Below are 57259 nucleotides of genomic sequence, written 5' to 3' on the forward strand. Positions count from 1 at the left end.
TGTGAATTGCAATCATCTCGACCATGTGCCTGCGTAGAACCGCGAGATGCTCTTCGTTCATCGGCTTCATGACGGTGGGGCGCTCCTCAACCAGTCTGCTGCCTCATAGCCTTATACCCTGTTCGTCTTGTCACAGTAACCATGTCGTCGAGAACGCGGCTTCGGTTGGGGCGGGTTGTACCGCCCTGCTATTTCGTCGCCGTCCTTGGTGCTCTCCCGTTCCTCGCACCGGGGTGGAACGGCGTGCGCATCAGAAGCTCGCCAGCCAGGCGACAACATCGATATAGCGGATCGCCAGCCAATTGAGCACCAATAGGCCGAAGGCCAAAACGACGCCGAACCCTGCGCTGTCGTTCACCGGCTCCATCCCGTGCTGATCGTGCGTGATCTGGCGATTGACGATGGCCGAACCTGGGCGAGCCAGCAGCGCGATTCGCGCTGCAGGCCGGCCATACAATAATCAGCGTTAGCCCGCGTGGCGCTGCTGAGAAGAACCGGAATTTCGTGATGGCTTGCCGCCGCCATTGGCGCGGCACTGGGGGACTGGCTGTCCTTCTGGATCGGCAAACGGCTTGGAAAGCGGGTTTCGCACTATTGGCCCCTCTCCTGTTCTTCGAGCGGTGGGGGGTCGCCGGCGCTTCTTCGGTCCCTTGCGTGCATCCGTACCCATGGTGGCGGGCATCTGCGCGATGCCCGCTCTGACGTTTCAGTTTGCCAATATCGCTTCGGCTCGCCGGAGTTCGTAGCCGACGTTGCACGGTTTTTCGACGTCACGAGAGGACACGTCTTGCTCGCCGGTCCCAAGACGATCGCGAGCGTTCCGGATTTTGCTCGCGCGGATCGGGAACTTGTCGTCGTTCGCTCCAGTATGGATCCCGAGGACACGCTCAAGCGCTTTGCCGGCCGTGTCGTCTTCATCGGCGGCGGTCCACCGGTCTGGGACGCCTACGCGCGCTTCGTCAGCCACTGGGATGTCACGCGGCTGCCCTATGACGGGCCGGCGGACCGCTGGTTCGATGCAAGATGGCTTACGGGGTGGCGAAGTTGCCAGAAATCACCGCGACCAATGAAGGCTCGGCTCGTATCGATCTGGGATTATTTAGACCACCTCGCGACCCAAGTTCCAGACCGCATTTTATGCAACTTTACATCGAACACAGAACCGACAGCGGCGCAGCTTGCAATTATTTCGCCGAACGGCGTCACACGGTGATGGTCGTGCAGCACCAGCCCGCGCACAAAACGATCGCGGACTCCTTCCTGCAACTGGTGCAATCCCCGAAAGTCCTGCGGAACCGTTTGCGGAGGCCTTCACCTCGATACCGACGACCCGACCGCGTCGATCCTCGATCACGACGCCGACCTCCTCCTGATCCTTGGTCCGGTAGTGTGAGAAAGACACCCGTCGCTCTGACCACCATGCGAGCTTCAGGAATTCCGACACCACGAACCTCTCGAGCAAAGCACCGAACCGCGATCGGTCCTACGTTCTTAGTCTACGGCCGCTCACAAGATTGTAAACAATCTGATAAAGTTTTGTTGACAGGTGATTGATTTGAGCCTTCACTCACAAAATCCGCGTATCGGTCGAGTTCTGTCGCAACAATGCGCGGCCTCCAAAGGGGAAAGAACAATGATCAACAGACGTTCAATAATCACATCCGCGGCGCGCGGCGCCGTCTCCGCGCTGGCAATCATGGCCGGCGGCACAATAGCGGTGCACGCCGCCAACAAGGAACTCAAGATCGGCTTTGTCGGCGTGACGAGTGGCGCGGCCGCTGCGTGGGGCACATCCAACGTCCGCTCGATGCAGACGCGCGCCGCCTGGATCAACGAAACCGGCGGTGTGAAGATTGGTGACGAGACCTATGACGTCAAAATCGTCACCTTCGACGACCAGAAGGACCCGAAGCGGGCGATCGCCGGCATGGAGAAGATGGCCCAGGAGGGCATCCACTATGTCGTCGGTCCGAATGTCGACGACGGCGCGGCGGCGGTGCGTCCCGTGGCAGAATCCAAGGGCATCATCTATTTTCCCTACGCATTCCCGAAGGAACTCTACACCCGCCGGCATCCAACGCCGTGCTCGGCATGATCGCCAACTACCAGTCGGCTCCGGCGATCTACAAATATCTCATGGAAAACAGGGGCGTGAAAAAAGTTGCCTTTGTCGCCGCCAACGAATCCGATCCGCTGAGCCAGCGGGATGGCGGTGTTGCCGCGGCAAAGGCGCTCGGGCTCGAGGTTGTGGCTGCCACGGATGTCTACCAAAACGACACCCGCGATTTCACGCCGGTACTGACGCCGATCGTTTTGCAAAAACCGGACCTGCTGGTGCTTTCGGGCGTCGCGCCGGGCAATGCGCCGCTGCTGATCCGCGCCGCGCGCGAGCTCGGCTACGAAGGCCTGATCTCCACCGAAACGGCGCAGGATGCCAAGGTGTTGGAAGAGGGCGCGGGCGAGTTGGCCAACGGCTTCATCTCGGTCGGCGGCGCATCGACGCCCGAAATCGCGTCCGACACGATGAAGGAATTCGTCGAACGCTATACGAAAATGTTCGGCGAATACAATGACGAGTCCAACACCAAGGTCTACGCGCTCGAATACATCATCGAGACGCTGAAGGCGAACCCGGCCGCGATCGACAATGTCGAGGAGTTCAAGAAGACGATCGACACTTTCTCGGCGCCCAATCCCTATCTGAAGGACGATGCCAAGCTGACCTATGTCGGAATGACGTCGTTTGGCCAGAAGCGCCAGCTTTCGGTCCCGATGGTGGTCACGGAATACCGCGACGGCAAGTTCGAGACGCTCTTCGTCGCTCAAGTCGATTGACGCAACTGCACTGAAGCGGATTGCCGCAGAGACTCGAGCATTCGTCTTCAGCCTCTGAACGGCCGGAACCATCCTGATGGAACAAGTCATCGCCAACGGGCTTTATCTTGGCGCGCAATACGCGTTGATCGCGCTCGGTCTGACCCTGATCTTCGCGCTAATGAACGTGCTTAACTTTGCCCATGGGCAGATGTACGTTCTCGGCGGCTTCGTCACCTACACCGTCTATGGCCAGCTCGGCATGCCTTTCGTCGTCGCGCTCGTCGCGTCCGGGGTCACGCTGCTGGTCATTGGAGCGCTTGTCGAGAAATTCCTTTTCAGGACGGTGATTAAGCGAAGCGTGCGGGAGGAAAGTACGATGCTTCTCGCGGCGGCGGTCGCATTCTTCCTCGACGCCGTGATCCTCCTCCTGTTCGGCGAAAAGCAGCGCGGCGTGCCGAAGATCGTCAAAGGCGTCTTCGTCTCCGACAGCCTCATAATGCCTTACGACCGGCTGCTGGTCGGCGCACTCGCCATACTGTTCATCGCCTCCTTCGTGCTTTTCATGCAGTACAGCAAGCCGGGACGCGCCATGCGGGCGCTGGCGCAGGACCGGGTCGCGGCGCAGCTGATGGGCGTCGAGGTCGACCGCTATTCGATGATCGGCTTTGCGCTCGGCGCCATGCTTGCCGGCATAGTCGGGGGGCTGCTGGTCGCCATCACCGGCGTCAATTCGGGCATCGGCGGGCCGATCTCGATCAAGGCGTTCTTGATGGTGATGATCGGCGGGGCCGGCGTGGTCAGCGGAGCGATCGCCGGCGGCTTCATCCTCGGCATGATGGAATCGGTCGGCCTGACGGTCCTACGCCAATATGGCGACGTCACTTATCTCGTCATCTTCGCCGCGCTGATGGTGTTCCTGAGCATCCGCCCGAACGGGCTCATGGGCAAGCCGTGGGGATGATGGACATGAAGCGTACACGCAACATCCTCGTCGTCGCTGTCTTCCTGCTGGTCGTACTCGTCGGCGTGCCCTGGCTGATCGAGGCGACCGGTCGGCTCGACCTCTACTACACGCTGACCTCGGTCGCGCTGCTCAGCATCGCCAGCGCCGGGGTGTGGGTGACTTTCTACATCGGCCGCATCAATATCGGCCAGGGCGCCTTCGCGCTTATGGGCGGCTATGTTTCGGCCATTCTTGTCGTCCAGTACGGTGTGTCGTTCTGGCTGACACTGCCGCTGGCTGGGCTATTCTGCGCCGCTGCAAGCGTGCTGATCGGACTGCCCATCCTCAGGCTTCGCGGCGTCTATTTCGCCATGGTCACGCTGGTTTTGACCGAAGTGGCGCGGCTGCTCGCGCTGGCGCTGCCGATCACCAACGGAGCCAAGGGCATGGTCAGCATTCCGCTCCCCGGCGGCATCTCGATCTTCGGGCTGACCATCCTTCCAGATTTCGCGACGCTCGCCAATCCGCGTCCCGCCTTCTATCTGGTGTCGGTTGTGCTGATGGCGCTGTGCTTTGCGGCGCTCTACCGCCTAGTCCATTCGCGCATTGGCAAACTCTGCCAGTCGTTGCAGCAGAACGAGGAACTGGCCTCCTCGATCGGCGTCAACATCGCCTATCTGCGCGTTATCGCCTACGCCTTCTCCTCATTCCTCGGCGGTCTCGGCGGTGCGATGTTCGTCGCCATCTCGCAGTCGATCTATCCGTCGAGCTTCACCGTCACCGACTCGGTGAACTTCATGCTGAACTGCTTCCTCGGCGGGCTCGGCCACGTCTTCGGGCCGATGATCGGCACCTTCGTGCTCTATTTCGGCTGGGATTTCCTGTTCGAGACCGGCGAGTTCCAGTTGCTGATCTTCTCTTCGGTGCTGATCGCGCTGATGCTGTTCCTTCCCAACGGCCTGCTCAGCCTCAGGCTGTTCGGCAAGAAGCAGGGCTAGGACCATGACTGAGCTTCTCCAGATCAAGGCCGTGAACAAACGCTTCGGCGGGCTGGTCGCGGTCAACAATGTTTCCTTCGCGGTCCGCGAACGCGAAATCCTCTCCGTCATCGGCCCCAACGGCGCCGGCAAGTCGACGCTGTTCAAGTTGATTTCCTCTTTCCTCAATCCGACCTCGGGCGAAGTGCTATTCCGGGAAGAGCGGATTTCAGGCCTGGCGCCGCATATCGTCGCCCGGAAGGGCGTGGTGCGCACGTTCCAGGAGACGACGATCTTCAAGGGCATGACGGTGCGCGACAATGTCATCATCGCGCATCACCTGCGTTCCAATGCCAGCCTTGCCGGCTTCTATCTCGGCACGAACACCGCACGGCGCGACGAGGATGAATTCGGCCGCTCGGCCGACGAGATCATCGACTTCCTCGATCTCGGCACGCAACGGCATGAGATCGCCAGCACGTTGCCGCACGGCCATCTGCGCGCGCTCGGGATTGCCATCGGGCTCGCTACCAACCCGACCGTGCTTCTGCTCGACGAGCCCTTCGCCGGCATGAACCATGACGAAACCGTGCGCGCGGTGGAGATGGTGCGCGGCGTGCGGAAGCGCGGCGTGACTGTCCTGCTGGTCGAGCACGATATGCCCGCCGTCATGAACATTTCCGACCGCATCGTCGTCCTGAACTTCGGTGTGAAAATCGCCGAGGGAACGCCGAAGGAAATCCAGGAGAACGAAAAGGTCATCGAGGCCTATCTCGGCGTCGAAGATGAGACGATCGGATTTTAGCCATGAGCGAACTGCTGAAAGTCTCCGACATCGAACTCTACTACGACCATGTCTATGCACTGAAGGGCGTGTCGCTCAACGTCAACGAGGGCGAGACCGTCGCGCTGATCGGCGCGAACGGCGCGGGCAAATCCTCGATCCTGCGCGCCATCACCGGCCTGAAGAAAGTCCGCAGCGGCGAGATTCATTTCCGGGGCCACCGCATCGACGGAACGCGCCCGGACGAGCTGGTCAGGATGGGCATCGCCATGGTGCCGGAGGGTCGGCGCGTCTTTTCCTACATGACGGTGCGCGACAATCTGATGATGGGCGCCTTCACCCGCACCGACAAGGCCGAAATCGCCAGGACGCTGGACATGGTGCTCGCGCGCTTTCCGCGCCTGAAGGAACGCTATTCCCAGACGGCGGGCACGATGAGCGGCGGCGAACAGCAGATGCTGGTGATCGGGCGGGCGCTGATGGCCAAACCGAAGCTTCTGCTGCTCGATGAACCCTCGCTCGGCGTCGCGCCGAAGCTCGTCCAGGACATCGCCCGCTCCATCGTGGCGATCAATCGCGACGAAAAGGTCAGCGTTCTCTTGGTCGAGCAGAATTCGCGCATGGCGCTGCGCATCTCGCAGCGCGCCTACGCACTGACGACCGGAAAGATCGCGCTGGCCGGACATTCGGCTGAGCTGCTTGGCGACGACCGGGTCAAGAAACTCTATCTCGGCGGCGAAATATGAAAGCGCAAATGGACATACTCGTCGTCAATCCCAACACCACCGCGTCCATGACCGAAAAGATCGGCGAGGCGGCGCGCGGCGCGGCTTCGGCCGGCACCAGGATCATCGCCGTCAATCCGAAGGACGGGCCGCCGAGCGTCGAAGGCTATTTTGACGAGGTCTTCGCCATCCCGGGAATGATCGGCGAGATCCAGAGACATCCGGCGGCGAGCGCCTGCGTTATCGCCTGCTTCGACGACACCGGCCTCGACGCAGTACGCTGCGTCGGCGAGATGCCGGTGGTCGGCATCGGCGAAGCGGCGTTTCACATGGCGAGCCTAATTGCCGGCAAGTTCAGCGTGGTGACGACGCTGTCGCGTTCGGTGCCGGCGATCGAGCACAATCTGGTGCGCTACGGCCTCGCCAGCCGCTGCGCCAGGGTGCGGGCAAGCGACGTTCCCGTTCTGGAGCTCGAAGTGCCCGGCTCCAACGCCCGCCATCGAATTTCGGAGGAGATCGAGCGCGCCATCCGCGACGACCGGGCCGAAGCGATTGTGCTGGGATGCGCCGGCATGGCCGACCTCGCCGCCGCGCTCAGCCGCGAACATGGCCTTCCTGTGCTCGACGGCGTCGCCTGCGCGGTACAACTCTGCGAGAGCCTCGTCAGCCTTGGCCTGTCGACCTCGAAGCGCGGCGGCTACCAGGTTCCACTCGAAAAATCCTTCGCCGGAATCTTTGCGCCCTTTTCGCCCTCCGGCCGTGTATCCTGATGCGTGCAAAATTGTTGACACTCCCACACAGGATGTTCGATGTCCGGCCGGAAACGCGGTGTTCGCGCCGCTATGCGATCCGGCCGCCGGGACAATGAGACGATGGACCTGCTTGGACCAAAGACACGGGATGGCGACAAGCCGACGATGCGCTGGTTTCCGGTCTATGCCGGCCTGCGCGACGCCATCGTCAGCCACCGCCTCGCACCGGGCACAAAGCTGCCCGAGGACGAGCTCGCCTCGATCTATTCGGTGAGCCGCGCGGTGATACGCGCGGCGCTGCAGGCGCTGTCGCATGACCGCTTGGCTCGGCTCGAGCCGAACCGCGGCGCGTTCGTCGCCCAGCCGACCAAGCAGGAAGCGCGCGAGGTGTTCGAAGCGCGAGCGCTGATCGAGCCCAAGGTCGCGGCGCTTGCCGCCGAAGTGGCAAAGCCGGCCGAGATCGCGCAACTGCGGCTTCATCTCGAAAAAGAGCACGAGGCCCTGCATGCCGGCCGCGACAGCGACGCCATAATGCTGTCGGCAAAATTCCATGTCGGCATCGCTGAAATCGCCGGCCATTCGATCCTGACCGGCTTCGTCAAGGACCTGTTGTCGCGGTCGTCGCTGATCATCGCGCTCTACTGGCGCCGCCGCGACACCACCTGCGAAAGCCACGCCCATCACGCTCTCGTCGATTCCATCGAAAAGCACGACGCAAAAAACGCGTCCGACCTGATGCAAAGTCATCTCATCGACCTTCTGTCGGGCCTTGATCTGTCGCTTGGCGAGAAGAAGCCCGAGAGCCTGTCGGACATCTTGCGCTGATCTCCGCTGTCAAACTCTTCGCCGGAGTTCGCCTATGTCCGCACGTGCTGGGCGTGATCGAAGCAATGCATAGCATGCATCGATCCATGAGGACTGCTTCTTCGTTCCTGCCGTCATAACAGTAGCGCTCGTTGAGTCCGCGGCGCTGCCCTCCAGCTTCGGCTACTCCTGCTGCCGCACAACGGACGGGCAATGCGCCGATCAGAGCTTGAGGCACGCAGTCGCAGCAAGGATTGGCAAACTGCCGGTTTTTCTTACGGCCTTTAGATACGACCTGATGCGATCGGTCGATGGCCCTCGCGAGAGGCCAGTTCCAGTTTATGCGACTTTGGAAGCACAAAAGGGGAACACCTAGCGGCTTATGTGTTTTCGACGTCAACAGCCTCTGGCGGTCAGATCGGCGATCGACCGGCATTGTGAATGCCTGGAAGGGGCCGGAACCGGACTGTCAGCTTTCAAGATGACTGGACAAGATAGCCGGCCCTTGCGTCCAGCCCCGTCTGACCGCTGTGCGCCAGAAGCGACCTTTCGGACCACTGGGGCTAATGGACGACCTCCTGGCTTTGGCCGGGCGGGCTCGTCAGGGCGCCGCGATAGGTGTACAATTTTAGCCATGTTGGGTCCGGGGCCGGATGATGATCGTCCCTCCATTGAACCGGAAACTGCTGGCGATCCTTGCAGCGGATATGGTCGGCTATTCAACGGCGATCGAAATTGACGAAGCTGGCACCATCGGACGCCTGAGAGCTATCCGGGCCGACGTAACCGATACGGCGATCGCTCTGCACCAGGGTCGAATTGTCAAACTATTAGGAGATGGCGCACTTGTCGTCTTCAACAGCGTGGTCGATGCGGTAATCTGCGCAGCCGAAATTCAAAAAGCTGTGGCCGTTCGCAATGGTGGACTGCCGGAGCATGAGCGGATTGTGTTCCGCATCGGGATAAATCTTGGCGATGTGGCGCTCGTGGATGGCGATGTGTATGGCGACGGCGTCAATATCGCCGCTCGGTTGCAGCAACTCGCTGACCCGGGCGGCGTGATCGTATCGGGCACGGCCTTTGACCATCTGCAGGGCAAGCTTGATTGGCCCCTCGATTTCGCTGGCGAGCAGCAAGTCAAGAATATCAATCGCCCCGTGCGGATGTACCGGCTGAGGCTCGATGGCAAGCCGGCGCGCCGCCCGCTTCTCGGAATGATGCCGCGCTGGGCCAGGACGGCTGCGGCGGCCATCGTGGTGCTGGCTCTGGCGGGTGGAGGGACATGGTGGGTCTTTCAGCCTGCGCCACTGGGGGCCAAGCCGTCGATCGCGGTGCTGCCCTTCAATAATTATGGCGGCGACGAGGCCACCGGGCGTTTGGCCGATGGCCTCACCGAAGACATCATCACCGATCTCGCGCAGTTTCCCGAACTCGACGTCGTGGCACGCAATTCGACGCAAGCGTACAAAGGCAAGTCGCTGGATGTCCGCCAGGTCGCGAGTGCGCTCGACGTCGGCTATGTGCTGGAAGGCTCGATCCAGCGCCTGGGCGGTCGGCTGCGGATCACCGCGCAGCTGATCGATGCAAAAACCGGCAACCATCTGTGGTCGGAGCGATGGGACCGGCCTGCTGAAGACGTATTCGCCGTTCAAACCGAGATCGCCGAGCAGGTCACCAACCGCCTCGGCAACGGCGTGGGGCTGATTCAAGGCGCGGGGCGGGCTGCAGCGAAGCGTAAACGGCCGGACAACTTGACTGTCTATGATTACTACCTGCTCGGAACCGAAAGGATTGAAAAGATTACCGTAGCGGATGAGGAGGAGGCCATCAGGCTGCTCAACCTCGCTGTCGAGCTGGACCCGGGGTTCGCCCGCGCCTGGGTGGAACTTTATCATGCTCATAACATATTGGCTGGCTTCGGTATCAATCCCGAGAGCGAGATCAAGGCGGCTGCCGATGTAGCCGAACGCGCGGTGCGGCTCGATCCGAGCGACGCCGAGGCGCACGCCGTTTTTGGCATGAGCCTCAAAGACAAGGGCGACAACGCCCGCGCCAAGGTCGAGCTGGACACGGCCCTCCGCCTCGCTCCGGGTTCGGCCGAAATCCTGACATTCTATTCCGGCTTTGCGGCAGGCTTCGACGAACCCGAACGCGGCGCTCAGTTGGTCGACCAAGTTATACGGCTCGACCCGAATTACCCGATGTGGGCAACTGCTTTCTACTCCACTGCCTATTTTATGGCTGGTCGCTATGAGGACGCCTTGAAGATGCTGGAGCGCAAGACGCCCGATAACTACGGCAAAGGGGGTTGGGTGGTGCGTAGCAGCTCCTTTGCGGCTCTGGGTCGAATCGATGAGGCGAATGCTTCGGTCCGGGAAACCCTCAAACGGTATCCGGACCTGACCGTCGAGGGCATGGTCAATGAATTCAGCTTGAGCAAGACGGAGCGCGGTCGTTTCATCGAGACAATGCCGCTAGCCGGCTTCCCGGCGTGCGCCAAGACCGGGTCGCTGGCAAAACTCGCCAAACCTGTGCGGCTGCCGGAATGCGAGGCGGGGGAGGCGCAGCCTCTCGGGCAGCCATAGAACAAGCTCGGCGCAAAAGGGAGACGTGAGCCGCGAATCACCCCGGCACTGGCGGGCGCTGTCGCCGAAGGTTGGAGGCGATGACACATATGGTTGTGACGCCGCGCGAGGCTCCCGCTAGCGAACGAAGAACTCAGGGTCAAACGCTCAAGTGAGTATCCCTACGGTGGAAGCCGGCTGAGCAAGTGATTTTCTGAGCAGTGGCGATTATGTCAGGAATGGGCCGACAACGGATCGGCAGCTTCGAGCCCGTGGATATCGAAAGCGGACATTCACGTCGATGTGGGCATCATCATCATCTGACCCTGAACAGACTGGGAGCGAGGTGCCAAAAGCTTCAACGCCGAAGAGCGATTTAGGTCAAATCAGACGATCCTCATTACGACATCGATGTTGCCCCGTGTCGCTTTGGAGTAAGGACAAATCTCGTGCGCTTCATCCACCAGAATTTGTACCACATCGCGCTCCAGACTCGGCACGGCAATATCCAGTTGGACGCTAAGAAAGTGGCCGTTTTCTCCGTAGTTCAGATTCACCTCGGCCTCGATGCTCATCCCTGCAGGCAGCGCGATTTTTCGTTCGTGGGCCGCAGATGCGATTGCGCTTGCGAAGCTGGCCGACCAGCCGGCCGCGAGCAACTGCTCCGGATTGGTGCCGATGCGCGCCGATCCAGGCGTCGATAGCCAGATGTCCAGAAGACCGTCGGAACTGCGCGAGGCGCCATTTTCGCGACTGCCCGTGGTTGCGGTCCTGGCCGTATAGACAACCCTTGTGATGTGGCTCATGGGCATTCTTTGCTGGTAGCGGTAACCGCCGCTTCGGCGGTTGCCGCGAACTCGATCAGGCGTCGACTTCGACAACGGCATCGGCAAAGGCCTGCGGCGCTTCCTGGGGCAGGTTGTGCCCGATGCCGCCGGTGACGACCCGATGCGCGTATCTGCCCGGGAACATCGTGGCGTATACGCTGGCGTCCGGATGCGGCGCGCCATTGGCGTCGCCTTCGAGGGTGATCGTCGGCACGCCGATGACCGGTGCCTGCGCGAGTCGCTCCTCGAACGCGTCGTATTGCTGCTCGCCGGCGGCGAGTCCGAGCCGCCAGCGATAATTGTGGACCACAATGGCCACGTGATCGGGATTGTCGAAGGCTGCGGCGCTGCGCTCGAATGTGGCATCGTCGAAATTCCACCGCGGCGACGCGAGTTGCCAGATCAGCCTGGTGAAATCTCGTGTGTATTTCTCGTAGCCGGCGCGGCCGCGATCGGTGGCGAAGTAATATTGATACCACCATTGCAGCTCGGCCTTGGGTGGCAGCGGCAGCTTGCCGGCTTGCTGGTTGCCGATGAGGTAGCCGCTCACCGAGACCATCGCCTTGCAGCGTTCAGGCCATAGTGCGGCAATGATGTTCGCGGTGCGCGCGCCCCAGTGGCAGCCGCCAATCGTCGCCTTTTCGATGCCCAGTGCGTCCATCAGGGCGACAATGTCCGCGGCAATCGCTGACTGCTGACCGTTGCGCATCGTGTCGTCCAACAGGAATCGGGTCGTGCCGTATCCGCGCAGGTAGGGAACAATCACGCGGTGGCCTTTCGCTGCCAGCAGAGGAGCGACATCGGCATAGGTGTGGATGTCATACGGCCAGCCATGTAGCAGGATGACGGGCGGGCCGTCGGTCCGTCCAAGTTCCGCATAGCCGACGCTCAGCACGCCGGCCTCGATCCGCTTCAAGGGCCCAAAGGACGCCGCAGGCTCTCCAGTCGTCTGTTGCGCTTGTGCCGGGCCGATCAGGCCGAACTGAGTGGCGGCGACAGCCATCGCGGCGGCGCCAAAGAACCGACGGCGATCTTGGTCGATTTCATCGGGGATATTGAGCGAATGCATTTGGGAACCTCTATCCTTGCGCGGGCGATCAGCCGAACGTGAATGCAAAGACCTCCACGCCTGAGTCGAGAAACTCGATCTCGAACTGGCGATCGACGATGGGTTTCGATTGTCGGATCAGTTGGTACAGGCGCTGCTCTGTCACTGCGCCTTCGCCCATTTCATTGACGTCGATGCCGTGAGCCGTGCCTGGCGGCTGCCCGTCGATCAGCACGCGAAATCTCACAGACGTTCCCGGCGCTGCCGGACCCATGACCAGATGAAGGTCGCGCGCGTGAAAACGGTACGCGATGCGGGCATCGGACTTGTTCAGTACGGCGGTTTCTTTCCTTACCGTCCAACTGCCAGACAGCCCCCACTCATTCAGGCGTAGTCGCGCCGGCACGTCGTAGATGTGCGGCGCGTCCAAGACCGCTTCACCGCCGGAGGCAGAATTCTGGGTGCGTTCGTAGCCGAGATAATTTTCCGGAGACTTGAGGGTCTCCCAATCGGCCGCGGCCTCGATGCCGCGGGCATCCACCGACACAGGCTCACGGTCGAATCCGCCGGCGCCAGCCTCAGTCAGCAATTCCTGGATGACCATTTCCGACTGTTGGTATGAGCCCTCGCCAAAGTGGTGATACCGGACGCGTCCCCGCGAATCGACGAAATAGAGTGCCGGCCAGTACTGGTTGCTGAAAGCCCGCCATATGAGATGGTCGTTGTCGACGGCGATCGGGTAATCGATCCCCAGGTCTTTCACCGCCCGGTGCACGTTGTTCAGGTCTTTTTCGAACGAGAACTCCGGCGCGTGGATTCCGATCACCACCAAACCATGCTTCCGGTATTTCTCGTCCCAGGCCTGAACGTAGGGAAGCGTGCGCAGCCAGTTGATGCAGGTGTAGGTCCAGAAATCGATGAGGACGACCTTGCCATGCAAAGCCGACGCCGTCAGCGGCGGCGAATTTATCCACTCGTGCGCCACGCCAAGCGAAGCAAGCTCGGATTGACTCTCGAACTGGTCGGAGGAAAGTCCGTGAAGGAACGGAACCCTCATCGGTGCGGAGGGTATCGGCTGAGCCACATTCGTGTCTCCCAGAAAACTGGCAATCGGAGCCCCGATTGCCATTGCGAGCGCCACGGCGACGAGCAGCTTAATTGCTTTCATCGACGACGCCTTTTCAGTTTCGATCGATATCGCCGCGCAGACGGTTCAGCGGCGCGCTGCGCGCTGAATCCTTCAGAGCGGAAGCTCTTTGCCGGCCTGCTCAGCCACCATGTATTCCGCGTACCAGTCCGGCCAGTTCTCATCGCGCTGGCCGCCGTTGCGCTTCTCGTGCTCGCCGTGGGCCTCCGACGCGCGTCGCAGCGCGGCAACAAGATCCGCTCCGGAAGCGTAGGTCGTGGTGTCGATCCGGCCGGGAAAGCGGGTGGTGATTTCCTGCAGCAGCCATTCGTTGCCGTCCGGGTCCTTGAACGTCGCGAACGAGGAGTAGCTGCGCCGCTCGGGATCGCGCCCCTTGACCGCCGGCTTGCCGGGACCTGTGCGGTGAAACGCCTCGCTGACCTCGGCGCCGTGGCCAATGAGCTCGGCGCGCGCCGCCTCGATGTCCGACACGACAAGATAAAGCCCGCTTGCCGAGCCGGGCTCCGCCGTCGTGACCCCCGTGCCGAAGTGGATCGAGGCAGGCGAGCCCGGAGGTGTGAACTGCACACCCCGGAACGTATCGCCGACGACGAAATCGCCGTCGAGCCGCCAGCCCAGGCCGATATAAAAGCTCTTGGCGCGATCGACGTCCGAGACGGGGATGACCACGACCTCGAGCTTCATGTCGAGCGCCTGCTTTTTGAGGGTCCCGGTCGCAGTTTCGTGCTTTTCGTCACGGGGCGTTTTCATGGTTTGAGACATTTGTCGTTCCTTTCGAGTGAGGTGGTTATTTGGTTTGCCGCAGCGGCCTGAACGCGGCGCGCAACTCGGCAGAAAAGAGCTCCGGCCGCTCCCACGCGGCGAAGTGGCCGCCTTTGTCGACCTCATGGAAGTAGATCAGGTTGGGGTAGGCGCGCCGGGCCCACGTCTCGGGGGCCTGATAGCCTTCCCCCGGAAAGACCGTGATGGCCACCGGCAGCGAGACTTCGCTGGTCTTTTCAGGGCCGGCAAAAACGGGACTGCGCCCGCCGCCGTACTCCCAGTAAATTCGCCCGGACGAGGTGGCGGTGTCCGTCAGCCAGTACAGCGTGATATCGTCCAGCACCTCGTCAGGCGACTTTTCGGGGTCGCTTTTGTCGTAGGTCCAGCCCGAAAAGCCCGGATGCCCGAGCATCCAAGCGGCGAGCCCTGCGGGGGAGTCATTGATGGCGTAACCGATCGTCTGGGGCCGGGTGCCCATCATCGTGGCGTAGGATCTGTTCCCCATCTTGGCGGCCATGCTGAGCGCATCGAACGCCGCGCGCTCCTTGTCCATGAGCCCCGCCGGCGCCGGTCCGCCGGCGGCGAGCACCGCGGCAATCTCTGGCGGTACGACAGCCGGCAGGTTGACATGAATGCCGAGCAGGCCTGCCGGGGCCAGACGTCCCATTGCATTCGAAACGGGAGAGCCCCAGTCGCCGCCCTGGGCGACGTAATCTGTGTAGCCAAGGCGCTTCATCAGCTCTGCCCAGGCTCGTGCAATGCGGTCTGTACCCCAGCCGGTATCTGTGGGTTTGCCGGAGAAGCCGAAACCCGGCAACGACGGCAGTACGAGGTCGAACGCGTCTTCCGGGCTACCGCCATGCGCCGTGGGATCGGTGAGAGGGCCGACGGTCTTGAGCAGTTCCAGCACCGAGCCGGGCCAGCCATGCGTCATGATCAGCGGCAAGGCATTGGGATGTTTCGAGCGAACGTGAATGAAGTGGATGTCCACTCCGTCGATCGTGGTCATGAACTGGGGCAGGGAATTCAGCTTCGCTTCCGCTGTCCGCCAGTCGTAGGCCGTGCCCCAATACTCGACGAGCGGCCTGATCTTCGCGAGCTGTATGCCCTGCGACTGGTCATCGACCGTCTCCCGGTCGGGCCACCTTGTCTGCGCAATGCGACTGCGAAGATCATCGAGCGGCGCTTGCGGCACATAGACTTTGAAGGGCCGGATCGAGCGATCCTCGACCGGGTTGGCGGAGGCGGGCGCGGAAAGGATGCAAAGCCCGAATGCCAGCACGGCCGCCAGTTGGTCGAGCCTCATGGCTGCACCTTCTTGTCCGGAGTGTGGAACGTCACCGTTTGTTTGGTGAAGACTTTGCCTTCGGGATCCACCACCTCGATCAGCACCTTGTGCTGGCCGCTTGGCATGCCAACCAAGATGATGGTGTTGCTCTGACCGTAGTCCGCCCACGCCCAAGGCAGGTCGTCGACGGTGACGTGCAGATGCCCGACCCGCGGAGACACGTTGCGCGCGGCCGCCCCGCCCACAGGCAGGATGCGCAAGTTCTCCACCCGGTACGGGATGAACACGACGCCGTTGGCCAACGGACCCGGAAGCGGCGGCTCCACGATCAGCTTGGATGCGGGCTCGTTGTCGATGGGAACGACCGTGCTCTGGGCAAACGCGCCCGTGGCGAGCACGGTGCAAACCGCGAGTGCGGTGAGCGTCTTGATGAGGGGGTTCATTGCAGTCGCTCCCTTCGGAGGTTCGCTACGCAGCTATCGCTGGGCGGAAGATGACGAGCGTCCGGCGCGCCATCCCCCGCCAACACGTCATGTCTGCAACGTCTTGAATGTTGCGCGCACCTCATCGGTGAAACTCTTCGGCTGCTCCCAGGCGGCGAAATGGCAGCCCTTGTCCGTGCGGCCATAGTGCAGAAGCTTCGGGAACGCGCGTTCGGTCCAACTCTTCGGTGCGGTGTAGATTTCACTGGGGTTCGCAGTCGCACCGACGGGAATGGTGATGCCCTTGGCGTCGAAGAAGCCGGCCTTCGCCGTTTGCGTATGTTCCCAATAGAGACGTGCCGACGAGATCGCCGTGTTCGTCAGCCAGTAGAACGTGATGTTGTCGAGGATGTCGTCGCGGGTAAGGCCCTCCGGCTCTCCATCGAAGGAGCGGGCGATCAGCGCATAACTGTCCGCGTCGTGATCGAGGATCCACGCCGCCAGGCCGGCCGGTGAATCGACGATCCCGTAGAGCGTTTGCGGACGAAGAGCCATCTCGTTGGCGTAGCCCAGGCCGTTTTGGTAGAAGAACGCTACCTGCTCGTAGGCACGCTTCTCGTCGGGGCCAAGATCAGCGGGGGGCGGACCGCCGGAGGCCAGCGCCTTCACGATCTCCGGCGGAATGGTCCCCGGCATATTCGTGTGGATGGCGACCAGCTCGGGAGGTGCGATCAGGGCCATCTGTTCCGTGATGAGTGCTCCCCAATCGCCGCCCTGCGCGACGTAGCGGTCGTAGCCAAGGCGTTTCATCAGCACGATCCACGCCCGCGCGATGCGCCCGGGATCCCAACCGGTTTCGGTGGGCTTGCCGGAAAAGCCGTAGCCCGGCATCGACGGGATCACCACGTCGAACGCCTCCGCCTCCGTGCCTCCGTGCGCAGTGGGATTGGTGAACGGGTCGATGATCTTCAAAAGTTCGATGACCGAACCGGGCCAGCCGTGCGTGATGATGACAGGCAGGGCGCCCTGATGCTTAGACTTTACATGGATGAAGTGGATGTCGAGCCCATCGATCTCAGTGACGAAATTCGGCAGCGCCTTCAACTGCGCCTCGCACTTGCTCCAATCGTATTCCGTTCGCCAGTACTGCATGAGCTTCTGCATTGTGGCGAGTTGCACGCCCTGCGTTGGCCCTACAGTTGCTGGGGTCGACCAGATCCGCCGGGACGCCTCGTCGGAGACGAGTTCGCGCTCGGGCCAGCGCGTGGCGGCGATGCGCCGGCGCAGCTCATTGATCTCCTCCTGCGGGAAACTGACGGAGAAAGGGCGGATGGCATCGCTCGTGGATGCGGCGGCCAATTGCGACGGGAGCAGGCTTGCCGCGCCGGCGGCGGCGATGCCGGCCGCCGCAGTGCCCAAAAGTCGCCGGCGATCCTGGTCGATTGCTTCGGAGGTTCTGGTCGTGTCCATGGGTCTCTCCTGGGTTGATGGGTTTGCGATCTATCTACGTAGCTTGAACTACGCCCAGGAGGCGGGATTAGCCCGTTATGCGTCGTGAGCTTGTGTTAGCCGCTGCCAGCCTGCCGCTTTTTTGAGCAGATAGGAGGCGCCTAGACTGTGAGACTCCCTATGGTGCAGGAGCGCTCCTTGACTTAAACTGCGGCGCTGGGTGCAGGCGGCTCCAAAAGAAGACGCCATGACGAAAACGGGAATACAAGCCAAAGACAGATTGTCGTTTGGCCCTTTCCATTTTGCTGCGGGTGAAAGGCTCCTGACAAGAGAAGGCGCTCCCGTAGAGTTGGGTTCGCGCGCCATCGACATTCTCATAGTCCTGACCTCTGCACCGAATGAAGTCGTCAGCAAGAAAGATCTAATGTCGCGGGTTTGGCCGGATGTCGTCGTCGAGGAAGGCAGCCTGCGGTTCCACATGACCGGACTGCGCAGGGCGCTGGGCGATGGAAAGGATGGCGCGCGGTACATCGCGACGCTTCCGGGGCGGGGCTATTGCTTCGTTGCGCCGGTTTTGCGATTAAACAGCCCACGCGACGAAGCCCTATTCATTGCCGCTGAGTTTCCGCACGCGAATCTTCCAAACCGCTTGAGCCGGATGGTCGGACGGGACGAGGATGTTCTTAAGCTGTCGGTGCAGCTGAATGCTTCGCGGTTCGTCACCATCGTTGGCGCCGGTGGCGTCGGCAAAACCACCGTCGCGATCGCAGTCGGGCATCACCTGATCGAAGCATTTTCAGGGGCGGTCTTGTTCGTCGATCTGGGAATGATCGGCGATCCCGGTCTGGTGACGACAGCCGTCGCCTCGATGCTTGGACTAACGGTTCAAACAGAGGATGCGACGCCCAACCTGATCGCTTACTTGCGCAACAAGCGGATTCTCTTGATCCTCGATACCTGTGAGCATCTCGTGGATGCGGTGGCGCCTCTGGCCTCGAGCATCGTCGATGCGGCGTCACAGGTCTACATCCTGGCGACGAGCCGCGAGGCGCTTCGGGTCGAGGGCGAACATATCTGCCGGTTGGATGCGCTTGCGTTTCCGCCCGACGAACCGGGGCTAACGGCGGCCATCGTCCAGACATTCCCGGCCACCCAACTGTTCGTCGAGCGAGCGGTGGCAGGTGGCGCTCGTTTGGACGTCGGCGACGCCGAGGCCTTGATCATCGCAAGCATCTGCCGAAAGCTTGACGGGGTGGCGCTCTCGATCGAACTGGCGGCCAGACGTGTCGAATCCTATGGGCTGCAGCAGACAGCCGCGCTTCTCGATCAACGCCTGACACTGCTGTGGCTCGGTTCACGGACAGCGCCGCCGCGTCAGCAGACCTTGCAGGCGACACTAGACTGGAGCTTTGGGCTCCTGACCGACGTTGAGCGCGTGGTGCTTCGCAGGCTCGCTGTATTCGTCGGTCATTTCACGCTCGATGCCGCCCTGGAGGTCGTGACGAGCGCGACCCTCGACCGATCGACCGTCCTTGGCGCCATGGACAGTCTTGTCGCCAAATCGATCGTGGCGACGCGTCCGGTTGGAGCAATGATGCGCTACAGGCTCCTCGATACGACGCGCGCCTACGTTCTCGACATCCGGATCGATGACGCCGAGGCTGCCGATCTGGCAGTGCGCCACGCCGCCTACTATCGGAGATGGCTGGAGCAGACCGGGATCGAGTGGCCAAGCCTGGCGACCGGTGAGGAGCGGGCGCCCCACTTCGCCGCCATCAACAATGTCCGGGCTGCCCTGGAATGGTGCTTCGGCGACAGCGGAAACGCCGACATCGGCGTCGGACTCGCCAGCGCTGTCGCGCCGGTTTTCCTGGCAATGTCCTTGTTGCCGGAGTGTCATCGCTGGTCTGAAAGAGCAATATTCGCTTTCGACGATGCCGCCCTTGGCGGACTTGACGAGATGCATCTTCAGGCAGCCCTCGGCGTGTCCTTCATGTTCATGCGGGGAGGACGCGACAGGGCGCGCGTAGCTCTGGAGAGGAGCCTGGCGATCGCCGAGCAGCGCGGCGATCCGCTGGACCGGGTGCGTCTGTTGGGTTCGCTCAACATGTTCCATCTGCGGACGGGCAATTTCGCAACCGCCCTTGAGTTTGCAAGGCGTTGTTCAGCCACAGCCGCGACCTTGGACGACTCGGTCGTCAACGCGCTGGCACACTCGATCCTGGGCATCTCGCTCCACCTGCGAGGCGACCTCGCGGAGGCCCGCGCAGAGCTGGAGGCGGCGCTCGACCGTGGGCCGCGCTCCCAGCGGACCACGACGATCTATCTGGGCTTCGAAGGCAAAATCCTGGCCAGGGCCATCCTGGCGAGGAACCTTTGGCTACAAGGCCATCCGGACCAAGCCATGGCACACGCCCGACAGGCCGTCGAAGAGGCTGCCGCCATGGATCATTCTCTAACGTTGGCGATCGCGTTGATCTGGGCGATATCGGTCTTCCTGTGGACCGGTGACCTGAAGAGCGCCGAGGCGTACATAGATATGCTCATCGCCCGCGCGGAATCCCATTCCATGACTCCTTACCTGCTGGTCGGTCGGGGCTTCAAAAGCGAAGTCGCGATCCGTCACGGCGATGCAAAAAGCGGCGTCGAGGGCCTGCAGACATCTCTTCGGAAGCTCCACGCGGCGCCTTATGAATTGCTCACGACGCCGCTCAACCTCTCGCTAGTTAGGGGACTGTCCGCGATCGGTCAGGTTGATGAAGCCATTGCGTTGATCGACGAGTCGCTTGGTCAAGTCGAAAAGAACGGCGACCAGTTGTACCTCCCGGAGTTGCTACGGATGAAGGGAAGCCTCCTTCTCCAGTCGGAGCGCAACCGTGATGAAGCTGCCGCCTACCTCATGCAGGCACTGGAGTTGAGCCGAAGTCAGCGCGCACGGGCATGGGAGTTGCGAACCGCAATCGACATGGCGACGCTGATGGCCGGGCGCGGGGAGATCAACAGCGCTCGCGAGCTCTTGCAGTCGGTTGCGGCGTATTTTGTGGAGAGCCTGAATACGGCGGATGTCGGGGCTGCCGAACACCTGCTGGCGACACTGAGGTAGAGCCTCAATGCCACTTCTCCTAATGGTGTCGTCCCCTCTCGGCGCAATTTCGACGGTGGTGTGGGCACTATTAATGTCGGCTTCGGGAGGACAGGAGTGGCTGGCTGAATGACCGACATGCTGAAGGGTTTCGGGTGCCGTCAGGCGTACGAAAGTCTCTCATGCAGGAACCCGCGGGCCGCAGACGACGGCCTATGGGGATTTGTGTTTCGGAGCGTGCCAGCGCCTGGGGCGAACTTCCGCATAGGATGCGGTGGGCATGTCGTGGAAGCGGCTTCCGGGCCCGGTCGCAGAGCCTGGAGCGTTGATTCCGACGGGATTGGTGTGCGTGACGACCGGCTCGACGGCAATGTGCACATAACATCCCGTTGACCGTCGCCGGCGTGGCGCGGTCGTACGAGCAACTTGGTCATGCCGGGTCATGAGGTGTTCTCCCGGTTCGGCGCTCGTGAGGTCGTCGAGCAATCCGTCCTTGGCAAACACCTCATTCGGATCGCGGCCGGCAAGCAGTTGGTCCAGAAGTTCCTTCTCAATAGCCATGCGATGATTCTCTCCTTTCCATCATCATGGCCTCGCGCACAGAATTCCCGACAGTCCCCCGCGCATTGGTCAAGGACCGTACCGCCGCGCAGAACAGGCAGAAGAACCTGACCATCCCGCTTTTGAAGCGCCAGGCCGAGCAGCGGCTCAGGCAAATCACCACCCAGATCAATGCGATCGACGCCGAATGTCGTACGCTGGTCGCCCGCGAGCCAGATCTTGTCCGTCGCTTCGACATCCTCACTAGTATCCCAGGCCTTGGCGAAGTCACAGCCTTCGCCATCATCGCCGACATGCCGAAGTTGGGAACCCTTGCCAACAAGCAGGTCGCAAGCCTCGCCGGCCTCGCACCGGTCGATCGCCAGTCGGGGCAGTGGAAGGGCAAGTGCTTCATCCGGGGAGGAAGATCGTCGGTCAGGCAGGCGCTCTACATGCCAGCCCTCGTCGCGGTCCGTTTCAATCAGTCACTCAAGACAAAATACCAAGACCTCCGAGACGGCGGAAAACCTGCAAAACTCGCCTTAACCGCCATCATGAGAAAGCTCGTCGTTCTCGCTAACGCCCTCATCAGGGACGACCGGAAATGGTCGCCATCCCTTCCTTGACCAAGACGGATACTCTAGATGCATTCGACAGGCGTTTGACCGACGAAAGCTTAAGCCCCCAAGATGCCGCGGCCTATGTCAAGTGCTGCGAGGCGAGTATGATCGACGCGTTGGTGCCAGGCTTCTGAATGATAATCACGACGATGGTAGTCATTCTCGACGATACAAGAGTTGCTGCCACTTATTCGGACAGGAGCTACCGGTTCGATTGAACCGGTAGCGGTGAACGGAAGGGGCACAAACACCCTTCGGCCGCGATTTCGCCAATAGCAATACCGCAGAAACGTGCCACTTTGGCGGACGATCTGCGCCCTCCGAAGGCAGAAGTTACAGGTTCGAATCCTGTCGGGTGCAGCATTGCCGCAGTTCGCTTGCCGACAACTATTCCTGCTGGAATTGACAGGGCCAATCTTCAGGCCTCGTCAAGCCAGAAGGCAACTCGGTCCGGGCGTCTCCGCAAGCCATGTTGAGCTGCCACTGGGACAGACCCGCCGAATTGGAAAGATCGACACCCTCGATACGGGTCAGAAAGAAAAAGGCGCGGTCAAAGTCTATCGGCGCGGTGAACCTCGCTCCTCGGAAGTCCGCCCGTGCGAGATTGGCAAACGAGAAGCGGCTGCCGCTGATATCGGCGTCATGGAACTGCGCACGCCCCAGTTCTGCCTTTGTGAAATCAACATTGGTCAGATTGGCGTCCTGGAAATTCGAGCGCTGCATTTCCGCGCTCGCAAACACAGCGCCCTGCGCGTCCATACGGCTGAAGTCGGTCCTGTAGCCCTCGATTCTGTCGAACCGGGCGCCTTTGGCGGTCGAGTCGGCCAAGGAAGCACGCACAAGAGTTGCCTTCTCAAGATTTGCCGCACGGAGATTGGTGTTCCTGAGGTCGGTCGAAGTGAAATCAACACCGAACAGGTTCGCCCCGCTCAGGTCCTGTCCATCTAGGATGAGAAGCTTCTTGTCACACTCTTGCCAATTGACGCCAGGCGTCGCGGCTGCGTCGCAATTTTGAGCGGCAGCGGCGTTCTGCCAAGCAAACACAGTGCAAACCGCTAGAACCAAGCCGGATGTGCCGTAAGCTCTGGTTCGCCTCAAAGTCATTGTTGCTGGACCTCTGCTACTCGCCGACACTCACCCTTACCACATCTGCTGACACTCGAGCCACGGTGACCACCGCCGTCACAGTTGGCGCATTTCTCATATTCAAGCTTTGATGTTGATCAACAGATCAACCCGCGCGTAGGGCGCGATTTGCGAGCGCCTCCCCATATCGGCGGTCCAGCAGAGATTCATTTGTCACCGGCCAGGCGCATCATTCCGTAGGTATGCTTGACTAAGCCGAGGAGAGCGGTCGTTCAGGCTGGCGAAGTCGCGTGCCAAGATTGGCCTCCGCTCTGGACGCTTGTCTCGCTAATTGGGAGCCTGCTCGAGTGCAGACCGCCAACCGCCGGCGTCCGCTGCCGACAAGCGTGAATCCGCTTGGTTCCGCACCGGTCGGTACTTCCCGACGGCGAGGTTGACCCGGCACGGGGTGCTAGTCGCACTGACGGCATTGCTTGGCGACGCCGTTATCTTTCTAGGAAATGAGAGTGGTCCCATGCATCTGGCGGCATCAGTAGGGACTCCTGTCGTCGGCCTTTACGGCTTGACACCGCCGGACATATGGGGGCCGCTCGGAGTTCCGCATCGGATCGTGGCGCCTCGGCTGCCCTGCCAATGCGCTGCTCCCAACTTGTGCAAGCCGAACAATCCCGGTGGCGTCTACTGTGTGCATCGCGTGCGAGTAGAGGAGGTCACCACAGCTACCCTCGACCTGATCGAGTTCGAAACGCTCAAATCAATACCGAATCGTTAAGCTCAGCTCAGCTAGTTCGTTGAAGCGGCGGACCTAACAACTGGCCGGATCGACGGCGAGCGGCCTAGGTCCATCAGATCAAAGCCGGGCCTCGATCCAGAACCGAGATATCGTAAACTACACTCTGCGTCTCATGAACGGCCAAGTCAGCAAAATACCCCTATTCACCCCCGCCGTCGGTTACTGCTCATCGCCTTGAGATAGCCTCTTGCGAGTCGACAATCGCCTCCCGCGCTATGACAATGTCTTTCCGGGTGAGAGCATTGCATTCCCTCGCAAGCGCGATTCGAACCGTTATTGCGCGTTCATTTTCCGCAAGACGGCAGCGCGTTCCCGGATAACGAACATTCGATCCCAGCTAACGGCAATCGCATCCCACATAACGACAACGGATTTCCCTGTTAATTCACCGGCGGCCGCGAATATTCACGCAAATCTGGTCGATATTCCCTGACGCCTCGCGCAGGAAATCTCCCACTAAGTAGCTGACATCGCGACAAGATATTGATGTTCTGCCCGCCCAAAGCGCGCATTTCGCACAAATACCCTGCTTTTTGCCTGTTAGCAGGAAATATCAAACGGAGACTGGTTCGCCACAGACCGGTCGGTTCACCATGCTTTCAATAGGTTACCCGAGGGATGCATCGGTCATCAGCCGTGGACGCGTGCAAGGAAGTCGCGCACCAACGCAAGCGCCTCATCGAAATGGGTTTCCAGTAGCCAGTGGCCGGCGCCATCGAGGAGGTGGAACTCAGCTTGCGGCAAGTCGCGTTTGTAGGCGCGGGCCGATGCGGCCGGCATATAGCCGTCCTCGGGACCCCAGACGATCAGTGTCGGCGGTTGCCGTTTGCGCAGATAAGCTTGGTATTTCGGGAACCAGTTGAGGTTCCCCTCCAGCTTCTCCATCAGGCCGACCGCAAGCCGCCGACGGGCTGGCGTGTCCATCAGAGGCCAATGGAGTTTCCACAGATCCGGTGGCACGCGCTCGGCCACGGCCTCGCCAACTTCACCGATGAACTCGTGCCGGAAGCCCTCCTCGCTGACCGCATCTTCCAGCGGGCGATGCTTCTCGGACGTCTTGTCGTTCCAATACATCTTGATGGCTGCGTATTTCGGGCCGAGCACGTCTTCGTAGATGTCGCCGTTCTGGATGATAAGCGCGGCAACGCGCTCCGGATAGGCGATGGCGTGGCGCAATCCGATCTGCGAGCCATAGTCGTGCAGCCACAGCGCATAGCGGATAGGCCGAGCGCGTCAGCGAAAGCCGCCAGAAACCCGGCATAGGCATCGAAATCGTAGCCGAATGCAGCCATGTCGGGCGTGGCGCTGTAACCGAAGCCAGGAAAATCCGGCGCGAACGTGTGCCAGCGATCTGCCAGTCCAGGCATCAGCCTTCGAAACTGATAGGACGAGCAGGGATAGCCGTGCGGCAACAGAAGCACCGGAGCGTCGGCCGGGCCGTCCTCGCGAAAGAAAATAGCGTCTCCGTTAACTTTGACTTGGCGGTGTCGCAATTTTGCCTCCTCGATCGAAAGGCTGCAACCTCCCGCATCCCGTTGTTTACGATGCTCTCGCTGGAAGGTTCCGTGGAAAAATAGACGCGGCAACTGACTTCCAAAACACAAATACGGTGACAGTGCACTTTGTCTTGTTCGCGCGATTGTCGCTTTCTGTACTGCTCCGCTCGGCCAGTCCGGGCATGAGTTCGGGCCACGTGGTCCCCGCACCGTCCAAGGCCAATTCGCAAACTTATGACCAGGCGGAGGGTTCCCGGTCGCGCCGTTGAAAGCGCCAAGGAACCTGCCGCCGATCAGATCGTTTCGCGGTATCTGGCCAGATCGACCGCAACGGAGGAGAGACATGCTCGAAATTCTGCATGCTCACAATCGCGCGACACCGAACATCGGCCGGCTCGGCCAGTTCGGGCTTTGGCACGATGCTGCGTGACGTCGACTACGTCCTGCGAAAACTCGACTGGATGCGCGCCGAAGGCATCTGGCCCAACGGCTTGCGATATCTGTGGACCGATGCATTCGGGGTCGTGCTCTACGTCTCGCTTTACACAGAAACTGGCGAACAGCGCTGGCTGGACGCGGCCGAGCGGCTGGTCGCCGATGTCGAGCGTGTGCTCGGCCGCCGGCGCGGACTGAGGATCGGCGAAGCGGCCGATCGCGCCGGCCAGTACTTCCACTATCTCGCGATGTGGCTGTTCGCCTTGGCGCGCCTCGGCGATCTGAAGCCGGAATACCGCAAGCGCGGCATTGCGCTGGCGCGTGACATTCACCCGGCATTTGTGGTCCCCGGCCGCGGTGTGATCTGGAAGATGCAGGAGGATCTAAGCAGCCCATATCCTGGCTACGGTCTCGGCAGCATGGATGCCTATGACGGCTACGTCTCTTACCGGACGCTCGATGAGGACGCACTGGCGCCCGAGATCGCGCAAATGCGTGATCTGATGCAGCGCGATTGGCGCACCCTCGACATCGAGCAGGACCTCGGCCTCGGCATGATGCTGTGGCTCGCCCATTTCTTTCCCGACGAGCCGTGGGCCGAGGCCCAGACGAGGCGTTCCCTGCGAAGCCTGGAAACGATGTGGGTCGACCCGCCCGGCTATTTCAGCCGTGCCCCATGGCTGGGCGACACCAAGTTCGCCTTCACCAATTACGGCGTTTCGCTCGGCCTGCAGGCCGCCGGTATCTGGCCGGGGCGTGTCGATAGGCTGAACGCCTTCTTCGAGGACTGGCGCTCCGGCGACGAATACGACCGCGAGGCGATCACGTGGGTGATGGCCTGCACCTCGCATCTTCCTGGTGCTTTTCTGACCCGGGGTGGCGAGACAATGATTGAAAGCGACCAAGCTCGGGAACGTTCCTCTGCCGGCGCGGTTGTCGATGGAAGTGCACCGAGACGCAAGGAACGCGGTTGAAATGGCCATTCTCTTGGGAAAACCGGGAAGCTGTTGGGTGGCGGCAGCCAGATCCACGAACTATCCCCAGCTCGAAGGTTCGATCCATGCGGACGCCGTTGTCGTGGGGGCTGGAATTGTCGGGCTGACGACGGCGCTTCGGCTTTGCGAGGCGGGCCGATCGGTGGTCGTCCTCGAAGGCCTGCGCACGGGCGGCCAGGTGACCGGCCGCTCGACGGCCAAGATCACCACGCAGCATACGCTGATCTATCGTCATCTCATCGACACTGTCGGCCGGGAGTTGGCCCAGGTCTACGCCGATGCGAATTCCGCCGGCGCCCGACAAATCCGCGATTGGGTTAACAACTACGCCATCGCCTGCGATCTCGAGAGCAAGGAAGCCTATACCTACACCTGCGACGATCGCCGGCGCGCGGAGGTCGCGGCCGAGGCGGAGGCCGCGCGCCAGGTCGGGCTAGAGGCCGAGGTTCTCGAACGCGCACCGCTGCCTTTCGAAACGGCCGCGGCATTACGGTTCCCCGACCAGGCGCAGTTCAATCCGGCGATGTATCTGGTTGGTCTGGCGGAAGCGGTGACGGCCCGTGGCGGCCGGATCTTCGAAAACAGCCGCGCCACCTCGATCGACGAGGCAAGCCGCTGGCGCGTCGTCACAGATGGCGGCGCCGTTGATGCCGGGCACGTCGTCGTCTCCACCAACATGACGGTGAAGAGCCCCGTCGGCATGGCGAACCGGACGCAACCGCGCTGCCACACCGTGATGGCCTTTCGGATCGATGATCCCCTCCCTGTCGACGGCATGTTCATCGGCATCGACGACCCGACGCATTCCATTCGCACAGGCCGTGATGCCGAAGGTCCACTGCTGGTCACGCTTGGCCCTAAATTCAACACCGGCTGGGATGGCGACGTGGCGAAGCGGTTTGTCGAACTGGAAAAATGGGCAAGAAGGAACCTTCCGGTCGGCGACGTCGCGTGGCGCTGGTGCAACGAGGACTATGATACGGCCGACAGGATCCCATACGCCGGCGAACCCGATCCCGCCAAGGCCGCCGGCTTCCACATTGCCACGGGCTTCAACGCCTGGGGCATCACCAACGGGACGGCCGTGGGCACGATGATAGCCGACCTGATCTGCGGCCGCCCGAGCCCATGGCAAAAACTCTACGATCCGGCCCGGCCCTACCCCGAGGACTTCCACAAGAATGGCCGCAGTCAATCGATCGTCTCGAGCACCCACGACATTGCGCCCGGCATGGGTGGCGTGATCGTCAGGGGAGACGAAAAGATTGCGGCGTGGAGAGACACCGAAGGCGCACTCCAGGCGGTTTCGGCGACGTGCACCCACAAGGGCTGCACCGTGACCTGGAACAATGCGGACCACACCTGGGATTGTCCCTGCCACGGCTCGATCTTCGCCGCCGACGGTTCGGTCATCCACGGCCCTGCCCGAAAACCGCTTGCCCAGATTACATTGTGAAGGCGGCCACTGTGAAGGCGGCGACCGACGCGGCCCGCGTCACGCCGGCCGTTCGTAGGTTCCGACCAACTCCGTCTCCTCCAATGCGTGTTTCTGGGCTTGCTTCCAGACCTGATGCACGCCCGCCTGTCCCGGAACGCTGAGGCTCGGCACATCGAGCGCTGCCAGCAGAAAGTGGTAATGGTGGACGCCATGCCCTGCAGGCGGCTGCGGACCATCGTAATAGGCATTGCCGAAATCGTTGGTGCCTTGCCTGAGGGCCGACGGGCCGGGCTTGCCGTCTTCGGCCTCGGCGAGTCCGCCGGCATCCGGCGGGATATTGAACACCGCCCAGTGCGCGAAAACCCCGCTTGGTGCATCGGGATCCTGCACGACAAGAACAAGGCTCTTGGTACCATCCGGAACACCGGACCACTTCAGCGGCGGCGAGACGTTCTGGCCGTCACGCGCATATTTTTCGGGAATTGTTCCGCCTGCCGGGAACGCCGGGCTGATAAGGGTAAGTGGCATTGCTATTTCCCCAAGGAGGTTGCGACCGAGAAACCCGCGCCGCGCCGTTCACGCCGCTTGCTGAGCTTCGGCGACGCGTCTTATCTCTCCTGGCAGGGATTCGCAGACCTTGTGCATCTGTCCTTCTCCGACGTGATGGGCGAGCACCTTGGACACGACCCTGAATGCATCCTTGGAATCGACCGGACGGGTAAATTCCAGCTCCGCCTTGATCTTGGCCAGAAACTCGTCGAGCGACCGCATCTTCTCGGGAGCTTTGGAAGGCTGATATTGGTCATAGAAGGCGCCGCGCACCAGAATCGGCAGCTGCGAGCCGAGGTGCGCTGCAAGATCCGGCTGCATACGGTCCCGCAAGGCGTGCAGCACCGCTCCGAGAACGTGCCAGGCGACCTGCCGATCCGGCCCAATCTCGTCCATGATCTCGTCGAGCCAGATGTTCGTGATCTGCAGCGTCTTGTCGAATACGTCGAGTCCAGTGGCGTTCATCGAAATCCTCCTTCCATTCAAATCCGACTACGGCTGATACGACCAAACAGCCGTACCTGCCCGTTGTTCCCCGATGGGCATGCCCTGACGCGCATTCATTGTCGGAGGTTCCGCCAGGAGGGAATTCGGGCCGGCTTTTTGCCGCTGTTTTTTCGACCGCCTTTCTTGGCCGGCGCTCGGAACATCCTCATGGGCGGACGAGTTTTATTTGCCGTCGCCGATCACATGGCGACGAGTGATGCAGACACGAGAAACAGGAGAAGAACCATGGCACATCACGATTTGGCGCCCAGGACGCCATCGCGCAGCCTCTACCCATCCGCGCGAGACCCGCTCACGTCATTTCACCGGCAGATTGATCGCCTGTTCGACGACTTCTTTGCGCCAATGGCCGAAGCGACTACGGCGGGCGGTCTTTGGCCGAGCGTCGACGTATATGAAACAGACCAAGCCTATAAGGTCACCGCCGAATTGCCGGGGCTCGAGCAGAAGGATGTTGAGCTCGAGCTGCGCGACAACACCCTCTCCATTACAGGCGAGAAGCGTTCGGAGCACAAGGAAGGCGACGGCGGCCGCACTTACAGCGAACGCAGTTATGGCCGGTTTCAGCGGACCATCCTCCTGGAAACGGAGATCGATGCCGACAAGGTGCAGGCCACTTTCAGGAACGGCGTTTTGGCTGTCGAGCTTCCGAAGAATCCCGCTGCAAAGGACAAAACACGCCGCATAGAAGTGAAAGCGCGATAGTTGCCAAACTGAAGGCTGCCTCAGCAGGCGGCGTTCAGCCCCTGTGGAAGGAGAGCGGCGAGCACGGCGGCAACCGCTCAGGGCGAGCGTCTAGCGCCGGGGATCGTCCGTCGCCTCGGAAACGCCTTCGAGAGCGATCTTGGCGGCTTCCTCATCGGTCCGCCCGAGGTCGGCCAGGGCAATGACGCCGACGAGGCGCTTGTCGTGGTTGATCACCGGAAGACGACGCACCTGATGCTTGGCCATGATCTTCGCCGCATCGGTGATATCGGCATCGTCGAAGCACCAATAGACATGCTCGGACATGACCTCGCGAACGGTCGTGTTGCCGGCTGAGCGCTCCTCGGCGACGCCGCGCATCACGATGTCGCGGTCCGTCACCATGCCGACCAGCCTGTCATTCTCGCCGACCGGAAGGGCACCGAGATTGTCGGCCCGCATTTTCCGGGCGGCATCCCTGATTGTCGTGTTCGGGCCGACCAGTTCGGTCCGACGGCTCATGATCTCCTGAACTTGCATGGGAATATTTCCTCTCTCTGATTGCTGAGGCAACAAGTCGCCAATCGCGCTGTTGCCGCGCATCGCGAGATTGCCAGCTGGCCGGACGAGGCTTGTGCGATCGCTATCCTCTCGATCCCGCGCCAATGCACGTGCCGGCACCTCGCGATTGAAACTATTCTTGGAACGTCCAGGCAGCGAGCGAGTTCCAAAACGGTAACCGGCGTCGCAGCCATCCCACGGGATGTCGCCGCAGGCTGGTGAAAAACATCCACCGGAAAAACAGATGCACGCGGATTGAAGATCATGGCTATCATCTTTTCAGATCGCCGCGAGGCCGGGCGGCGACTCGCCGGAGAGCTCGTTCGCTTTGCCGGGCGCGACGACGTGACCGTGTTGGCGCTGCCCAGAGGCGGCGTGCCGGTCGGCTACGAGGTCGCGCAGGCGCTCAAGGCACCGCTCGACGTCTTCGTCGTGCGCAAGCTCGGCGTCCCCGGTCACGAGGAGCTGGCCATGGGAGCGATCGCGCCCGCAGGCGTACGTGTCCTGAACGACGAAATCGTCAGCGGTCTCGCGATCCCGCCACATGTCATCGACGCGGTCGCCGCAAAGGAGGAAAAAGAGCTTCTGCGCCGCGAGCACCTCTATAGGAACGGGCGACCCCCACCGCAGTTGAATGGACGAACCATTATCCTCGTGGATGACGGGCTTGCGACCGGATCGACCATGCGGGCCGGGATCAAGGCGCTGCGAAAAAACCACGCCGCCCATATCGTCGCGGCCGTTCCCGTCGGTAGCCCCGACACTTGCGACGCGATGCGGGCGGACGCCGACGAGGTCGTTTGCGCGACGACACCAGAGCCGCTGCTCGGTGTCGGGCGGTGGTACGTGGATTTCTCACAGACGAGCGATGAAGAGGTCCGCGCGCTCCTCGCCAGGTCCGTGCCCAAGCCTTCCGCTTCCGACAAACCTGCCGCTTCCGAAGAGGAATTGGCTGGGCACGCGAGTGCGGGTCCGGCGCCTGGCACCAGATCGACATAGCGGAGGTGGATATGGACCGGGATAGCGAGCACGTCGTGCATGTTCCCGCGGGGCCTATCACGCACGAGGGCAATCTTTCGTTACCCCGGATGCCCGCGGCCTTGTGCTCTTCGCCCATGGCAGCGCTGGACGAAGTCGCGGATCTCGCGAGCCGATGGTTCTTGCGCCATCTGATTTCGGACAGATCGGCGTCCACGTCCTGACAGCTGGAGGTTGGATCACCAGTCCCGGGATCATTTGCGTCCTCAACGCGTTAAGGTCCTCGTAAAACAGCGCGCAGCTGCAACCCAAATGGCTGTCGCAACCCCTAGTTGGGAGAAAGACAATGCCGGACAAGAAAACCATCGAGAAGGCCCGAAAGGACAAGCGCGAGGGCAAATCGCCGAGCACGCAGGCCGGCGAGTTCGTGCACGAGGAGATCGATAAAATCCGCCGCGGCGAGCACGGCGCGCGCTCGACCCAGCAGGCTATCGCCATCGGGCTTTCCGAGGCGAGACGCGCAGGCGTAGACCTGCCCCCGCCCAAAAAGGGCAAGGTGAAGGAGAGCACGCGCAAAAGCGCCGAATACGCCTATGAGGCCGGCCAGGGCGAACGCACGCCGAAACGCCGCCCGCGGGTCTCGAAAGCCGTCTCCAAGGTGCTCGAGCACGAGCCGAAGAGCACAGCGTCGCACGAGGCGCTGGCGCAGCAGGCAAAGCGTGCGGCCTCGCGCCGGACGGCTGAGGAGCGTTCCGCAGCCGCAAAGAAAGCCGCCGAGACGAAAGGCGCCAGCGGAAGGAAGGCGGCGGCGCAAAAGGCCGCCAGAACGCGGGCACACCACGCATAGTTCAAAGATGGCAGTTCGGCTCTAGGAAACCCGATATGGCCCAAACGACCGGTATCGAGCTCCGCTCCTGCAGCGTGGGACGGTGCCGCTGCCCAAGGCGAATCAGTGACTGCATCTGCGGGACAACATCGACGTCTTCGCTCGAAATGTTCCCTTACGCGTAACACCGACCCAGAGGTACTCGGCGGCAAGGCCCCGGAGGTACTCGGCGGCAAAGTCGACGGGAGACCGGGAGGAAAGCGCAGCCTGTTTCTTGAGCAGATGCCTATTGCCCACAACGCGGAGAACTCTGATCATGTCCTCAGTAGCCAGCACGACAATGCCACGAACCACCCCTCAGGCGAGACATATCGCTTTGCTCGGCGCGCCCTCTAATCTTGGGCTGATGCCGCAGGAGGGTGAGCCGGAGCCCGGCGCATGGAAGGCGCCGGAGGTACTTCAATCGCTTGGTCTTGCCAACCGTTTGGGCGCCGGTCCGTTGCGCACGGTTCGGGCTCCGCCCTATCGGCCTGAGGTGGACCCTGCGACGGGCGTGCGCAATGCCCAGGCGCTGCGCCAGTATTCCGAGACGCTTGCCGAAGGCGTCGGCGAGGAGCTGAACTCGGGAGGGTTCCTGCTCATACTCGGCGGCGATTGCAGCGTGTTGCTTGGCCCCGCGCTCGCGCTACGGCGTCGTGGCCGCTACGGCCTTATCTTTTTCGATGGGCACACGGATTTCAAATTGCCGGATACGTCGCCCTCAAAGGGAGCCGCGGGCATGGATTTGGCCTTCGTGACCGGCCATGGACCGAAGCTCCTGACCGATTTCGGCGAGCACACTCCTTTGTTCCGTGAGGCCGACGTGGTCGCATTCGGCTACCGCGATGTGCAGGACCCCGCGACTTACACGTCCAAGGCCGTCTTCGACACCGATGTTCACCGGATGGATTTGGCTGAAGTGCGGCGGCGCGGCGTCGCCGATGCTGCACGCGTAGCGCTTGACGCGGTCGCAGGGCAGGACGTCGAGGGTGTATTCGTTCACTTCGATGTCGACGTGCTGGACAGCGAGATCATGTCGGCTGTCGATACGCCGGAAGCCGGCGGTGTCTTGCCCGACGAAGCCGTCGAAGCTCTTCGCACATGGTGCAATGATTCACGCGTGATTGGGATGGAGGTGACGATCTATGATCCCGACCGCGATCCAGATCGTCGCTGCGGCAAGCTGCTGATCGACATTCTGACTGCTGCACTTCGCGACCGGTAGGCCAATTGCGGTCGTCCTGCACTTGTGCACGAATGCAATCCGCCGGAGCGAATGGCAGTCGGTCTGACGGATCGCCGCGCGCATCCATTCCGTGATGCCACCTCATCGGGAACCGTTCTCAACGAACATGGTTCCGAGTGTGCGACTGAAAGCATTTGGCCCCTTTCATCTCGCTACCGCCAAGGAGATTCGCCATGACCGGCAAAACCCGTCCCACCGTCCTGATCACAGGCAGCAGCGGGTTTCTGGGCCAGGCCATCGCTCGCGGCCTGACGGAGCGCCACGACATCATCGGCCTTGATGTTGCCAGGCGGTCCTTGCCCGGCGTCGAGACGATCGAGATCGACCTTACCTCGGATACGAGCGCGGCGAAGGCGCTGGCCGAGGTGCGCGAACGGAGTGGCGGCCGCATTGCCTCGGTGATCCATCTCGCGGCCTATTACGACACGACCGGCGAGGATAATCCGAAATACGGCGCGGTGACCGTCGAGGGAACGCGCCGGCTGCTGAACGCGCTGAGGGGGCTCGAGACGGAGCAGTTCGTGTTTTCGAGCACGTTGCTGGTGCATGCGCCGAGCCCGGCGAAGGGCGCCAAGATCAACGAGCGATCGCCGATCGATCCGGCCTGGGCCTATCCGAGATCGAAGGCCGAGACCGAGACACTGATCCTGAAGGAGCACGGCGACATCAAGGTTGCGATCCTGCGACTGGCGGGTGTCTATGACGAGGATTGCCACGCCGCCTTCATCGCCCAGCAGATCGCCCGCATTTTCGAGCGCATGCCGACCGCCTATCTTTTCACCGGCGACATCACCACCGGACAGCCTTACCTGCACCTGGACGACCTCGTCGACGCCGTAGTGCGCACCGTCGACCGGCGCAGCGAGCTTCCCGACGAGACCGTACTGCTGATCGGCGAAGAGCAGACACCGTCCTACGACGAGATGCAGAAGCAGATTGGGCGGCTCCTGCATGGCGAGACCTGGCGGACCCTGTCCCTGCCCAAGGAGGTGACGAAGCTCGGCGCCTGGATGCAGGAGAAGGTTTTCGACCAGGAGACCGACATCAAGCCATGGATGATCGAGAACGCCGACGATCACTACGAGATCGACATCTCCCGCGCCAGGCGGCTGCTTGGCTGGAAGCCGCGGCACAGCCTGACCGCTACCTTGCCGGAAATGATCCGGCGGCTGAAGGCGGATCCCACCGACTGGTACAAGAAGAACAAGCTTGAACCGTCGGCGGTCGCCGCTTCCGCGCCCGAACTCGACCAGGCCGCCGCAAGGCTGCGGCGTCCGCTCGAGCGCTCAGACGACGAGGTCGAGGTGGAAACCGAACGCCACCGGGCCGCAACGCTCTGGGCGCCACTGACCAATGTTGCCATCGGACTGTGGCTCGTGGCGGCGCCCTTCACGCTCGGCCTGTTCGATCCCGCTTCAGCACCGATTCCGCCGGCGCTCGGACATGAGATCGCCTCGCCGGAGACGCGCGACGGCAGGCTCGGCATCAGTGAGATCGTATCCGGCCTCGCCATCCTGTCGCTGGCGCTTGTAGGCATGCGCCGGCGCTGGCACGGACTGCAATGGATCACCGCCTCGATTGGGGTTTGGGTGATGTTCGCGCCGCTCCTGTTCTGGACCACCAGCGCCGGAGCCTACGCGACCGACACGCTGGCCGGCATGCTGATCGTCGCGTTCGCGGTGATGGTCCCGCCAACGCCGGGTATCAGCCGGCGTGCCCTTGCCGCCGATGACGACCGGCCGCTCGGCTGGAGCTATTCGCCCTCGCTCTTCACCCAGCGCATTCCCATAATCGGCCTCGCCTTTGTCGGCCTGTTCGTCTCGCGTTATCTCGCTGCCTATCAGCTTGGCCATATCGATGGCCTTTGGGAACCGTTCTTCGGCCCGGGCGGAACGCCGGCCGGCAATGGCAGCGAGGCGGTGGTCACCTCCTGGGTCTCCAAGGGCTTTCCGATCGCCGATGCCGGGCTGGGCGCCTTTGCCTATGCGCTGGACATTCTCGCCGGCGCGATCGGCGACCGCCGCCGCTGGCGCACCATGCCGTGGATGGTGCTGTTGTTCGGCTTGCTGGTCGTCCCGCTCGGCGTGGTCAGCGTCGGCTTCATCATCATCCAGCCGCCGCTCATCGGAGCGCTGTGCACGCTCTGCATCGTCCAGGCTGCCGTCACGGTCGTGCTCATCCCCTATTCGGTCGACGAGGTGCTGGCGAGCTGCCAGTATCTTTGGCGTGTGAAACAGGCGGGAGAGCCGTTCTGGCGCACATTCTGGTGCGGAGGCCCGGCACTTTCGGAGGACCAGACGCCGGCGCCCGACCTCGACCGGCCGCTGTCGGAAGTGGCGCGGGACTTCGTCACCGGCGGTGTGAACTTCCCATGGACCCTAGTGGCCAGCACCCTCGCCGGCGCCCTGCTGATGATCACGCCGCTCGCCTTCGGCACAAGCCCGCCGCTCTACTTCAGCGACCATGTCACCGGCTGCCTGGTCATAATGGTCGCCGTTACGGCGATGGCCGAAGTGGGGCGCGCCGTCCGCTTTCTGAACATCGCGCTTGGAGCCTGGATCGCCCTCTCTCCCTTTATCCTCGCCGGCGGTGCGGCGGCGAGCTTCGCCAATCTGGCGATCGGAGCGCTGCTGGTCGGGCTCAGCCTGCCGCGCGGCACGCGCAGCGCTGCGCATTATGGCGGCTGGGACCGAGCCATCGTCTAAGGGATGTTCAGCAGCGCTGGACGATCCGCCAGGTGACTGCAAAGATTGATCCGCATCAGTCTGTCGAACATGTTGAGCGGGAAGTCGGCGAAAGACGCAAAGGCCGCCGCACCCTTCCAACTTGAATTTTCCGCGTATCTGGGTTTCATAAGTCGGCAAATAACTTAGGGAGGAATTTCAACATGATAAAAAGGGCAATTCTTGGCGCCGGCATCCTCGCCGCCGCGTCGGCATCGGGGTCCGCCGAAAGCCTGACCATGTATTGCGGCGTCGATGAGGTCTGGTGCCAGCAGACGGCACGGGCGTTCGAGGAGAAGACCGGCATCACCGTCAATATGACCCGCAAGAGCGCTGGCGAAATCTATGCGCAATTGCGCGCTGAGGCCGCCAACCCAAAGGGAGACATCTGGTGGGGCGGCACCGGCGACCCGCATCTGCAGGCAGCCGAGGAGGGCCTGACCGAGGAATATGAATCGCCGCTGCTCGACCAGTTGCAGCCATGGGCGATCAAGCAGGCGGAAACATCCGGCCACCGCACTGTCGGCATCTATTCGGGTGCGCTGGGCTTCGGCTACAACAAGGATCTGCTGGCCAAGAGCAATCTTCCCGAACCGAAATGCTGGGCCGATCTGATCAAGCCCGAATACAAGGGGCACATCCAGGTCGCCAACCCCAATTCCTCGGGGACCGCATACAATATGCTGGCGACCATCGTTCAGCTGTTTGGCGAGGACAAGGGTTTCGAATACATGAAAGCCCTGCACAAGAACGTTAACCAGTACACCAAGTCGGGCTCGGCGCCGATCAAGGCCGCCGGTCTCGGCGAGACCACCATCGGCATCGTCTTCATCCACGACGCCGTGTCGCAGGTCGTCGCAGGTTTCCCGATCGTTCCGGTCACTCCCTGCGAGGGAACCGGCTACGAGATCGGCTCGGAATCGATCATCAAGGGGGCGCGGAACCTGGAGGCTGCGAAAAAATTCTATGACTGGGCGCTCGAGGCCGACGTCCAGTCCATGGCGCAAAAGGCGGGGTCGTTCCAGGTTCCGTCGAACAAGGCGGCAAAAACCTCCGACAAGGCGCCCGACCTCTCCACCATCAAGCTGATCGACTATGACTTCAAGAAGTATGGCTCGAGCGAAGAGCGCAAGCGGCTGCTGAAAAAATGGGACGAGGAGGTCGCATCGCTGCCGCAATAGCAGATGCGCTTCCGCGAAACCCGCTGGCCCATTGAACCGGTCGCCCTCCTTTGGATGGCGGTCGGATGGCTGGGGTTTGCCGTGCTGCCTTGGTACGGCATCGAGGACGGGTTCTTCGGCTTTTCCTGGCTGTTCGACGGTTACCCGTCCGAAAGCGAGTTCGCGCCGGCCCTGATTCTGGCCCTCAAGGGCGAGAAACTGTGGCTGGCGCCGCTCGGCTTGCTGCTGGCGGTGCCGCTGCTTCTGTGGGGGCGCACCAAATCCGATCCGTTCTTCAGCCGACTGCTGATCATTGTCGGCGCCGCCGGATTTGGCTGGCTGTTGTTCCAGGGCTTCGCCATCGGGCTGCGCGGCTGGCAGTTCGGCTGGCTCACCAGCCTGTTCGGCGAACTTGGCGACCGCCAATTCGGCCTGGGCTACGGCGCCTTGCTGGTCAGCGGTGCCTTTCTGTTCCTTTTCACCCTGGGTGTTGCCGCGCGCGGCGCCATCTCTGGTGACGTCTTCGTCGTCGGCTCGATCGGCTTTGTCGTCGCCATGGTTGCCATTTTCATCTTCATGCCGATCCTGATGATGCTGGCCAATGCCATGCAGACCGACGATGGCGGCTACTCGCCTGTCGCGTTCCTGGCCAAACTGTTCAGTTCGCGGCTGTGGAGCCTGGCTTGTCTTGCCGACGGCAGCCGCTGCGGCGTGGCCTGGAATTCGCTGCTGCTGGCCGTGCTCGTCGGCCTGCTGACCATGTTTCTGGGGCTGGTGTTCGCGCTGGTCGTGACCCGTACCGGTTTCCGCTTTAGCAAGCTGCTGCGCGCGCTGACCGTGTTGCCGATCATCACGCCGGCTTTTGTCATCGGTCTCGCCATCATCCTGTTGTTCGGACAGTCGGGCGCGGTGACGCAGAGCGTCGCCGGCGTCTTCGGCATTCAGCCGACACGGTGGGTATATGGACTTCCCGGCCTGCTCATCGCCCAGGTCCTCGCCTTCACGCCGATTGCTTTCCTGGTGCTGATCGGCGTCGTCGAAGGCGTCAGCCCGTCCATGGAAGAGGCCTCGCAGACGCTCCGAGCCAGCCGCTGGCAGACCTTTTGGACCGTATCCCTGCCGCTGATCCGGCCGGGCCTGGCCAACGCCTTTCTGCTCGGCTTCATCGAGAGCATGGCCGATTTCGGCAATCCGCTGGTGCTGAGCGGCAATTACGACGTGCTGTCGACGGAAATCTTCTTCGCCATCGTCGGCGCGCAGAACGATGCGGCACTTGCCGCGATCCTGGCGCTGGTGCTGCTGGCCTTCACGCTCGGCGCGTTTTATGCCCAGCGCTTCTGGATCGGCAGGCGCCCTTACACCACCGTCACCGGCAAGGGCGACGCCGGCGTCCATCCGCGCCTGCCGGGCGGGCTGACATACGCGCTCTATGTCATCGCCGGACTGTGGACGGCCTTCACGGTGCTGGTCTACGCGGTGATCTTCTACGGCAGCTTCGTCAAGCTCTGGGGGGTCGACCAGAGCCTCACATTGGAGCACTACAGGAAGGCGTTTTCCGTCGGCTGGAATGAGTTCGGCATCCACTGGTCGGGCTCGGCATGGAGCTCCTTCTGGACGACCATGGAGATCGCGCTGATATCGGCGCCGCTGACGGCCGGAATAGGGCTTCTGACCGCCTACCTTCTGGTCCGCCAGAATTTCCGCGGCAAGAATGCCTTCGAATTCGCGACCATGCTCTCGTTCGCGATTCCGGGAACCGTAATCGGCGTCAGCTACATCATTGCCTTCAACGTGCCGCCGATCGAACTGACCGGGACCGGCATCATCCTCGTATTGTCGTTCATCTTCCGCAACATGCCGGTGGGCGTGCGCGCCGGCGTCGCCTCGATGTCGCAGATCGACCGCAGCCTGGATGAATCCTCGCTGACGCTTGGCGCCAACTCGTGGCAGACCTTCAGACGCGTCATCCTGCCTTTGCTGAGATCGGCAATGCTGGCGGCGCTCGTCTATTCCTTCGTGCGCGCCATGACCGCGATCAGCGCCGTCATTTTCCTGGTCAGCGCGCGCTACGATCTTTCGACCAGCTACATCGTGGGACGTGTCGAGAACAATGAATACGGCATCGCCATCGCCTATTCGACGGTGCTTATCGTCGTCACGTTGATGGTGATCGGCCTGATGCAGCTGGTTGTCGGCAGCCGCAATATCGGCCGGCGCGGCATCCAGCCGGGCGACGGCTGGAGCGTGCGCACCAATGTCAGCCTGCCCGGAACGGCAGGCGGCCCGACGACGATAGCAGGAGCTGGGTGATGGCCGAAATTCGCGGCAACGCCGCCTCGGTGACCTTCGACCATGTCACCAAGACATATCCGGGCGCCAGCACGGCGGCGGTCGACGACATCTCGCTTGCGATCGAAGCCGGCAAGCTGGTGACGCTTCTCGGGCCCTCCGGCTGCGGCAAGACGACGACGTTGCGCATGATCGCCGGACTCGAAATGCCTTCCAGCGGCCGCATTCTGATCGGCGGCAAAGACGTCACGCGCCTGCCCGCTACCGACCGCGACGTGTCCATGGTTTTCCAATCCTATGCGCTGTTCCCGCATATGACGGTGATGGAGAACGTCTCCTATGGCTTGCGCTTCTCCGGCCATGACAAGAAGGAGGCTGCGTCGCGTGCCCGTGCCGGGCTGGAAATGGTCGGCCTGACCGGTTTCGAGGCGCGCCTGCCCAGCGAATTGTCTGGCGGCCAGCAGCAGCGCGTGGCGGTGGCGCGGGCGCTGGTGCTCGAACCGCAAGTGCTGCTGTTCGACGAGCCGCTCTCAAATCTCGACGCCAAGCTACGTCGACACGTGCGCGAGGAAATCAGGGAAATCCAGACCAAGCTCGGGCTGACGGTGGTCTATGTCACGCATGACCAGGAAGAGGCGCTGGCGGTTTCGGACCGTATCATCGTCATGAACAAAGCCGTGATCGCACAGGACGGTACGCCGCGCGAACTCTATGACGCGCCGGCCAACGCTTTCGTCGCCGATTTCATCGGCGAAGCCAATATCCTGGATTGCGAGGTGGTTTCGGTAGAAGGCGATGAAGCCACCGTCCGGCTGGGTTCGCTGGCCTTGAAACTGCCGGCGCGTGGCCACCGGGCCGGCCCGGCGAAGCTGGCGGTCCGGCCGAGCCGGATCGGGATCGGGGCTGCCGGCACGCCGCGGACGATCGCCGGCAGTCTCGAAAAGGTCACCTATGTCGGTAGCCATCTCGAACTGATCATCGGCACACCGCACGGCCAGGTGTTTGCAATATCGCCCAATATCGATGCGCCATTTCAGGCAGGCGACAGCGTCGGGATCGGCTTTCCGGAGCGCGGACCGGTTCTGATCAAAGCTTGAAGGATTGCACGCAGAGTTGGCGGATCTGGGCGAACACGCCGCTGCCGCCGCAAATCACCAGCGCGCCTCCTTCCAGCACCGTCTTTGGGTCGGGCTTGACGATCGTGCCGCCGGCTTCTTCCACCAGGAGCATGCCTGCCAGGCAGTCCCACGCGTTCATATGCTCTTCGACATAGCCGAGCAGCCTGCCAGCGGCCACATAGGCGAGCATCAGCGCACCGGATGCGTTACGGAAAAACACGCCGCCTTTGGAAAACAGCAAGCCGATGAGCGTGGCGACGTTTTGCATATCGGCGCGGTTGGAAAACCCGGTGCCCAACGAACCGTCGGTCAGGCTGGTGGCCGCGCTTGCCCTGATCGGCTTGCCGTCGAGAAAGGCGCCGCCGCCCTTACGGCAATGAAAAGTCTCGCCCGTGGAGGGTTCGTGGATGACGCCCACGACAGTGTCGCCGTCCTTGGCGCAAGCGATGACCACACACCAGGCCGGAATGCCCCGCACGAAGTTCGCGGTGCCGTCGATCGGATCTATCACCCAGACATGCCCGCTCGATCCGGTGACCGAGGCATGCTCCTCGCCGACAATTCCATCGGTCGGGTAGGCGGCTTTCATTGCCGCGCGGATGAACAGCTCGACCTCGCGGTCGGCCTGCGAAACCATATCCTGATGACCTTTGCTCTCGATGGCGAGGCTGTCGAGATCGCGAAAATATTTCAGGCCGAGCGCGCCAGCGCGCCGCGCGAGATCGATGGCGAACTGTTCGCGCGCTGCTGTGTCGGGTGTCATGGGGTCCTTGGGATGGCGAATGTGATCTGAGGAAAATACCCCAGCCGGAGAAGCTTAGCGGTCAAGGTAAGAGTGTGCAAATGACGGCTCTGCCTTTTGCAGGGCGGCTCGAGGTCGACCGATCTCCCACGCACTGACAGCGATAACCGCGGTCATACCGAGCCGGTCATGCCGCCGTCGACATAGATGATCTGGCCCGTCATGAAGCTCGATGCATTGGATGCCAGGAAGATCGCGGCGCCGCCCAGTTCGTCAACTTCGCCCCATCTGGCCAGCGGTGTGCGCCCGACCAGCCAGCGCGAGAATTCGGCGTCTTGCACCAGCGCCTCGTTCAGTTCTGTCCGGAAGTAGCCTGGGCCGATACCATTGACTCTGATGCCGTGTGGGCCAAGCTCGGTGGCAAGCCCCTTGGTCAGCATTTTCATCGCACCCTTCGATGCCGTGTATGGCACGATCGAGGAACGCCCCAGTTCGCTTTGCACCGAACATATGTTGATTATGGACCCGGTCTTGCGGGCCATCATCGAGCGGACCACCGGCCGGGTGACATAGAATGCACTGTAAAGGTTTGTCCGCATCAATCTGTCGAACATGTCGAGCGGGAAATCGGCGAATGGCGCGCGGTGCTGCATGCCGGCATTGTTGACGAGAATATCGATCGGGCCGCGCTCTGCTTCCAGCCTGCCGATTTCACGCTCGACGTCTTCAGCCACGGTCACGTCGAAGGTGGAGCCGATCGCCTGGATACCGGATTCGGCCAACGATCCGAGTGCCTTTTGAACGTGGTCTTCGTCCCGCCCATTGATGATCACCGTCGCGCCGGCGCTCGCCAGCGCCTTCGCCATGGCAAAGCCGATTCCGCGGCTCGATCCGGAGATGAAAGCGGTTTTGCCGGCGAGGCCGAACAGGTCCGATAGGTCGGTCAATGTTTGTTTCCCAGAGATGCGGCCAGATGCAGGCGATCGAGGCCCTGCCGTACATCGTAAGCGCGAACGACCGCTGTCAGCAATGGCGAGATTGCCGGCGATAAACGCTTATCCCCGCCAGACGCCTTCCCGGCGCAGATCGTCCATCGTGCGCGAAATGCCTTCGCGCAGGATCGACACCATGTCGTCGATCTGCTCGCGCGTGATGATCAATGGCGGCGACATCACGCACATGTTAATCAGCGGCCGGACCAACAGGCCGAGCTCGTGGCAATGCGCGTCGATGCGTTTGCCGACATCCTTGTCGAGCTGCAGTGGATCCTTGCTGTCGCGGTCGGCGACGCATTCGACGCAGCCCATCAGCCCCATGCCGCGCACCTCACCGACCACCGGCAATTCCTCCAGCGTCTTCAGTTGCGCCTGGAAGTAGGGCGCGACCTCGCGCGTATGGGCCAGCACGCTTTCGTCCAGAATATCGAGGTTCTTCAGCGCCACCGCGCAGCCGACCGGATGGCTGGTGTAGGTCAGGCCATGGCCGAACATGGCGTCCGGATGGTTCGAGCGGCGCAGCTCCTCCAGCAGCCGTTCCGAAAGGATGACGCCGCCGAGCGGGAAATAGCCTGAGGTCACCCCTTTCGCAAAGGTGATCATGTCGGGCTCGATGCCGAACACCTCGCCGGAGGCAAAGACATGGCCAAGCCGGCCGAAGGCGGTCACCACCTCGTCGGAAATATAGAGGATGTCGTTGTCGCGGCAGATCGTCCGGATGCGCTGGAGATAGCCCTCCGGCGGCACGATGACGCCGCCCGACGCCTGCACCGGCTCGCCGACGAAAGCACCGATCCTGTCGGCGCCGACACGGGCGACCATATCGCGGAATTCAGCGACCAGCGCATCGGTGAAAGCGGCAACGCTCATGCCCTTCGGACGGCGGAACGGATCGGGTGAGGACAATTTGACGACCAGCTCGTCTGCGCCATCCATCCAGTCACGGTCGCGCGGACGCCCGTTAAGCGAGGCCGACAGATAGGTCGAGCCGTGATACGCGCCGCCCCGGCTCAGGATCAGCTTCTTTTCCGGGCGGCCGCGCACATTGTTGTAAAATTGCATAAAGCGCAGCGCCGTCTCGACCGCCGAGGAGCCGCCCGTGGTGAAGAAAACATGGCTGAGATCGCCCGGCGCGTGGCCGGCGATTCGCATGGCCAGTTCCGCCGACGGCGCATTCATCGTGTACCACGGCGTGTTGTAGGACAGCGCCATCGCCTGGTCGTACATTACCTTGGCGAGCTCTTCGCGACGGTGGCCGACATTGATGCACCACATGCCCGCCGGTCCGTCGATCAGCCGCTTGCCGGTGGCATCGGTGATGTAGATGCCCTCGCCCGCGCCGATCAGGGCGCGTGCCTCCGCGCCGACCGAGCCGGCGAACGGCCAGGGCTGGACAAGATGGCGCTTGGCCAGTTCGACGGCATCCTGAGCGCCGGCTCCAGCCATTTCGGTCGAAGTGATGTCTCTTGCCGCCGCCATCTTCGCCTCGCATTGTATGCCGCAATTTCACCGGACACGAAGCTGGTTCACGCTCCAGGAAAGCTCGGCTTTCTTCGTTCATTTTGAATGGCCGTTCAATCAATATTGCAGAAATAGCGCTTGATTTCAATCCGCCGATGCGCGCATGATGAAAGAAAGCCGGCAAGCTCGGAGCACGATTGCGCCCTGGGCATAAAGTGGGAACAGATAGCCGGTTTCAGCAATGGGATGCCGCATGGCAGGACAGTCCGCGCCAGCAACCGAAATCACGCCGGAGACCCTGCCCGAGGGCCTGCAATGATGGTGGCCGCGGAAGGGTCGCCCGCTTTCGGCATGACGCGGGCGAGGCGAAACGCCCTTCTGCAATCAGAACCCGTTCAGGGTCTTGCCCTGATCAGCCCGACCTTCGTCTATGCGCTGATACTTCTGGTGCTGCCGATCCTGGCGGTCATCGCGCACTCCTTCTGGACGCAGAATTACCTCACTGTCGACCATACCTTCACGCTTGAAAACTACCGCCTTGCGCTGACCGAGCCGATCTATCGCGACCTGCTGTGGCGCTCGCTCTACATCTCGCTGACGGTGAGCTTCTTCACGGTCGTGCTCGCCTATCCGATCGCCTATTTCATCTCGTTCCACGGCGGCCGCCACAAGGGCCTGTGGCTGTTCCTGATCACCATCCCGTTCTGGACCAGCTATCTGCTGCGGGTAATGTCGTGGAAGGTCATCCTCGGCTATAATGGCGTGCTCAATTCCGGCCTGATGGGCCTTGGCATCATCGACGAGCCGTCGACCGCGCTGCTTTACAATTCGACTGCCGTCATCATCACGCTGACCCACGCCTGGGCAGCCTTCGCCATCCTGCCGATCTTCGTCTCGCTGGAAAAAATCGACCGCACGCTGGTCGAGGCGGCCACGGACCTCGGCGATGGCCCTGTCCGTTCCTTCCTGCGCGTGACGCTGCCGCTTTCGGCGCCCGGTATCATTTCGGCAGCGCTGATCGTCATGATCCCGACGGTCGGCGATTACGTCACGCCGAAGCTTGTCGGCGGCAAGGACGGCGTCATGATCGCCAATGCCATCCAGGCGCAATTCGGCAAGGCCTCCAATTGGCCGCTGGGTGCTGCACTCTCCGTCACCACGATGCTGGTTGTGACGCTGATCGCAGGCGCCACGGTTCTGATCATCCGTGCCGCCCAGCGGCTGGCACGATGAGGCTGGCGCGATGAGGCCGGCGCGATGACGGCGATGCGCCGCTTGCTGCCGGGCCGATTGCTGCCGGCCTATGCGTTCCTCTACGTCGTGTTTCTCTATCTGCCGGTTATCTTCCTGCCGATCTTCTCCATCAACACCGCCGCGACGCCGAAATTCCCGCTCTCCGGCTTCACCTTGAAATGGTACCACGACCTGCCGCGCACGCCGGCGCTGCTCGACGCCACCTGGAACAGCCTGGTCGTCGGGGTATCGGCCTCCATCCTGTCGACCGTTCTTGGCATCCTCGCCGCGCGCTCGATCACCCGCTACCGCTATCCCGGCCGCCGCGCCATCAACGGCCTGATCATGGCGCCGCTGGTACTGCCCGAAATCATCGTTGCCATCTCCTTGCTACTGGTGATCCTGCAACTCGGTTTGAGCCTGTCGCTGTTCACCGTCGTGCTTGGCCACGTCCTGGTCTGCGTTCCCTATTCGATGACGGTGCTGACCGCCGGCTTCGAGGGCTTCGACCGCAGCCTGGAGGAAGCCTCCGCCGATCTCGGCGAGAGCGCCTTCGGCACGTTTCGGCGGGTGACGCTGCCGATGGTGGCGCCGGCGATCATTTCAAGCCTGCTCGTCTGCTTCACCATTTCGCTCGATGAGTTCCTCATCGCCTTCTTCCTGACCAGCACCGAGGCTACACTGCCGATCTATATCTGGGGCCAGTTGCGTTTCGCCGCGAAACTGCCCGGCGTGCTGGCGCTGGGCACGCTGTTGCTGGTTGCCTCGTTTCTTTTGATGACCATCGCCGAAATCCTGCGCCGCCGCGCGGCCAGACGCACCCAGAACGAGGGAGGCCTCCATGCCTGAGCGGCCCCAAATCGAGCGCTCTATGATCGAGATCCGCAACGTCACGCGCAGCTATGGTTCGTTCAAGGCGCTGGACGACGCCTCGCTGACCATCAGGGAGGGCGAATTCTTTTCGCTGCTTGGCCCGTCCGGCTGCGGCAAGACCACGCTGTTGCGTATGATTGCCGGTTTCGACAACCCGACCAGCGGCTCGATCTCCGTCGATGGCCAACCGATGGAAGGCATCCCCGCCAACGGCCGGCCGACCAACATGGTGTTCCAGAACTACGCCATCTTCCCGCACCTCAATGTCGAGCAGAACGTCGCCTATGGCTTGAAGCGGCTGAAGCTGGCCGGCACGGAGGAAAGGCGCCGCGTCGAGGAAGCCCTCGCCCAGGTGTCGCTGACCGGCCTCGGCAAGCGGCTCGCCACCGAGCTTTCCGGCGGCCAGCGCCAGCGCGTGGCGCTGGCTCGCGCGCTGGTGATGCGCCCAAAAGTGCTTTTGCTCGACGAGCCGCTGTCGGCGCTGGACAAGAAGCTGCGCGAGCAGATGCAGGTCGAACTGCGCCGCCTGCAGCAGGCGGTCGGCATCACCTTTGTCCTGGTAACCCACGACCAATATGAGGCACTGGCGATGTCGGATCGCATCGCAGTGATGTTCGGCGGCATGATTGCGCAGGTCGCATCGCCGAAGGAGATCTACCAGCGGCCGGTCAATCGCCAGGTGGCCGACTTCCTCGGCGGCATGAATTTCGTCAAAGCGGAGATCGTCGAGGAGAACGGCGCCTCGCTGGTGCTCGACACGCTGGGCTTCGGCCGCGTCAAGACCGACAAGCCGAAAGCTTTTGTGCGCAATGGCACCGCCGCGACGCTTGGCATCCGGCCCGAGCGCCTGCGCGTTCTGTGGGACGATGCGACGGCAAAATTCGAGGTCGCCGGCAAGGTGGTCGAGCGCCATTATTTTGGCGAGATCACCCATTTGATCGTCGAGATACCAGGGCTGGAAAAGCCGTTGTCGGTGACCGAGACCAACGACTTCGGCGCCGACGACATTCCGGTCGGCACCACGATCCGCCTCGCCTACGACCCAGAGGCCTTGGTGGCGATGGCAGATTGACGCTATCTCACCTCCAATTCGGCGGACAGATAGTCACTTAATCGATTGTCGCCTGCCTTCTTTGAATCCTCCAGCAGCATTTTAAGATCATCAATGTCGACCAATCCATGGTTCTGCAAATAGACGACTGTAAGCTCCGGGTCGAACCCGCACTTGAGATTACCCAATTGGCTAAGCACGTGATAATGCGCACGGTCGCCGGACTTCCAAACAGCAAATGAGTTGATCGGCCAGCCGCCCTGAAGGTCAGCTTTAAGTGAGCTTGCCGAGTATTCGCAGACCTTCTTTAAGGTATTGTCGAGTTCACCAATCTCGATTGGGTGGGGCGCCGAATAATAGCCAGCCGCAAATCCTGTAACTGCCATGACCGCACCGGTGAGTACGATCTTCGAGACCGTTTTCATACCGCTCAGATCTCCTCGATCAACCGCCGCGCCATTTTTCGCCCGGCGACGATTGCACCCTCGACATAGCCTGGGAATGACGGCGACAGCTCCGACGAGGCGAAATGGACCGGCGGCGCGCCGGCGCGGATGATGCGTTCGGCATTGGTTGCCGTCGCATCGACGATAAGGTCGCTGTAGCCGCCACCGCTCCAGCGATCGTCCGTCCAGTCACGGTAGCTGAGATCGGAGAAGCCGGCCGCCTCGGCGCCGAGCGCTTGCTCCAGTTTTGACGTCACCTTAGCGCGCAGTTCCGCCTCGCCCAGTTCGCGCCAGCGCCGGGCCAGCGGCCCGCCGATGAAGACGACAAGTGCTGGATGACCGTCGTCATTGCCGGCGTCGCAGGCAAAAAGCCCGTGCGGATCGCGCCACATCACCATGCCGCTCAAGCCCCTGTCGCGCCAGAAGGCCGTGGGATAACGCGCCAGCATCTTGATTACCGCGCCGCTTTGCCAGACGCCGAGCGCTGCTTCCAGCGCAGCCGGCAGCAGCGGTACGAAATCCAGTCTCGACGCCATCATCGGCGGGACTGCGACCAGCACCGCTCGCGCCTCGATTGAGCCTGCGGCCGAGACGACGCGAACCCCTTCCGCTCGACGCTCGATGGTCTTGACCGGCGTGTTCAGCCGCAGGCGACCACCGAGGTCGCGGGCCAGGTCGTCTGCCAGCGAATGCATGGTTTCGCGCACGAAATACTGCAGTTCCGACACCTCGTTGGTGATGCGGCGGTCGTTGTCGATCAGGTACCACAGCGGCAGCCTTTCCATTGCCAGGCACCAAAGGCCCTCGATCAGCGAATGAAAGACCGCCTTGGCTTCATCGGGATCATTCTGGCGATCGAGCCATGCCGCGACGGTCAAACCGGCAATGGCCGGATCGTCCGGTGCAATCGCGTTCATCCGCTCGCGTATTCGCATGGCGGTGCCATAAGTGCGCTCGGCTTGCGCCTCGCTCATCCGCGGTTGGGTGATGAATTCGCCGGCGAAATGCGTCCCGACCAGCGTCTTGCCGCGTGCCCGCACCAGCGCCATCAGTTCGGGCATGTCCTCGCACAGGAACTGGCCGCCGCTGTCGATGCGCTCGCCGAGCCCGTTCGGCATGGCTTCGACGCGTCCGCCGACGCGGTCGCGGGCTTCGAGCAGCACGAAATCGACGCCAGCGTTGTTCAGCTCATGCGCCGCCGACAGGCCGGTGAAGCCGGCGCCGACGACGACCACCTCGGCTCGTTCGATCTCGGACGTCAATAGCCGGCCTTGATCTTCTCGAATTCGGCGATCATCCGCTGCTTGAGCTCCGGCGCCACCGGCTGCTGGAACAGCGTCTTGTCGAGGAACTTGTCGAGATCGTCGAAGCCGCGCTCGGCCAGGATCTTGGGATCGATCGCCGCCATGGCAGCGGCGTTGCCATGGCCATAGCCGAACGTCTTGACCAGATAGTCGGATACAGCAGGCGCATTGACAGCGTTCAGGAAATCATAGGCCTGGTCGAGATCACCCGGTGCGTCCTTCATCAGCACATAGCCGCACACCCATGTCGACAGGCCTTCCTTGGTATCGCGGTTCATGGCGATCGGCACGCCTTGGCCCTTGAGGGTGACGAAAGTCTCGTTCCAGCCCCAGGCGAGATCGACCTCGTTGCCGGAGAAGGCCTGATTGATATCGGTGTCGTCGGTCCAGTAGAAGCGGATGTTCTTGTGCACGTCACGCAGAAATGCCGAGGCGTCCTTGAACTGCGCGTCGGTCATCTTGTTCCAGTCCTTGAGGCCGATGACCAGGCTGGCCAGCGCGTAGGCGTCGTCGACATTGTCGCCAATGGTAACGCGCCCCTTGAACTTCGGATCGGCAAAGATCCTGAGCGACTGCGCCTGATCCGGCGTCACATTGTCGGTGCGGTAAAGCAGGGCCGTATTGCCCCAGTCGAAAGGCATGAACCAGGCCTTGCCGTCAGCGGTGGTGGCGAGATCCTTCATCGCCATGATGCCGGGATTGAGATCCTTCCAGCCGGCGATACGGCTGGTGTCGAGCGGCTGCAGCATGCCGGCCTCGCGCCATTTCACCACGCTTTGCGAGCAGGGATGCGCAATGTCCGCCTTGAAGCCGGCCCGCATTTTCTGAAAGGCCTCTTCCTCGTCGCCGAAGAAGGCGAAGGTCGGCTCGGCGCCTTGTTCGGCGGTGTAGGCCGGATGCAGCAGCGGGTCCTCATAGCCCGACCAGTCGAACACGACGAGGTCGCCGCCGCCTGCCGCAAGTGCCGCGACTGTGCCTGCGCCGATTGCGCAGGCCGCGGCGATGGCCAGGCGGCGAAGCACGGAATTCATGGCGCAAAGCTCCTCATCGCGGGAAACACCGCGGCGACGTTAGGAGAATTCGGGAGCTTTGGCGAGCCCGTCCGCCCGCTATGTCCGTGGGCAGACGGGCCAAGCGAGGAGAGCTCAATAGCCGGCTTTGATCTTCTCGAACTCGGCGATCATCTTGAGCTTGAGATCGGATGGAACCGGCGACTGGAACAGCGTCTTGTCGACGAACTTCTGCACGTCGTCATAGCCTTTCTCCTTTAGCACCACCTGGTCGACGCCGGCCATGCCATTGGCATTGGCCTGGCCGTAGCCCCAGTCCTTGACCAGGACCTTGGCGACTTCCGGATCGTTGACGGCGTTGAGATAATCATAGGCCTTGTCGGCATTGCCGGGCGCATCCTTGAACAGCACATAGCCGCAGACCCAGGTCGAAATGCCCTCGTCGGTGTCCTTCTTGGCCTTGATCGGCACGCCGGCGGCGACAGACTGCACCGTCGCGTCGTTCCAGGCCCATGCGAGATCGACCTCGCCGCCGCTCAACAGCTGCACGATATCGGTTGAGTCGGTCCAGTAGGAGCGGACGTTTTTGTGCACCTGGCGCAGGAAGCCTGATGCCTGTTTGAACTGGTCATCCGTCATCTTGGTCCAGTCCTTCAGGCCGATGGCGAGACTGGCCAGCGCGTAGGCGTCGTCGACATTGTCACCGACGGAAACCCGGCCCTTGAACTTCGGATCGGCGAAGGCCTTCAACGACTGCACGTCCTTCGCATCGATCTTGTCGGAATTGTAGGTCAGCTGCGTGTTGCCCCAGTCCCAAGGCATGAACCAGGCCTTGCCGTCGGCGGTGGTGGCGAGATCCTTCATCGCCATTATGCCGGGATTGAGGTCTTTCCAGCCTGATATCTTCGAGGTGTCGAGCGGCTGCAGCAGGCCGGCCTCGCGCCATTTCACCACGCTTTGCGAGCAGGGATGGCCAAGATCGGCCTTGAAACCGGAGCGGACCTTTTCGAACGCCTCGTCCTCGTCGCCGAAGAAGGTGAAAGTCGGCGAATCGCCGTTCTTTTCGACATATTTCGGATGGAAGCCGGGCTCCTCGTAGCCAGACCAGTCGAACACGACGAGATCCCTGTCCGCAGCCAGCGCCGCCGCCGAAGCGGCGAGCGCTCCGGCCAATGCCAATGTCAGCGTCAATGTCAGCGTCGGGCGTCGCGTCATTGTCTTCATTGCTGTTCCATCCTCTTTTGATTGTTTCACGCCGGCTTGGCACCGCCGGCTGTCGGCCACGGATAATGCTTGGGAAATGCCGCGGACAGGAACGCGTTCGCGGCCTGCAGCGCAGTCTCGCGCGTGGTGTCTTCGGTGCCCATCATCAGCCGCAGCCACAGTCCCTCCAGCATGGCGCTGAGCGCCAGCGCTATCACCTGCGGCTCATAAGAATAGCCGCCGCTCTGCTTGAGCGTCGCGCAAAGGTCGATAAAGATGTTCTGATAGACGGCGTCGCGTGCGCTGCTCAGCGCCTGATAGGTCGGCCGCGATTTGGCTTCGCCCCAGAACGCACACCAGGCCGCCAGCTTGCGCTTGTTGCAGATCGAGCGGTCGAAATCGGCCGCGACCAATGCCTGCAACTGGCGGGCGGGATCATCGCCGGCCTTCTGCAAGGCGCTGCGCCAATGCGCCGAATACTCGTCATACATGTATTGCAAAGTCGCGACGAGCAGCTTCTCCTTGCTTTCGAAATGGAAATTGACGATGCCGCGCGACAGGCCGGCACCGTCGGCAACGTCGGCCATCGTCGTATCCGAATAGCCGCGCTTGGCCAGTGAATCGATCGTCGCTTCGATCAGTTGAAGCTGCCTGGTCTCTTTCGACGCCTTGCGGCCACGCTTTTCGGTGTCGCTCTTTCGCGTCGCCTCGAGGAGGGCTTCGCGCGCCTCTGTTGTCTTCATGGGATTGATGGTCTCCAGCATCGCCGGCTAGCCAACCGGCTTTCGGCCGCGAAGATGAGTGGGACGGTGCTCGCCTGTGTCAAGCACCTTCTGCATGGCTTCCCAGGTTCGTATATTCTTGTCGACATAGGCCGCGCCGACGGCAGCCGCGACCACCGGGTAGAGCGGCCCCTTCAAGCGGTTCAGCTCCTCCCCCGCGATCTCGCGATACCAGGGATTGCGGTCGCGCACGGTGATGTCGGCAAAGCCGGCCTGGCGCATCGCCTGCACATAGCGGGCCGGCGATGCCATGGCGAAGGACAGGCCTTCAGCGGCGACATAGGCCTTCATCTCGGGCGACGGCTCGCCATCATGCGAGATCATCCAGTTCGACGCGGCAAAGACGCCGCCAGGCTTCAGGACGCGGAATATCTCGGCGAACAATGCATCCTTGTTCGCCACGTGCAGCAGCGCGTCCTTGGAAAATACGACGTCGAAGGCACCGTCGGCAAAAGGCAGCGGTCCTGGCGCCGCCTGGATGAAATCGGCGCGACGCGCGAGCCCGCGCGCAGCGGCCCGCTTCCTGGCCGTCTCGATCACGGGCCGTTCGACGTCGAAGCCTGTGAGGTGGGCCGCGCGGTGACGCTCGATGAGATGCAGCGTGATGCCGCCGGAACCGCAGCCCATGTCCAGGACTGTCTTGCCCGCAAGCGACAGCCCTTCGACGACCCGGTCGACCTCTTCTGGCCCACCCGGCGACAAATAGCCGTCGCCCCACAGCGCCTCGAGGAAGCGGATGGCGGTGTCGTCATACTCCGGTTCGGCCTCTGCCGTTTCGATCATCAAACCCTGGTCCCAAGGCTATCCTCGAATGAGCCAAAGCCTAGCGCATAAACACGAAAACGCAACATCATTTGTTGAACATTCATTCAATATGGCTGGACAGGATGACCGTCTTCGTGCGAAATTCGGCTTATTGGGGGCGCATCACACGATGGTCGGGCCGCACCCGCTATGCAGCGGCCATGTTCTTCTACAAACGTGGCGAGATGAGCGCTGAAACGCTGGAGGTCTACCGCATTTGTGCGAGGCTGGACTCGACCGATCCGCTGCCGATCATCCGCGATCGCGGCATTGGCCAGGACTGGCTTAAACGCATAGGTTTTGAATAACTCGCCCTGGGGCGTGTTGAGATTCAGGTCAGGCCGAGTCGAAAATTGTGGGTTCCGAGAACCGGAGCGGAGCGTACTTTTGGGTGCCCTAGCCGATGGTCTTTTCCAGCATACTGAGCCAATTGCGATAGGCGATCTTCTCGATCAACGCGCGCCCGAAGCCGCGTGCTGCGAACGCGTCGAGCAGCTTCGGCAGGCCGGCAACGTCGCCGATCACGGCAGGAATCATGGCGCCGTCGAAATCCGAGCCGAGGCCAACGCCGTCTTCGCCCAGCGCCTGCAGCAGCGAATCGACATGGCGCACCATGATGTCGAGGCTGGTGTCGGCGTTCATCCTGCCGTCCTCACGCAGGAACCCGGTGGCGAAGTTCAGCCCGACCATGCCGCCCGAGTCGCGGATTGCGCCGAGCTGCCATTCGGTGAGGTTGCGCGAATGGCCGCAAATCGCGTGCACGTTGGAGTGGGTCGCGACCAGCGGTGCATCGCTGATTTCGACGACGTCGCGAAAACCTTTTTCGTTGAGATGCGAAAGATCGATCATGATCTTCAGCTGGTTGCAGGCTTTCACCAGCGCCTTGCCGGCATCGGTCAGCCCTGGCCCTGTATCGGGCGACGACGGAAAACGGAACGGCACGCCGTGGCCGAAGGCATTGGGACGGCTCCAGACGATACCGAGCGAACGCAGGCCGGCTGCGTGGAGGACGTCAAGCAGGGTGAGCTCAGGATCGATCGCCTCGACCCCTTCGATATGGAACACCGCCGCGATCGAGCCTTGCGTCATCGCCTTCCTCACGTCGCCGGCGCTGCGGCAAACGGTGAGCGCCGAAGCCCGCTCCAGCCTGAACAGGATCGAGGCCATCGCCATGGTGGAGTTGAGCGCATCGGCGCGCGGAACCTCGGGCGGCAAGGGCTCGCTGTCACTCGGCGCCAGCGGCACCGAGCCGCGTTTGGATTTCTCGACAGGCGGCGGGAAGATCGCGAACATGCCGCCGGCAAATCCGCCTTTCTTCGCGCGCGGCAGGTCGATATGGCCACCCGGCGTCCCCTCGACGAACAGCTTTTCGACGTCCGCATCCTTCGACTGGTAGAGCCTGAGCAGCGTATCGTTGTGGCCGTCGAAGACGGGAACGAGATCGGATTCGGTCATGGAGGGCCATTCGGTTGAAGTGGTCGGGCCGCAGACGGCGAGCCGGTTTGTTGGCAATACTTAGGCAAGACGGGCGCTCTTCGCAAATCCCGCATGTTGCCGCTGTGTTTGTACGCCTCCAATGGCCGAAGAGGCCCGCGGTAAAGCCGCGCACCCTTTCTCCTGTCATTCATCGATGGCTGTCTCTTACCGCTTCAGCACGTCCGCCCATTCCGGATGGCGACGGAACTGGGCATTGGCGAACGGGCAAAGCGGGATGATCGTTTTGCCCGCCGCACGCGCATCCTCGACGGCACGGGTGACCAGGCGAAGCCCCGCGCCCTGGCCGCGAAATGCATCCGGCACTTCGGTATGGTCGATGATGATCTGGTGCTCGCCGATCTTGGTGAAAGTCATCTCCGCCTCGGCGCCGCCCGGCCCACGCAGGAGATAGCGGCCCTTCGAGCCGCGGTCCTCCAGTTCGATCTCCGGCAATAGGTCAGACATGGCTTGCGGTCCTTTCGTCCGGCGCCACGGCGAACAACCGCCGCGCCGCCTCGATCTCGCTCGGCCGCACCTCATGGCCGCCGTCATGCCACTCGACTGTGACATCGGCGCCATCGGCGCGCAAATAGGCTTCGAGCCGCACCGTCAAATTAGGCGGACAGACCGGGTCCCGCCTGCCGGCGGTGACCAGGATGTGACTGCCGCCAAGGCTGCCCTTGACCTCCGGCTCGAACGGGATCAGCGGATGCATCAGCACCGTTGCGTCGAACAGCGACGGCTCGGCAAACAGCACCGAGGCCAGGATGTTGGCGCCGTTGGAGTAACCGAGGCCGAGCACCGAAGATGGCTTTGCCGCCTCGACATGTGCCTTGACGAAGCCGGCCATCTTCTCTGTCGCTCGCGTGAGGTCGCCCATGTCGTAGACGCCCTCGCCGGCGCGGCGAAAGAAGCGTGCAGCGTCTTGTTCCGAAACATCGCCGCGCGGAGCGACGATCGTCGCTTGCGGCACAAGATCGCGTCCAAGCGACAGAAGCTGGGCCTCGTCGCCGCCGGTGCCATGGAAGACGAAGAGCAGCGGTCCATCAGGCGAACCGGGCAGCACCTTGTGAATATACGAATCCTTACTCACGACGTTGCCCTCAGTCTTCCAGTTTCTGCAGATGCTGCTCGAGATAGGGCCGCAAATGCTGGTGTTGTGACGGCAGCTTCAGCGCCTCACCAAGATGGGCGGTTTCCTCGTCGCGGTCGAAGCCGGGCTCGTTGGTAGCGACTTCGAACAGCACGCCGCCCGGTGTGCGGAAGTAGATCGCCCAGAAATAGTCGCGGTCGATTACCGGCGTCACCTGATAACCGGTATCGAGCAGCGCCTTGCGCACTTCGAGCTGCTTGGCGCGGTTCTCGACGGCGAAGGCGACATGGTGGACCGAGCCGGCGCCGAGATTGGCGAAGCCGGCCCCTGGCAGCGATTCGATATCGACGACATCGGCGCCGTTGCCGTTCTTCACCGTTAGCCGCCTGACATTGCCGGACTTGTCGACCTCCTCATAACCCATGAATTTCAGCAGCTCTTCGGTGGCGCCACTATCTTTCAGCCTGAGCGACACTGAGTGAAAGCCGCGGATCGCCTCGTCAGTGGGAATGCCACCCTTGGCCCAGGGCGCTCGGCTGTCCGCTCTGTCCTCGACCAGCGCAAAACCGTCGCCGTCGGGACCGGCGAAGGCAAGACGCTTCTCGCCGAACGTCTCCTCGCGAGAAAGCCCTGTGACACCTTGCTCGGCAAACCGTTTCTCCCAATAGCCGAGCGTGCCCTCGGGCACCGAGTAAGTGGTTGTGCCGACTTCGCCGACTCCATGGCGGCCCTTGCCGATGTTGGGGAAGGGGAAATAGGTCATCACCGAGCCGGGCATGCCGACCTCGTCGCCGTAATAGAGGTGGTAGACGTCGGGCGCGTCGAAATTGACGGTTTTCTTGACCCGCCGCAGGCCGAGCGTCCCGGTGAAGAATTCATTGTTCTGGCGCGCGTCGCTGGCCATCGAGGTGACGTGATGCAGGCCCTTGACCTGGTCGAGCATGTTTCTGCTCCTTCCCTTGTACTGGTGCGGCCCTTGCCGCTGTCCACGCAAATATGAGGATCCGGCTCCTGGCTGCAAAGATGGCAAACACAGAATGGACTGTGCTGTTAAAGTGAACGATCAAACAGGTTTTGTTCACCATTCGGCAAACTGGACCGGCTTGCATATTCGCCGAAATTGCGCTCCATGAGCGACGTAGCCGGCATGAGGATATAGCGGTTGATTGGAAAACGCCCCAACATTCTCCTGATCACCTGCGACCAGTGGCGCGGCGACTGCCTATCGGCTGCTGGCCACAAGGTGGTAAGAACGCCGAATGCCGACGCGTTGGCTGCAGAGGGCATTCTTTTCAAGAAGCACTATGGCGGCGCCGCGCCTTGCTCGCCGGCTCGCGCCTGCCTCTACACCGGCCTCTACCAGATGAACAATCGTGTCTGCCGCAATGGCACACCGCTCGACGCCCGCCACGGCAACATAGCGCTCCGGGCGCGTGCCCTCGGCTATGAACCGACGCTGTTCGGCTATACTGATATGGCACGCGATCCGCGTACGCTGGCGCCTGGCGACCCGCAGCTGAAGAGCTATGAAGGCGTGCTGCCCGGCTTCACCGTACGTCAGCTTCTGCCCGAGCACCAGAAGCCTTGGCTGTCATGGCTCAAGGCGCGCGGCGTCGATGCCGGCGCCGGCTCCCCCGACATCCATCTCCCGGTGGGTGAAATCCCGGAAAACGACGGCGGGGTTAGCAACGCCCCGCCCGTCTATTCGAAGGACGAAACGCCGTCGGCCTTCCTGGCCGGCGAATTTATCCGCTGGCTCGGCGAACAGGAGCGCGATGCGCCGTGGTTCGCGCACCTTTCCTTCATCAGTCCTCACCCACCCTTCATCGTGCCGGCGCCTTACAACGCCATGTACGATCTGGCCATCGGTCCAGCTTTTGACCGCGCCGAAAGCTGGCAGGCCGAAGCAGCAAGCCACCCTTATCTCGCCTATGAACTTGACCGGCAGGAACGGTCGAAATTCCGGCCCGGCTCGGAGGGCAAGGTGCGCGACTGGGGCGACGATAATTTTCGCCGCATTCGGGCGCTTTATTACGGCATGATCTCGGAGAGCGATGCGCAGCTTGGCCGGGTCTGGCAAGCAGTCAAGGCGGCCGATGCATGGGACGACACCGTCATCGTGCTGACCTCCGACCACGCCGAGATGATGGGCGACCATTTCATGCTGGGCAAGGGCGGCTTCTTCGACGGCAGCTTCCATATTCCGCTGATCATTCGCGATCCGCGCCGCCGAAAGGCTGTCGGCAGCAGCGTCGACCGCTTCACCGAGGCGGTGGATTTGGCGCCGACCTTGCTCGAGCTCACTGGCGGCG

The 57259-nt window shown here is 62.1% G+C and carries 51 protein-coding genes and 4 pseudogenes (1 of these 55 cut by a window edge); 27 read left to right on the forward strand and 28 right to left on the reverse strand.

Annotated elements, in window-relative coordinates; translation table 11 throughout:
* A pseudogene (locus NKH71_RS06440) lies at positions 1–70 on the reverse strand (protein-L-isoaspartate(D-aspartate) O-methyltransferase); the annotation flags it as partial.
* A gap of 663 nt (positions 71–733) precedes the next feature.
* On the opposite strand from NKH71_RS06440, the pseudogene NKH71_RS06445 reads away from it, so the two are divergent.
* Positions 734–1033: pseudogene (locus tag NKH71_RS06445) on the forward strand (diacylglycerol kinase); the annotation flags it as partial.
* A gap of 102 nt (positions 1034–1135) precedes the next feature.
* Here the strand turns inward: NKH71_RS06445 and NKH71_RS06450 are convergent.
* Positions 1136–1447 carry a DUF4143 domain-containing protein gene (locus NKH71_RS06450; protein ID WP_352791662.1) on the reverse strand — a complete coding sequence of 104 codons (312 nt, stop codon included), beginning with the start codon at positions 1445–1447 and terminating at the stop codon, positions 1136–1138.
* Between the two features lie 186 nt (positions 1448–1633).
* Between NKH71_RS06450 and NKH71_RS33400 the strand changes: the two are divergent.
* The 8 genes and pseudogenes from NKH71_RS33400 (at position 1634) to NKH71_RS06495 (ending at position 10387) form a co-directional block, all read left to right on the forward strand.
* Positions 1634–2835, forward strand: a pseudogene (locus NKH71_RS33400) (ABC transporter substrate-binding protein).
* A 76-nt stretch (positions 2836–2911) separates the two neighbouring features.
* On the forward strand, positions 2912–3778 hold the full coding sequence (locus NKH71_RS06465) for a branched-chain amino acid ABC transporter permease (RefSeq protein WP_023722333.1): 867 nt from the start codon (positions 2912–2914) through the stop codon (positions 3776–3778).
* Positions 3779–3783: 5 nt separating this feature from the next.
* On the forward strand, positions 3784–4758 hold the full coding sequence (locus tag NKH71_RS06470) for a branched-chain amino acid ABC transporter permease (protein WP_352791664.1): 975 nt from the start codon (positions 3784–3786) through the stop codon (positions 4756–4758).
* A 4-nt stretch (positions 4759–4762) separates the two neighbouring features.
* On the forward strand, positions 4763–5542 hold the full coding sequence (locus tag NKH71_RS06475; RefSeq protein ID WP_023722331.1) for an ABC transporter ATP-binding protein: 780 nt from the start codon (positions 4763–4765) through the stop codon (positions 5540–5542).
* 2 nt (positions 5543–5544) lie between these two features.
* Positions 5545–6267 carry an ABC transporter ATP-binding protein gene (locus NKH71_RS06480; protein WP_023722330.1) on the forward strand — a complete coding sequence of 241 codons (723 nt, stop codon included), beginning with the start codon at positions 5545–5547 and terminating at the stop codon, positions 6265–6267.
* Between the two features lie 8 nt (positions 6268–6275).
* A complete protein-coding gene (locus NKH71_RS06485) occupies positions 6276–7016 on the forward strand; it encodes an aspartate/glutamate racemase family protein (protein WP_023722329.1) in 741 nt (246 codons plus the stop codon).
* Between the two features lie 102 nt (positions 7017–7118).
* On the forward strand, positions 7119–7823 hold the full coding sequence (locus tag NKH71_RS06490; protein WP_023722328.1) for a GntR family transcriptional regulator: 705 nt from the start codon (positions 7119–7121) through the stop codon (positions 7821–7823).
* Positions 7824–8458: 635 nt separating this feature from the next.
* On the forward strand, positions 8459–10387 hold the full coding sequence (locus NKH71_RS06495) for an adenylate/guanylate cyclase domain-containing protein (RefSeq protein WP_352894777.1): 1929 nt from the start codon (positions 8459–8461) through the stop codon (positions 10385–10387).
* A gap of 365 nt (positions 10388–10752) precedes the next feature.
* Here NKH71_RS06495 and NKH71_RS06500 read toward each other — a convergent pair whose 3' ends face one another.
* From NKH71_RS06500 to NKH71_RS06530, 7 genes are all read right to left on the reverse strand, one after another.
* Complete coding sequence (locus tag NKH71_RS06500) at positions 10753–11172, reverse strand: Ohr family peroxiredoxin (protein ID WP_031195077.1); 420 nt, start codon at positions 11170–11172, stop codon at positions 10753–10755.
* Positions 11173–11227: 55 nt separating this feature from the next.
* The gene (locus tag NKH71_RS06505; RefSeq protein ID WP_502900340.1) at positions 11228–12262 is read right to left on the reverse strand and encodes an alpha/beta fold hydrolase; all 1035 of its coding nucleotides are present in this window, start codon (positions 12260–12262) and stop codon (positions 11228–11230) included.
* Between the two features lie 28 nt (positions 12263–12290).
* Complete coding sequence (locus tag NKH71_RS06510) at positions 12291–13409, reverse strand: redoxin domain-containing protein (protein ID WP_023722327.1); 1119 nt, start codon at positions 13407–13409, stop codon at positions 12291–12293.
* A 72-nt stretch (positions 13410–13481) separates the two neighbouring features.
* Positions 13482–14138 (reverse strand): VOC family protein, encoded by a 657-nt coding sequence (locus NKH71_RS06515; RefSeq protein WP_031195072.1) that lies wholly within the window; start codon positions 14136–14138, stop codon positions 13482–13484.
* A gap of 37 nt (positions 14139–14175) precedes the next feature.
* Complete coding sequence (locus NKH71_RS06520) at positions 14176–15456, reverse strand: epoxide hydrolase family protein (protein WP_031195070.1); 1281 nt, start codon at positions 15454–15456, stop codon at positions 14176–14178.
* A complete protein-coding gene (locus NKH71_RS06525) occupies positions 15453–15881 on the reverse strand; it encodes a DUF6130 family protein (protein ID WP_023722324.1) in 429 nt (142 codons plus the stop codon). The genes NKH71_RS06520 and NKH71_RS06525 overlap by 4 nt, the downstream gene beginning before the upstream one ends.
* 87 nt (positions 15882–15968) lie before the next feature.
* The gene (locus NKH71_RS06530; RefSeq protein WP_023722323.1) at positions 15969–17330 is read right to left on the reverse strand and encodes an epoxide hydrolase family protein; all 1362 of its coding nucleotides are present in this window, start codon (positions 17328–17330) and stop codon (positions 15969–15971) included.
* 226 nt (positions 17331–17556) lie between these two features.
* Between NKH71_RS06530 and NKH71_RS06535 the strand changes: the two genes are divergently transcribed.
* On the forward strand, positions 17557–20412 hold the full coding sequence (locus NKH71_RS06535) for an ATP-binding protein (protein ID WP_023722322.1): 2856 nt from the start codon (positions 17557–17559) through the stop codon (positions 20410–20412).
* Positions 20413–20604: 192 nt separating this feature from the next.
* On the opposite strand, the gene NKH71_RS06540 is transcribed toward NKH71_RS06535, so the two are convergent.
* A complete protein-coding gene (locus NKH71_RS06540; protein ID WP_352894782.1) occupies positions 20605–20952 on the reverse strand; it encodes a hypothetical protein in 348 nt (115 codons plus the stop codon).
* A gap of 26 nt (positions 20953–20978) precedes the next feature.
* On the opposite strand from NKH71_RS06540, the gene NKH71_RS06545 reads away from it, so the two are divergent.
* Positions 20979–21557: a transposase gene (locus tag NKH71_RS06545; RefSeq protein WP_352588404.1), complete on the forward strand. Its 579-nt coding sequence runs from the start codon at positions 20979–20981 to the stop codon at positions 21555–21557.
* A gap of 381 nt (positions 21558–21938) precedes the next feature.
* Here the strand turns inward: NKH71_RS06545 and NKH71_RS06550 are convergent, their stop codons facing one another.
* Positions 21939–22655: a pentapeptide repeat-containing protein gene (locus NKH71_RS06550; RefSeq protein ID WP_352588401.1), complete on the reverse strand. Its 717-nt coding sequence runs from the start codon at positions 22653–22655 to the stop codon at positions 21939–21941.
* A 430-nt stretch (positions 22656–23085) separates the two neighbouring features.
* Between NKH71_RS06550 and NKH71_RS06555 the strand changes: the two genes are divergently transcribed.
* Positions 23086–23409: a glycosyltransferase family 9 protein gene (locus NKH71_RS06555; protein WP_352894685.1), complete on the forward strand. Its 324-nt coding sequence runs from the start codon at positions 23086–23088 to the stop codon at positions 23407–23409.
* A gap of 651 nt (positions 23410–24060) precedes the next feature.
* Here the strand turns inward: NKH71_RS06555 and NKH71_RS06560 are convergent.
* Positions 24061–24938, reverse strand: a pseudogene (locus NKH71_RS06560) (alpha/beta fold hydrolase).
* Positions 24939–25285: 347 nt separating this feature from the next.
* On the opposite strand from NKH71_RS06560, the gene NKH71_RS06565 reads away from it, so the two are divergent.
* Positions 25286–26335: a hypothetical protein gene (locus NKH71_RS06565; RefSeq protein ID WP_352894686.1), complete on the forward strand. Its 1050-nt coding sequence runs from the start codon at positions 25286–25288 to the stop codon at positions 26333–26335.
* A 1-nt stretch (position 26336) separates the two neighbouring features.
* Positions 26337–27812 (forward strand): FAD-dependent oxidoreductase, encoded by a 1476-nt coding sequence (locus tag NKH71_RS06570; protein ID WP_352894688.1) that lies wholly within the window; start codon positions 26337–26339, stop codon positions 27810–27812.
* A gap of 39 nt (positions 27813–27851) precedes the next feature.
* Here NKH71_RS06570 and NKH71_RS06575 read toward each other — a convergent pair whose 3' ends face one another.
* Positions 27852–28322, reverse strand: a complete 471-nt coding sequence (locus NKH71_RS06575; RefSeq protein ID WP_023720888.1) for a YbhB/YbcL family Raf kinase inhibitor-like protein — start codon at positions 28320–28322, stop codon at positions 27852–27854.
* Between the two features lie 48 nt (positions 28323–28370).
* Complete coding sequence (locus tag NKH71_RS06580) at positions 28371–28808, reverse strand: DUF2267 domain-containing protein (protein ID WP_352641801.1); 438 nt, start codon at positions 28806–28808, stop codon at positions 28371–28373.
* A gap of 267 nt (positions 28809–29075) precedes the next feature.
* Here NKH71_RS06580 and NKH71_RS06585 point away from each other — a divergent pair, with 267 nt between their 5' ends.
* Positions 29076–29555, forward strand: coding sequence for an Hsp20/alpha crystallin family protein (locus tag NKH71_RS06585; RefSeq protein WP_352480830.1), 480 nt, complete (start codon positions 29076–29078; stop codon positions 29553–29555).
* Positions 29556–29645: 90 nt separating this feature from the next.
* Here NKH71_RS06585 and NKH71_RS06590 read toward each other — a convergent pair whose 3' ends face one another.
* Positions 29646–30074 carry a CBS domain-containing protein gene (locus NKH71_RS06590; RefSeq protein WP_023677862.1) on the reverse strand — a complete coding sequence of 143 codons (429 nt, stop codon included), beginning with the start codon at positions 30072–30074 and terminating at the stop codon, positions 29646–29648.
* Positions 30075–30359: 285 nt separating this feature from the next.
* Between NKH71_RS06590 and NKH71_RS06595 the strand changes: the two genes are divergently transcribed.
* The 7 genes from NKH71_RS06595 (at position 30360) to NKH71_RS06625 (ending at position 40453) form a co-directional block, all read left to right on the forward strand.
* Positions 30360–31094, forward strand: coding sequence for a phosphoribosyltransferase (locus NKH71_RS06595; protein WP_352641794.1), 735 nt, complete (start codon positions 30360–30362; stop codon positions 31092–31094).
* A 325-nt stretch (positions 31095–31419) separates the two neighbouring features.
* Complete coding sequence (locus tag NKH71_RS06600; protein ID WP_023678569.1) at positions 31420–31920, forward strand: DUF6496 domain-containing protein; 501 nt, start codon at positions 31420–31422, stop codon at positions 31918–31920.
* A 355-nt stretch (positions 31921–32275) separates the two neighbouring features.
* A complete protein-coding gene (locus tag NKH71_RS06605) occupies positions 32276–33163 on the forward strand; it encodes an arginase family protein (protein ID WP_352588390.1) in 888 nt (295 codons plus the stop codon).
* A gap of 194 nt (positions 33164–33357) precedes the next feature.
* On the forward strand, positions 33358–35889 hold the full coding sequence (locus NKH71_RS06610) for an NAD-dependent epimerase/dehydratase family protein (RefSeq protein ID WP_352894691.1): 2532 nt from the start codon (positions 33358–33360) through the stop codon (positions 35887–35889).
* A 182-nt stretch (positions 35890–36071) separates the two neighbouring features.
* Positions 36072–37088, forward strand: a complete 1017-nt coding sequence (locus NKH71_RS06615; RefSeq protein WP_352788850.1) for an ABC transporter substrate-binding protein — start codon at positions 36072–36074, stop codon at positions 37086–37088.
* Between the two features lie 54 nt (positions 37089–37142).
* Positions 37143–39377 (forward strand): ABC transporter permease, encoded by a 2235-nt coding sequence (locus NKH71_RS06620; protein WP_352788848.1) that lies wholly within the window; start codon positions 37143–37145, stop codon positions 39375–39377.
* Positions 39377–40453 (forward strand): ABC transporter ATP-binding protein, encoded by a 1077-nt coding sequence (locus tag NKH71_RS06625; protein WP_352480834.1) that lies wholly within the window; start codon positions 39377–39379, stop codon positions 40451–40453. Before NKH71_RS06620 ends, NKH71_RS06625 begins: the two co-directional genes overlap by 1 nt.
* Here the strand turns inward: NKH71_RS06625 and NKH71_RS06630 are convergent.
* The 3 genes from NKH71_RS06630 to NKH71_RS06640 all read right to left on the reverse strand — a co-directional run bounded on the left by NKH71_RS06630 (position 40443) and on the right by NKH71_RS06640 (position 43690).
* Positions 40443–41237, reverse strand: a complete 795-nt coding sequence (locus tag NKH71_RS06630) for an inositol monophosphatase family protein (RefSeq protein WP_352480835.1) — start codon at positions 41235–41237, stop codon at positions 40443–40445. The genes NKH71_RS06625 and NKH71_RS06630 overlap by 11 nt on opposite strands.
* A 152-nt stretch (positions 41238–41389) precedes the next feature.
* Positions 41390–42163 (reverse strand): glucose 1-dehydrogenase, encoded by a 774-nt coding sequence (locus tag NKH71_RS06635; RefSeq protein ID WP_352494204.1) that lies wholly within the window; start codon positions 42161–42163, stop codon positions 41390–41392.
* 108 nt (positions 42164–42271) lie between these two features.
* Positions 42272–43690, reverse strand: a complete 1419-nt coding sequence (locus tag NKH71_RS06640) for an aminotransferase (RefSeq protein WP_352480837.1) — start codon at positions 43688–43690, stop codon at positions 42272–42274.
* Between the two features lie 297 nt (positions 43691–43987).
* On the opposite strand from NKH71_RS06640, the gene NKH71_RS06645 reads away from it, so the two are divergent.
* From NKH71_RS06645 to NKH71_RS06655, 3 genes are read left to right on the forward strand one after another with little or no spacing between them, the layout of a single operon-like run.
* Entirely contained in the window at positions 43988–44905 is a 918-nt protein-coding gene (locus tag NKH71_RS06645; RefSeq protein WP_352480838.1) for an ABC transporter permease, read from the forward strand.
* 24 nt (positions 44906–44929) lie between these two features.
* A complete protein-coding gene (locus tag NKH71_RS06650; RefSeq protein ID WP_352788846.1) occupies positions 44930–45754 on the forward strand; it encodes an ABC transporter permease in 825 nt (274 codons plus the stop codon).
* Between the two features lie 22 nt (positions 45755–45776).
* Entirely contained in the window at positions 45777–46850 is a 1074-nt protein-coding gene (locus NKH71_RS06655; RefSeq protein WP_352481109.1) for an ABC transporter ATP-binding protein, read from the forward strand.
* Between the two features lie 2 nt (positions 46851–46852).
* Here the strand turns inward: NKH71_RS06655 and NKH71_RS06660 are convergent, their stop codons facing one another.
* From NKH71_RS06660 to NKH71_RS06685, 6 genes are all read right to left on the reverse strand, one after another.
* Complete coding sequence (locus NKH71_RS06660) at positions 46853–47254, reverse strand: hypothetical protein (RefSeq protein ID WP_352480839.1); 402 nt, start codon at positions 47252–47254, stop codon at positions 46853–46855.
* 5 nt (positions 47255–47259) lie between these two features.
* The gene (locus tag NKH71_RS06665; protein ID WP_352480840.1) at positions 47260–48537 is read right to left on the reverse strand and encodes a flavin monoamine oxidase family protein; all 1278 of its coding nucleotides are present in this window, start codon (positions 48535–48537) and stop codon (positions 47260–47262) included.
* Positions 48534–49610: an extracellular solute-binding protein gene (locus NKH71_RS06670; RefSeq protein WP_352480841.1), complete on the reverse strand. Its 1077-nt coding sequence runs from the start codon at positions 49608–49610 to the stop codon at positions 48534–48536. The genes NKH71_RS06665 and NKH71_RS06670 overlap by 4 nt, the downstream gene beginning before the upstream one ends.
* A 114-nt stretch (positions 49611–49724) precedes the next feature.
* Positions 49725–50813 (reverse strand): ABC transporter substrate-binding protein, encoded by a 1089-nt coding sequence (locus NKH71_RS06675; protein WP_352480842.1) that lies wholly within the window; start codon positions 50811–50813, stop codon positions 49725–49727.
* A gap of 26 nt (positions 50814–50839) precedes the next feature.
* Positions 50840–51556, reverse strand: coding sequence for a transcriptional regulator BetI (betI, locus tag NKH71_RS06680; RefSeq protein ID WP_502896875.1), 717 nt, complete (start codon positions 51554–51556; stop codon positions 50840–50842).
* 6 nt (positions 51557–51562) lie between these two features.
* On the reverse strand, positions 51563–52357 hold the full coding sequence (locus NKH71_RS06685) for a methyltransferase domain-containing protein (RefSeq protein ID WP_352480844.1): 795 nt from the start codon (positions 52355–52357) through the stop codon (positions 51563–51565).
* A 104-nt stretch (positions 52358–52461) separates the two neighbouring features.
* On the opposite strand from NKH71_RS06685, the gene NKH71_RS06690 reads away from it, so the two are divergent.
* Complete coding sequence (locus tag NKH71_RS06690; protein WP_352894692.1) at positions 52462–52686, forward strand: hypothetical protein; 225 nt, start codon at positions 52462–52464, stop codon at positions 52684–52686.
* Between the two features lie 88 nt (positions 52687–52774).
* Here the strand turns inward: NKH71_RS06690 and NKH71_RS06695 are convergent, their stop codons facing one another.
* The 4 genes from NKH71_RS06695 to NKH71_RS06710 form a co-directional block, all read right to left on the reverse strand.
* Positions 52775–53833: a dipeptidase gene (locus tag NKH71_RS06695; protein WP_352480847.1), complete on the reverse strand. Its 1059-nt coding sequence runs from the start codon at positions 53831–53833 to the stop codon at positions 52775–52777.
* A 186-nt stretch (positions 53834–54019) separates the two neighbouring features.
* Positions 54020–54319, reverse strand: coding sequence for a GNAT family N-acetyltransferase (locus NKH71_RS06700; protein WP_352476216.1), 300 nt, complete (start codon positions 54317–54319; stop codon positions 54020–54022).
* Positions 54312–54947: an alpha/beta hydrolase gene (locus NKH71_RS06705; protein WP_352480848.1), complete on the reverse strand. Its 636-nt coding sequence runs from the start codon at positions 54945–54947 to the stop codon at positions 54312–54314. Before NKH71_RS06705 ends, NKH71_RS06700 begins: the two co-directional genes overlap by 8 nt.
* Before the next feature lie 10 nt (positions 54948–54957).
* On the reverse strand, positions 54958–55890 hold the full coding sequence (locus NKH71_RS06710; protein WP_352788839.1) for a VOC family protein: 933 nt from the start codon (positions 55888–55890) through the stop codon (positions 54958–54960).
* Between the two features lie 219 nt (positions 55891–56109).
* Here NKH71_RS06710 and NKH71_RS06715 point away from each other — a divergent pair, with 219 nt between their 5' ends.
* On the forward strand, positions 56110–57259 hold the 5' portion of the coding sequence (locus NKH71_RS06715; RefSeq protein ID WP_023720911.1) for an alkaline phosphatase family protein. The gene runs 419 nt beyond the window's last position; only the first 1150 of its 1569 coding nucleotides appear in the window; it begins with the start codon at positions 56110–56112; its stop codon lies off the right edge, out of view.

Source organism: Mesorhizobium sp. M0983 (assembly GCF_040318975.1).
Taxonomy (GTDB): Bacteria; Pseudomonadota; Alphaproteobacteria; order Rhizobiales; family Rhizobiaceae; genus Mesorhizobium.

Excerpts from the sequence above, each read along its gene's own strand:
- NKH71_RS06465 (WP_023722333.1), top strand. The coding sequence starts at position 2,912 with ATGGAACAAGTCATCGCCAACGGGCTTTATCTTGGCGCGCAATACGCG.
- NKH71_RS06470 (WP_352791664.1), top strand. The coding sequence starts at position 3,784 with ATGAAGCGTACACGCAACATCCTCGTCGTCGCTGTCTTCCTGCTGGTC.
- NKH71_RS06475 (WP_023722331.1), top strand. The coding sequence starts at position 4,763 with ATGACTGAGCTTCTCCAGATCAAGGCCGTGAACAAACGCTTCGGCGGG.
- NKH71_RS06480 (WP_023722330.1), top strand. The coding sequence starts at position 5,545 with ATGAGCGAACTGCTGAAAGTCTCCGACATCGAACTCTACTACGACCAT.
- NKH71_RS06485 (WP_023722329.1), top strand. The coding sequence starts at position 6,276 with ATGGACATACTCGTCGTCAATCCCAACACCACCGCGTCCATGACCGAA.
- NKH71_RS06490 (WP_023722328.1), top strand. The coding sequence starts at position 7,119 with ATGGACCTGCTTGGACCAAAGACACGGGATGGCGACAAGCCGACGATG.
- NKH71_RS06495 (WP_352894777.1), top strand. The coding sequence starts at position 8,459 with ATGATCGTCCCTCCATTGAACCGGAAACTGCTGGCGATCCTTGCAGCG.
- NKH71_RS06500 (WP_031195077.1), bottom strand. The coding sequence starts at position 11,172 with ATGAGCCACATCACAAGGGTTGTCTATACGGCCAGGACCGCAACCACG.
- NKH71_RS06505 (WP_502900340.1), bottom strand. The coding sequence starts at position 12,262 with ATGCATTCGCTCAATATCCCCGATGAAATCGACCAAGATCGCCGTCGG.
- NKH71_RS06510 (WP_023722327.1), bottom strand. The coding sequence starts at position 13,409 with ATGAAAGCAATTAAGCTGCTCGTCGCCGTGGCGCTCGCAATGGCAATC.
- NKH71_RS06515 (WP_031195072.1), bottom strand. The coding sequence starts at position 14,138 with ATGAAAACGCCCCGTGACGAAAAGCACGAAACTGCGACCGGGACCCTC.
- NKH71_RS06520 (WP_031195070.1), bottom strand. The coding sequence starts at position 15,456 with ATGAGGCTCGACCAACTGGCGGCCGTGCTGGCATTCGGGCTTTGCATC.
- NKH71_RS06525 (WP_023722324.1), bottom strand. The coding sequence starts at position 15,881 with ATGAACCCCCTCATCAAGACGCTCACCGCACTCGCGGTTTGCACCGTG.
- NKH71_RS06530 (WP_023722323.1), bottom strand. The coding sequence starts at position 17,330 with ATGGACACGACCAGAACCTCCGAAGCAATCGACCAGGATCGCCGGCGA.
- NKH71_RS06535 (WP_023722322.1), top strand. The coding sequence starts at position 17,557 with ATGACGAAAACGGGAATACAAGCCAAAGACAGATTGTCGTTTGGCCCT.
- NKH71_RS06540 (WP_352894782.1), bottom strand. The coding sequence starts at position 20,952 with ATGGCTATTGAGAAGGAACTTCTGGACCAACTGCTTGCCGGCCGCGAT.
- NKH71_RS06545 (WP_352588404.1), top strand. The coding sequence starts at position 20,979 with ATGGCCTCGCGCACAGAATTCCCGACAGTCCCCCGCGCATTGGTCAAG.
- NKH71_RS06550 (WP_352588401.1), bottom strand. The coding sequence starts at position 22,655 with ATGACTTTGAGGCGAACCAGAGCTTACGGCACATCCGGCTTGGTTCTA.
- NKH71_RS06565 (WP_352894686.1), top strand. The coding sequence starts at position 25,286 with ATGCTCACAATCGCGCGACACCGAACATCGGCCGGCTCGGCCAGTTCG.
- NKH71_RS06570 (WP_352894688.1), top strand. The coding sequence starts at position 26,337 with ATGGCCATTCTCTTGGGAAAACCGGGAAGCTGTTGGGTGGCGGCAGCC.
- NKH71_RS06575 (WP_023720888.1), bottom strand. The coding sequence starts at position 28,322 with ATGCCACTTACCCTTATCAGCCCGGCGTTCCCGGCAGGCGGAACAATT.
- NKH71_RS06580 (WP_352641801.1), bottom strand. The coding sequence starts at position 28,808 with ATGAACGCCACTGGACTCGACGTATTCGACAAGACGCTGCAGATCACG.
- NKH71_RS06585 (WP_352480830.1), top strand. The coding sequence starts at position 29,076 with ATGGCACATCACGATTTGGCGCCCAGGACGCCATCGCGCAGCCTCTAC.
- NKH71_RS06590 (WP_023677862.1), bottom strand. The coding sequence starts at position 30,074 with ATGCAAGTTCAGGAGATCATGAGCCGTCGGACCGAACTGGTCGGCCCG.
- NKH71_RS06595 (WP_352641794.1), top strand. The coding sequence starts at position 30,360 with ATGGCTATCATCTTTTCAGATCGCCGCGAGGCCGGGCGGCGACTCGCC.
- NKH71_RS06600 (WP_023678569.1), top strand. The coding sequence starts at position 31,420 with ATGCCGGACAAGAAAACCATCGAGAAGGCCCGAAAGGACAAGCGCGAG.
- NKH71_RS06610 (WP_352894691.1), top strand. The coding sequence starts at position 33,358 with ATGACCGGCAAAACCCGTCCCACCGTCCTGATCACAGGCAGCAGCGGG.
- NKH71_RS06615 (WP_352788850.1), top strand. The coding sequence starts at position 36,072 with ATGATAAAAAGGGCAATTCTTGGCGCCGGCATCCTCGCCGCCGCGTCG.
- NKH71_RS06620 (WP_352788848.1), top strand. The coding sequence starts at position 37,143 with ATGGCGGTCGGATGGCTGGGGTTTGCCGTGCTGCCTTGGTACGGCATC.
- NKH71_RS06625 (WP_352480834.1), top strand. The coding sequence starts at position 39,377 with ATGGCCGAAATTCGCGGCAACGCCGCCTCGGTGACCTTCGACCATGTC.
- NKH71_RS06630 (WP_352480835.1), bottom strand. The coding sequence starts at position 41,237 with ATGACACCCGACACAGCAGCGCGCGAACAGTTCGCCATCGATCTCGCG.
- NKH71_RS06640 (WP_352480837.1), bottom strand. The coding sequence starts at position 43,690 with ATGGCGGCGGCAAGAGACATCACTTCGACCGAAATGGCTGGAGCCGGC.
- NKH71_RS06645 (WP_352480838.1), top strand. The coding sequence starts at position 43,988 with ATGATGGTGGCCGCGGAAGGGTCGCCCGCTTTCGGCATGACGCGGGCG.
- NKH71_RS06650 (WP_352788846.1), top strand. The coding sequence starts at position 44,930 with ATGACGGCGATGCGCCGCTTGCTGCCGGGCCGATTGCTGCCGGCCTAT.
- NKH71_RS06655 (WP_352481109.1), top strand. The coding sequence starts at position 45,777 with ATGATCGAGATCCGCAACGTCACGCGCAGCTATGGTTCGTTCAAGGCG.
- NKH71_RS06660 (WP_352480839.1), bottom strand. The coding sequence starts at position 47,254 with ATGAAAACGGTCTCGAAGATCGTACTCACCGGTGCGGTCATGGCAGTT.
- NKH71_RS06670 (WP_352480841.1), bottom strand. The coding sequence starts at position 49,610 with ATGAATTCCGTGCTTCGCCGCCTGGCCATCGCCGCGGCCTGCGCAATC.
- NKH71_RS06675 (WP_352480842.1), bottom strand. The coding sequence starts at position 50,813 with ATGAAGACAATGACGCGACGCCCGACGCTGACATTGACGCTGACATTG.
- betI (WP_502896875.1), bottom strand. The coding sequence starts at position 51,556 with ATGCTGGAGACCATCAATCCCATGAAGACAACAGAGGCGCGCGAAGCC.
- NKH71_RS06685 (WP_352480844.1), bottom strand. The coding sequence starts at position 52,357 with ATGATCGAAACGGCAGAGGCCGAACCGGAGTATGACGACACCGCCATC.
- NKH71_RS06690 (WP_352894692.1), top strand. The coding sequence starts at position 52,462 with ATGACCGTCTTCGTGCGAAATTCGGCTTATTGGGGGCGCATCACACGA.
- NKH71_RS06695 (WP_352480847.1), bottom strand. The coding sequence starts at position 53,833 with ATGACCGAATCCGATCTCGTTCCCGTCTTCGACGGCCACAACGATACG.
- NKH71_RS06700 (WP_352476216.1), bottom strand. The coding sequence starts at position 54,319 with ATGTCTGACCTATTGCCGGAGATCGAACTGGAGGACCGCGGCTCGAAG.
- NKH71_RS06710 (WP_352788839.1), bottom strand. The coding sequence starts at position 55,890 with ATGCTCGACCAGGTCAAGGGCCTGCATCACGTCACCTCGATGGCCAGC.